At 68.5% G+C, this 56761-nt stretch carries 51 protein-coding genes and 1 tRNA gene (1 of these 52 cut by a window edge); 23 read left to right on the top strand and 29 right to left on the bottom strand.

All coding sequences use genetic code 11. From position 1 onward, the window contains the following. On the bottom strand, positions 1 to 145 hold the 5' portion of the coding sequence (locus ACRC20_RS03395) for an ATP-dependent 6-phosphofructokinase (protein ID WP_438684935.1). The gene continues 890 nt to the left of window position 1, outside the view; 145 of the gene's 1035 nt are visible here — the first part of the coding sequence; the start codon lies at positions 143 to 145; its stop codon lies off the left edge, out of view. A gap of 154 nt (positions 146 to 299) precedes the next feature. Here ACRC20_RS03395 and ACRC20_RS03390 point away from each other — a divergent pair, with 154 nt between their 5' ends. Then, positions 300 to 746, top strand: a complete 447-nt coding sequence (locus ACRC20_RS03390; protein ID WP_438684934.1) for an SRPBCC family protein — start codon at positions 300 to 302, stop codon at positions 744 to 746. A 21-nt stretch (positions 747 to 767) separates the two neighbouring features. Here ACRC20_RS03390 and ACRC20_RS03385 read toward each other — a convergent pair whose 3' ends face one another. From ACRC20_RS03385 to gatC, 3 genes are all read right to left on the bottom strand, one after another. After that, a complete protein-coding gene (locus tag ACRC20_RS03385; protein WP_438684933.1) occupies positions 768 to 1805 on the bottom strand; it encodes an LLM class F420-dependent oxidoreductase in 1038 nt (345 codons plus the stop codon). 65 nt (positions 1806 to 1870) lie between these two features. Continuing rightward, a complete protein-coding gene (gatA, locus tag ACRC20_RS03380) occupies positions 1871 to 3373 on the bottom strand; it encodes an Asp-tRNA(Asn)/Glu-tRNA(Gln) amidotransferase subunit GatA (protein ID WP_438684932.1) in 1503 nt (500 codons plus the stop codon). Continuing rightward, positions 3370 to 3705, bottom strand: coding sequence for an Asp-tRNA(Asn)/Glu-tRNA(Gln) amidotransferase subunit GatC (gene gatC / locus ACRC20_RS03375; protein ID WP_438684931.1), 336 nt, complete (start codon positions 3703 to 3705; stop codon positions 3370 to 3372). Before gatC ends, gatA begins: the two co-directional genes overlap by 4 nt. A gap of 89 nt (positions 3706 to 3794) precedes the next feature. Here gatC and ACRC20_RS03370 point away from each other — a divergent pair, with 89 nt between their 5' ends. The 3 genes from ACRC20_RS03370 (at position 3795) to ACRC20_RS03360 (ending at position 6078) form a co-directional block, all read left to right on the top strand. Next, positions 3795 to 4328, top strand: a complete 534-nt coding sequence (locus ACRC20_RS03370; RefSeq protein WP_438684930.1) for a hypothetical protein — start codon at positions 3795 to 3797, stop codon at positions 4326 to 4328. 61 nt (positions 4329 to 4389) lie between these two features. Further along, positions 4390 to 5040, top strand: a complete 651-nt coding sequence (locus ACRC20_RS03365; RefSeq protein ID WP_438684929.1) for an ACT domain-containing protein — start codon at positions 4390 to 4392, stop codon at positions 5038 to 5040. A gap of 18 nt (positions 5041 to 5058) precedes the next feature. Further along, positions 5059 to 6078, top strand: coding sequence for an FUSC family protein (locus ACRC20_RS03360; protein ID WP_438684928.1), 1020 nt, complete (start codon positions 5059 to 5061; stop codon positions 6076 to 6078). An 11-nt stretch (positions 6079 to 6089) separates the two neighbouring features. On the opposite strand, the gene ilvA is transcribed toward ACRC20_RS03360, so the two are convergent. Genes ilvA through ACRC20_RS03335 form a run of 5 tightly spaced genes read right to left on the bottom strand, consistent with a single transcriptional unit; the run spans position 6090 to position 13666 of the window. Then, on the bottom strand, positions 6090 to 7481 hold the full coding sequence (gene ilvA, locus ACRC20_RS03355; protein WP_438684927.1) for a threonine ammonia-lyase IlvA: 1392 nt from the start codon (positions 7479 to 7481) through the stop codon (positions 6090 to 6092). Continuing rightward, positions 7366 to 8703: a glycosyltransferase 87 family protein gene (locus ACRC20_RS03350; RefSeq protein ID WP_438684926.1), complete on the bottom strand. Its 1338-nt coding sequence runs from the start codon at positions 8701 to 8703 to the stop codon at positions 7366 to 7368. Before ACRC20_RS03350 ends, ilvA begins: the two co-directional genes overlap by 116 nt. Then, complete coding sequence (locus ACRC20_RS03345) at positions 8663 to 9964, bottom strand: glycosyltransferase 87 family protein (RefSeq protein ID WP_438684925.1); 1302 nt, start codon at positions 9962 to 9964, stop codon at positions 8663 to 8665. The genes ACRC20_RS03350 and ACRC20_RS03345 overlap by 41 nt, the downstream gene beginning before the upstream one ends. A 4-nt stretch (positions 9965 to 9968) precedes the next feature. Next, a complete protein-coding gene (locus ACRC20_RS03340) occupies positions 9969 to 11312 on the bottom strand; it encodes an adenosylmethionine--8-amino-7-oxononanoate transaminase (RefSeq protein ID WP_438684924.1) in 1344 nt (447 codons plus the stop codon). Continuing rightward, entirely contained in the window at positions 11309 to 13666 is a 2358-nt protein-coding gene (locus ACRC20_RS03335; protein WP_438684923.1) for a SulP family inorganic anion transporter, read from the bottom strand. Before ACRC20_RS03335 ends, ACRC20_RS03340 begins: the two co-directional genes overlap by 4 nt. 290 nt (positions 13667 to 13956) lie before the next feature. Between ACRC20_RS03335 and glgX the strand changes: the two genes are divergently transcribed. Further along, entirely contained in the window at positions 13957 to 16158 is a 2202-nt protein-coding gene (gene glgX / locus ACRC20_RS03330; RefSeq protein ID WP_438684922.1) for a glycogen debranching protein GlgX, read from the top strand. 12 nt (positions 16159 to 16170) lie between these two features. Next, positions 16171 to 18720: a malto-oligosyltrehalose synthase gene (gene treY, locus ACRC20_RS03325; protein ID WP_438684921.1), complete on the top strand. Its 2550-nt coding sequence runs from the start codon at positions 16171 to 16173 to the stop codon at positions 18718 to 18720. Between the two features lie 24 nt (positions 18721 to 18744). On the opposite strand, the gene ACRC20_RS03320 is transcribed toward treY, so the two are convergent. Together ACRC20_RS03320 and ACRC20_RS03315 are read right to left on the bottom strand one after the other, a co-directional pair. Then, positions 18745 to 20010: an acetyl-CoA hydrolase/transferase family protein gene (locus ACRC20_RS03320; RefSeq protein WP_438684920.1), complete on the bottom strand. Its 1266-nt coding sequence runs from the start codon at positions 20008 to 20010 to the stop codon at positions 18745 to 18747. A 68-nt stretch (positions 20011 to 20078) separates the two neighbouring features. Further along, complete coding sequence (locus ACRC20_RS03315) at positions 20079 to 22142, bottom strand: acyltransferase family protein (protein ID WP_438684919.1); 2064 nt, start codon at positions 22140 to 22142, stop codon at positions 20079 to 20081. 241 nt (positions 22143 to 22383) lie between these two features. Between ACRC20_RS03315 and ACRC20_RS03310 the strand changes: the two genes are divergently transcribed. Next, entirely contained in the window at positions 22384 to 23310 is a 927-nt protein-coding gene (locus ACRC20_RS03310) for a DMT family transporter (protein WP_438684918.1), read from the top strand. Here ACRC20_RS03310 and ACRC20_RS03305 read toward each other — a convergent pair whose 3' ends face one another. After that, complete coding sequence (locus ACRC20_RS03305; protein ID WP_438684917.1) at positions 23311 to 24477, bottom strand: GTP-binding protein; 1167 nt, start codon at positions 24475 to 24477, stop codon at positions 23311 to 23313. 76 nt (positions 24478 to 24553) lie between these two features. Here ACRC20_RS03305 and ACRC20_RS03300 point away from each other — a divergent pair, with 76 nt between their 5' ends. Continuing rightward, the gene (locus ACRC20_RS03300; RefSeq protein ID WP_438684916.1) at positions 24554 to 25297 is read left to right on the top strand and encodes a CPBP family glutamic-type intramembrane protease; all 744 of its coding nucleotides are present in this window, start codon (positions 24554 to 24556) and stop codon (positions 25295 to 25297) included. A gap of 6 nt (positions 25298 to 25303) precedes the next feature. Here ACRC20_RS03300 and ACRC20_RS03295 read toward each other — a convergent pair whose 3' ends face one another. From ACRC20_RS03295 to ACRC20_RS03270, 6 genes are read right to left on the bottom strand one after another with little or no spacing between them, the layout of a single operon-like run. Beyond that, on the bottom strand, positions 25304 to 25756 hold the full coding sequence (locus ACRC20_RS03295) for a hypothetical protein (protein WP_438684915.1): 453 nt from the start codon (positions 25754 to 25756) through the stop codon (positions 25304 to 25306). Positions 25757 to 25758: 2 nt separating this feature from the next. Next, positions 25759 to 26463: an oxidoreductase gene (locus tag ACRC20_RS03290; RefSeq protein WP_438684914.1), complete on the bottom strand. Its 705-nt coding sequence runs from the start codon at positions 26461 to 26463 to the stop codon at positions 25759 to 25761. Beyond that, complete coding sequence (locus ACRC20_RS03285) at positions 26463 to 28064, bottom strand: ABC transporter ATP-binding protein (protein ID WP_438684913.1); 1602 nt, start codon at positions 28062 to 28064, stop codon at positions 26463 to 26465. Before ACRC20_RS03285 ends, ACRC20_RS03290 begins: the two co-directional genes overlap by 1 nt. Further along, positions 28061 to 28975, bottom strand: coding sequence for an ABC transporter permease (locus tag ACRC20_RS03280; RefSeq protein WP_438684912.1), 915 nt, complete (start codon positions 28973 to 28975; stop codon positions 28061 to 28063). The genes ACRC20_RS03285 and ACRC20_RS03280 overlap by 4 nt, the downstream gene beginning before the upstream one ends. Next, positions 28972 to 29901 (bottom strand): ABC transporter permease, encoded by a 930-nt coding sequence (locus ACRC20_RS03275; RefSeq protein WP_438684911.1) that lies wholly within the window; start codon positions 29899 to 29901, stop codon positions 28972 to 28974. The genes ACRC20_RS03280 and ACRC20_RS03275 overlap by 4 nt, the downstream gene beginning before the upstream one ends. Further along, positions 29898 to 31508, bottom strand: a complete 1611-nt coding sequence (locus ACRC20_RS03270; RefSeq protein WP_438684910.1) for a peptide ABC transporter substrate-binding protein — start codon at positions 31506 to 31508, stop codon at positions 29898 to 29900. Before ACRC20_RS03270 ends, ACRC20_RS03275 begins: the two co-directional genes overlap by 4 nt. A 153-nt stretch (positions 31509 to 31661) precedes the next feature. Between ACRC20_RS03270 and acs the strand changes: the two genes are divergently transcribed. The 3 genes from acs to ACRC20_RS03255 all read left to right on the top strand — a co-directional run bounded on the left by acs (position 31662) and on the right by ACRC20_RS03255 (position 35254). Then, positions 31662 to 33617: an acetate--CoA ligase gene (gene acs / locus ACRC20_RS03265; RefSeq protein WP_438684909.1), complete on the top strand. Its 1956-nt coding sequence runs from the start codon at positions 31662 to 31664 to the stop codon at positions 33615 to 33617. Between the two features lie 188 nt (positions 33618 to 33805). Then, a complete protein-coding gene (locus ACRC20_RS03260) occupies positions 33806 to 34273 on the top strand; it encodes a phage holin family protein (RefSeq protein ID WP_438684908.1) in 468 nt (155 codons plus the stop codon). Between the two features lie 9 nt (positions 34274 to 34282). Next, complete coding sequence (locus ACRC20_RS03255) at positions 34283 to 35254, top strand: alpha/beta fold hydrolase (RefSeq protein ID WP_438684907.1); 972 nt, start codon at positions 34283 to 34285, stop codon at positions 35252 to 35254. Here the strand turns inward: ACRC20_RS03255 and ACRC20_RS03250 are convergent. Both ACRC20_RS03250 and nth read right to left on the bottom strand, forming a co-directional pair. Beyond that, positions 35202 to 35933: an NUDIX hydrolase gene (locus ACRC20_RS03250; RefSeq protein ID WP_438684906.1), complete on the bottom strand. Its 732-nt coding sequence runs from the start codon at positions 35931 to 35933 to the stop codon at positions 35202 to 35204. The two genes, ACRC20_RS03255 and ACRC20_RS03250, sit on opposite strands and share 53 nt — an antisense overlap. Beyond that, entirely contained in the window at positions 35933 to 36679 is a 747-nt protein-coding gene (gene nth, locus ACRC20_RS03245) for an endonuclease III (protein ID WP_438684905.1), read from the bottom strand. Before nth ends, ACRC20_RS03250 begins: the two co-directional genes overlap by 1 nt. A gap of 137 nt (positions 36680 to 36816) precedes the next feature. On the opposite strand from nth, the gene ACRC20_RS03240 reads away from it, so the two are divergent. After that, positions 36817 to 37020, top strand: a complete 204-nt coding sequence (locus tag ACRC20_RS03240) for a hypothetical protein (RefSeq protein ID WP_438684904.1) — start codon at positions 36817 to 36819, stop codon at positions 37018 to 37020. 192 nt (positions 37021 to 37212) lie between these two features. After that, on the top strand, positions 37213 to 37887 hold the full coding sequence (locus ACRC20_RS03235; protein ID WP_438684903.1) for a Crp/Fnr family transcriptional regulator: 675 nt from the start codon (positions 37213 to 37215) through the stop codon (positions 37885 to 37887). A 77-nt stretch (positions 37888 to 37964) separates the two neighbouring features. Here the strand turns inward: ACRC20_RS03235 and ACRC20_RS03230 are convergent, their stop codons facing one another. From ACRC20_RS03230 to ACRC20_RS03220, 3 genes are read right to left on the bottom strand one after another with little or no spacing between them, the layout of a single operon-like run. Next, a complete protein-coding gene (locus ACRC20_RS03230; protein WP_438684902.1) occupies positions 37965 to 38846 on the bottom strand; it encodes an MBL fold metallo-hydrolase in 882 nt (293 codons plus the stop codon). A gap of 22 nt (positions 38847 to 38868) precedes the next feature. Continuing rightward, positions 38869 to 39345 carry a RidA family protein gene (locus ACRC20_RS03225; RefSeq protein WP_438684901.1) on the bottom strand — a complete coding sequence of 159 codons (477 nt, stop codon included), beginning with the start codon at positions 39343 to 39345 and terminating at the stop codon, positions 38869 to 38871. Next, a complete protein-coding gene (locus ACRC20_RS03220) occupies positions 39342 to 39524 on the bottom strand; it encodes a hypothetical protein (protein WP_438684900.1) in 183 nt (60 codons plus the stop codon). Before ACRC20_RS03220 ends, ACRC20_RS03225 begins: the two co-directional genes overlap by 4 nt. A 27-nt stretch (positions 39525 to 39551) precedes the next feature. Here ACRC20_RS03220 and ACRC20_RS03215 point away from each other — a divergent pair, with 27 nt between their 5' ends. The 5 genes from ACRC20_RS03215 (at position 39552) to ACRC20_RS03195 (ending at position 45694) form a co-directional block, all read left to right on the top strand. Then, positions 39552 to 40628: an ArsA-related P-loop ATPase gene (locus ACRC20_RS03215; RefSeq protein WP_438684899.1), complete on the top strand. Its 1077-nt coding sequence runs from the start codon at positions 39552 to 39554 to the stop codon at positions 40626 to 40628. Continuing rightward, positions 40625 to 41758 (top strand): ArsA family ATPase, encoded by a 1134-nt coding sequence (locus ACRC20_RS03210; protein ID WP_438684898.1) that lies wholly within the window; start codon positions 40625 to 40627, stop codon positions 41756 to 41758. The genes ACRC20_RS03215 and ACRC20_RS03210 overlap by 4 nt, the downstream gene beginning before the upstream one ends. A 168-nt stretch (positions 41759 to 41926) precedes the next feature. Then, a complete protein-coding gene (locus ACRC20_RS03205) occupies positions 41927 to 44422 on the top strand; it encodes a transglycosylase domain-containing protein (RefSeq protein WP_438684897.1) in 2496 nt (831 codons plus the stop codon). A gap of 160 nt (positions 44423 to 44582) precedes the next feature. Next, positions 44583 to 45566, top strand: a complete 984-nt coding sequence (locus ACRC20_RS03200; RefSeq protein ID WP_438684896.1) for a metallophosphoesterase — start codon at positions 44583 to 44585, stop codon at positions 45564 to 45566. Between the two features lie 54 nt (positions 45567 to 45620). Next, a tRNA-Pro gene (locus tag ACRC20_RS03195) sits at positions 45621 to 45694 on the top strand. A 636-nt stretch (positions 45695 to 46330) separates the two neighbouring features. Here the strand turns inward: ACRC20_RS03195 and ACRC20_RS03190 are convergent. From ACRC20_RS03190 to ACRC20_RS03170, 5 genes are all read right to left on the bottom strand, one after another. Then, positions 46331 to 46837, bottom strand: coding sequence for a hypothetical protein (locus ACRC20_RS03190; protein ID WP_438684895.1), 507 nt, complete (start codon positions 46835 to 46837; stop codon positions 46331 to 46333). 226 nt (positions 46838 to 47063) lie between these two features. Then, entirely contained in the window at positions 47064 to 47534 is a 471-nt protein-coding gene (locus ACRC20_RS03185) for a hypothetical protein (protein ID WP_438684894.1), read from the bottom strand. Positions 47535 to 47695: 161 nt separating this feature from the next. Further along, a complete protein-coding gene (locus ACRC20_RS03180) occupies positions 47696 to 49495 on the bottom strand; it encodes an alpha/beta hydrolase (protein ID WP_438684893.1) in 1800 nt (599 codons plus the stop codon). Between the two features lies 1 nt (position 49496). Continuing rightward, positions 49497 to 49811 (bottom strand): hypothetical protein, encoded by a 315-nt coding sequence (locus ACRC20_RS03175; protein WP_438684892.1) that lies wholly within the window; start codon positions 49809 to 49811, stop codon positions 49497 to 49499. Then, positions 49808 to 50179 carry a hypothetical protein gene (locus ACRC20_RS03170; RefSeq protein WP_438684891.1) on the bottom strand — a complete coding sequence of 124 codons (372 nt, stop codon included), beginning with the start codon at positions 50177 to 50179 and terminating at the stop codon, positions 49808 to 49810. The genes ACRC20_RS03175 and ACRC20_RS03170 overlap by 4 nt, the downstream gene beginning before the upstream one ends. Before the next feature lie 183 nt (positions 50180 to 50362). On the opposite strand from ACRC20_RS03170, the gene ACRC20_RS03165 reads away from it, so the two are divergent. From ACRC20_RS03165 to ACRC20_RS03150, 4 genes are all read left to right on the top strand, one after another. Then, positions 50363 to 50806, top strand: a complete 444-nt coding sequence (locus ACRC20_RS03165; RefSeq protein ID WP_438684890.1) for a helix-turn-helix domain-containing protein — start codon at positions 50363 to 50365, stop codon at positions 50804 to 50806. Positions 50807 to 51157: 351 nt separating this feature from the next. Further along, a complete protein-coding gene (locus ACRC20_RS03160) occupies positions 51158 to 51898 on the top strand; it encodes a peptidoglycan recognition protein family protein (RefSeq protein ID WP_438684889.1) in 741 nt (246 codons plus the stop codon). A gap of 531 nt (positions 51899 to 52429) precedes the next feature. Then, positions 52430 to 54097 (top strand): phospholipase D-like domain-containing protein, encoded by a 1668-nt coding sequence (locus ACRC20_RS03155; protein ID WP_438684888.1) that lies wholly within the window; start codon positions 52430 to 52432, stop codon positions 54095 to 54097. A gap of 122 nt (positions 54098 to 54219) precedes the next feature. Continuing rightward, positions 54220 to 54669, top strand: a complete 450-nt coding sequence (locus tag ACRC20_RS03150) for a DUF3592 domain-containing protein (protein WP_438684887.1) — start codon at positions 54220 to 54222, stop codon at positions 54667 to 54669. A 116-nt stretch (positions 54670 to 54785) separates the two neighbouring features. Here ACRC20_RS03150 and ACRC20_RS03145 read toward each other — a convergent pair whose 3' ends face one another. After that, a complete protein-coding gene (locus tag ACRC20_RS03145) occupies positions 54786 to 55154 on the bottom strand; it encodes a hypothetical protein (RefSeq protein ID WP_438684886.1) in 369 nt (122 codons plus the stop codon). A gap of 229 nt (positions 55155 to 55383) precedes the next feature. Here ACRC20_RS03145 and ACRC20_RS03140 point away from each other — a divergent pair. Then, positions 55384 to 56761, top strand: a 1378-nt coding sequence (locus ACRC20_RS03140; protein ID WP_438684885.1) for a cbb3-type cytochrome c oxidase subunit I, incomplete at its 3' end; no start/stop codon positions are given.

Raw genomic sequence — 56761 nt, 5'->3', positions numbered from 1 at the left:
GGTCCTCCAAAAGGCCCCGCCATCCGTCTTGGAAGCCGAGAACCGTGCTGCGGTAGCGCCCGACCGAGGTCCGCACCACGGCGCGGATCACCGCGTTCAGGCCAGGGCAGTCACCGCCGCCGGTGAGCACTCCGATCCGTTTCACTCAAAGCTCCTTCCGCGATCGACACCGCCCAGGCTACCTTCGTCCGACCCCCGCCGCCGGGCAAGCAGCTCTCGGCACGGCTCGCCCCGATCTCCGCTCCGGGTTAAGATCACCATGATCGTGATGCTTGACCGCTCTTTTGAGGAGACTTCCCGTGCCCAGCTACAGCCACACCCTTGAGGTCCACGCCCCTGCCGAGCGTGTTTTCGCGGTGCTCGACGACATGGCGAAGACGCCGCTGTGGCTCAAGCGGTGCACCCAGATCGACAAACTCGACCAAGGCCCGAACGCGGTCGGCACGCGGCTGCGCTACCACTACAAGGACGGCGGGCGCGCAGGCGTCATGGAGGGCTCGATCGTCGCGCTGGTCCCCGGGCGGCAGCTGACGATGTCCTACACGGACAAGATGATGGACGTGACCGTGGACTTCGTCGCGGCGCCCTCGGCCGAGGACCGCGCCTCGCTGACCCACACCGTCACGATCGAGACCAAGGGGTTCGGCAAGCTCGTCACGCCGATGGTCAAGCGCCAGCTGCCCGGTCAGACCATCGACGCGATGACCTCGCTGAAAGCGCTGGTCGAAAGCGGCGAGACCCTCTAAGCCGGGGACTCTCGCGGAGGCTCAGAGGAGCTCTTTCAGCGCCTCGATCTGCTTGATCCGCCCAGCCGTGTCCTCGGCGAACGCCGTCACGTTGAGCACGGTGGCCCCGGCCTCCTTGAACGCCGCGACGCGCTCGGCGACGAAGCTCTTTGGCCCGATCAACGAGATGCTCCGCACGAGCTCGTCGGGAACAGCCTCGACCGCCTCGGCCTTCTTCCCCGCAAGGTACAGGTCTTGGACGAGGTCGGCTTCCTTGCCGTAGCCGTACGTGGTGGCCAGGTTGTGGTAGAAGTTCTTCCCCTTCGCGCCCATGCCGCCGATGTACAGCGCCAACTGGGGCTTGACGAACGCGAGCAGGTGGTCGACGTCCTCGCCGATCGCCAACGCCGGGGCCGCGTACACGTCCAGCTCGCCGAGCTCCGGGGCGCGCTTGGCCTTGCCAGCAGCGATCGCGGGACCCCACACCTCGCCCGCCTTCTCGGGCAGGAAGAAGATGGGCTGCCACCCCTCGGCGATCTCGGCGGTCAGCTCGACGTTCTTCGAGCCGAGCGCGGCGATCACCACAGGAATCCGGTCGCGGACGGGGTGGTTGATGAGCTTGAGCACCTTGCCGAGGCCAGTGCCCTGCTCCGGGGGCAGCGGGATGGTGAAGTGCTTGCCCTGGTACTCCAGGCGCTCCCGCTTCCACACCTTCCGGCAGATCTCGACGGTCTCGCGGGTGCGGCCGAGCGGCGAGTCGTATTTCACGCCGTGGAAGCCCTCGATGACCTGCGGCCCGGAGGCTCCGATCCCGAGGATGAAGCGGCCGCCCGACACGTAGTCCAGGCCCGCCGCAGTCATGGCGAGCAGGGTCGGGGTCCGGGTGTAGAGCTGGAAGACTCCCGACGCGAGCTTGACCGTGGAGGTCTTGGCGGCCAAGTACCCCAACTGGCTGGCCGCGTCGTAGGAGTACGCCTCGGCGACGAACGCCACGTCGAGGCCGACCTTCTCAAGCTCGATGACTTCTTCCGCCACCTCGATGAAGCCGCCTGCGTAGTTCACCATCGTCCCAATGCGCATGCGGCCAATCTACCGCGTTGACCATCTGGACAACTCGGCCGGCCTCGTTTTGCGGACAGGCCGGACTAGACGCCGCCCACAGCTGGCGGGCCCGCCAGCACGCCGCGCGCGGCCTCGTACGCGGCGCCGACCCGGTAGAGCCGGTCGTCCGCGAGCGCCGGGGCGAGGATCTGCAGGCCGACCGGCAGGCCGTCGTCGGCGGAGAATCCTGCCGGGACGGACATGCCGGGGTGCCCGGCGAGGTTCGTCGGGATGGTGCACAGGTCGAACCGGTACATCGCCACCGGGTCGTCCACCCGCTCCCCGAGCGGGAACGCCGTGGTCGGCGTCGTCGGCGCGAGGATCACGTCGACCTGCTCGTACGCCCGCTCGAAGTCGCGGGCGACCAATGCCCGGACCTTCTGCGCCTGGCCGTAGAACGCGTCGTAGTACCCGGCGGAGAGCGCGTAGGTTCCGACGATGATCCGGCGTTTGACCTCGGGCCCGAAGCCCGAGGAGCGGCTCGCGGTCATCACCGAGGCCACATCGGCCCGCCCGTCGTCGCCGACCCGCGCGCCGTAGCGGATCCCGTCGAGCCGGGCGAGGTTCGAGGAGACCTCCGAGGGGAGGATCAAGTAGTAGGCGGGCATCGCGAACGGGAAGTGCGGACAGGACACCTCCACGGCCTCGGCTCCGAGCGCCTGGATCTGCTTCACCGCCGCCTCGAACGCCGCGTAGGCGCCCGGCTGGTAGCCCTCGCCGTGGAGCTCCTTGACGATGCCGACCTTCAGGCCCTTGAGGTCCCCCGCGGCCCCTGCCTTCGCGGCCTCGACCACCGACGCGACGGTCCGCTTGGTGGAGGTCCCGTCCCTCGGGTCGTGGCCCGCGATGACCTCGTGCAACAGGGCCGCGTCCAGCACGGTCCGCGCGCCGGGGCCGCCCTGGTCGAGCGAGGACGCGCAGGCGATCATGCCGTAGCGGGAGACGGTGCCGTAGGTCGGCTTCACCCCGACGGTGCCGGTGAGCGCGGCGGGCTGGCGGATCGAGCCGCCGGTGTCGGTGCCGACCGCGAGCGGGGCCTCGAACGCGGCGAGCGCGGCGGAGTTCCCCCCGCCGGAGCCGCCGGGGGTGCGGGCGAGGTCCCACGGGTTGCGGGACGGACCGTAGGCGGAGTTCTCCGTGGAGGAGCCCATCGCGAACTCGTCGGTGTTCGTCTTGCCGAGGATGGGCAGGCCCGCCGCGCGGAGCCGCGCGGTCACCGTCGCGTCGTACGGCGAGCGCCAGCCTTCGAGGATCTTCGAGCCAGCCGTGGTCGGCATGTCCTTCGTGGTGAAGATGTCCTTGAGCGCGACCGGCACCCCGGCGAGCGGGGACGCGGGCGCCTCGCCCCTGGCGAGGGACTCGTCCACCGCGCGGGCCGCTGCCAGCGCCTCCTCCCCTGCGACGTGCAGGAACGCGTGCAGCCGCTCGTCCACCGCGCCGATCCGGTCGAGGTGCGCCTGCACCACCTCGGCCGAGGACAGCTCTTTCGCGTGGATCAGCTCGGCGAGCCCGGCCGCCGTGCTGGTCGTGATCTCCGTCGCGCTCACAGCTCCTCCCCCAAAATCCGAGGCACGACGAACTTGCCGTCCTGGGCGGCCGGGGCCGCGGCGAGCGCGTCCTCGCTCGAGAGCGACGGCAACGGCACGTCCGCCCGCACCACGTTCACCGCGCCGAACAGCCACGGCTCCTGCCATTCCTTGTGCTCGCCCACCTGCTCGGCCTCCGCCGAGTCCGCCAGCTCGTCGACGACTTTGACCGTCTGGAGGATGTCGTCGAGCTGGCCTGCGAACGCGGCGAGCTCGTCCTCGCCGAGCTCGAGCCGCGCCAACGAGGCCAGGTGCACGACCTGCTCCCTCGTGATCTTCGGTGCTTGGGTCATGGGGAGCATTCTCCCACACACCGGAGGACGCGAGCTCGGGCTATACTCCCCGTCGACGAGATTGGGCTCGGAAAGATTGGGAGGGGCCGATGAGCACGCCCGCAGACGCCGACGTTCCGCTCGTCCACACGTCGTTCACCTGCACGGACGAGACAGCGGGCCTGCTGGCGAAAGAGCGTGCGAAACGCGCGTGGAAAGTGCCGATGCTCTGGGTCGTCGTGGTCGTCGGCTCGCTGTACTACTCGCTCACCGTCAGCCATTGGGGGAAGAACCCCGCCCTCTTCCTGATCACTCTCGCCATCAGCCTGCCCCTGCTCACGGCGCTCGCCTTCGGCGGGCGGTACTGGCTGACCCGCCGACGGAGCAAGCGGGCTCTGAACGCCGTGTATCCCGCAGGCACGGCGCTGCGCGCGGAGTTCGGCACACACGGCTTCACCATGCGCTCCCCTCGCGGGTCGGCGTACACCGAGTACCGGGAGCTGAAGTATTTCTTCGCCGGGACGGCGACTGTGCTCTATACCCTCCCGGCCCGGCAGCTCCTGGTGATCGCCCCGCGAGAGCTGTTCCCCGAGTCCGCGCTCGCCCTCGTCCGGCCGCACGTGAAGGTCCGCCGACGCGGCTAGGGCCCACGTATGCGGTTCTATTCACTTGGCGCACGGCACTGGGGAAAGGTAGCCTGGCTGAGTGTCGTACCTGATCCGTGTCGAGCTCGAAGACCGCCCCGGCAGCCTCGGAGCGCTCGCTGTGGCGCTCGGCACCGTCGGCGCGGACATCGTGTCGCTGGAAGTCGTGGAGCGCGGGCCCGGCTACGCCGTGGACGACATCGTGGTGAATCTGCCCAGCGACCGCCTGCCCGATTCCCTGATCACCGCCGCCGAGCAGATCCGCGGCGTCAAAGTGGACGCGATCCGGCCCTACACCGGGGTGCTCGACACCCATCGCGAACTCGCCCTGATCGACCAGGTCGCCACCGCGCAGCAGAACCGGCTGCAGATCCTCGCGGACGAGGCGCCTCGGGTGCTGCACTCCGGGTGGTGCGTGATCGCGGTGAGCGGCGCGAACGGCGCGGAGCCCATCAACTCGAGCTCCGGGGCGCCCGAGCCGGGCAGCTACCAGATCCCGGTGCTGGGCCTGGACGGGGCCCGGTCTCTGGACGTGCAAGCCGCATGGGTGCCGAAAGTCTGGCAGGACCTCGACACGGCTCTGGCCGCCGCCCCGCTCGGCGAGAAGGGCCTCGTCATCATCCTCGGCAGGCCCGGCGGCCCCGAGTTCCGCCCCGCCGAGGTCGCCCGGCTGGGCTACGTGACCGGCATTTTGGCGACCGTGCTGCGGTAGTTGGGGCCCGACGGACCCATGAGAGATTGGATCGCCGCGCTGCGGCCAGGGCCGTCTGCCGCGCCCGCCGCCGTGCGCAGCGCCCTCGCCGTCGGAGTCCCGCTGTTCGCCGTCATCGGGATCGGCCACCCGGAGTGGGCCCTGTTCGTGGTCTGCGGCTCCTTCACCGCCGTGTACGGCAGGGACGAAAACCCCCGTCAGCGATTTTTCACCCAGCTCTCCGCAGCCCTCGCCCTCGTGGTCGCGACCGTCCTCGGGGCGGCGTTGACCCTCTCGCAGACGCCGTTGCTGGTGATCGCGCTCGGCGGGGTCCTCGCCGCCGCAGGCTCTTTGTGCTCGGCGCTCATGCGCTGGCTGCCGCCGGGGCCGCTCTTCGTCGTCTTGAGCTTCGCCTCGTGCGCGGACATCTCGGGGAAGACGGGCGCCACTGTGTTGGTCGCGGCGCTCGTCGTGAGCGCCACTGCGCTGTGGTCGCTCTCCCTCGGCCTGGTCGGCGTGCTGCGTGTCGGGCTCGCATCCGCCGGGCCCGGCGCCCGGCGGCCCCGCTGGCAAGCGCTGCGCGACCGCACCGCCCTCGACCGGGCCGCCTGGTGCGCGCTCGCCGTCGCGGTCGCCGGGGCTTTGTCCGTCCTGACAATCGGCCGCCACACCGGCTGGGCCATGGTCGCCGCCACAGCGCCGTTCGCAGGCGGGACGTTGAAAGCGAGCGTCCGACGCGGCGTCCACCGGGTCGTCGGCACCTTTTTCGGCAGCGGCATCGCGCTGGCCGTCCTCAGCATGAATCCACGGGAGTACCTGGCCGTGGTGATCATCATGGCCGCGCAAGGGCTCGCCGAGCTGTTCGTCGTCCAGCACTACGCCTTCGCGTTGCTGTTCATCACCCCGTCCGCGCTGATCGGAGTGCGCCTGACGAGCGCGTCGCCCGTGCAGCTGCTCCTGCACGACCGGCTCTTCGACACCGCGATCGGGGCGTGCGTCGGCGTGGGCGTCCTCGTCGCCGCGCATGCTCTCGCGGGCCGTCGGCAGTCAGCCGCCTGAAACGCCTCTGCTCAGGTCAAGTACTGGTACGCCGGGGTTCCTGGGCGCAGTCGCTCGCAGCTGAGGCCCGAACGGTCTATGCGCTCCATGAGCGGGCCGAGGTCGGTGGCATTGCCGAGCTCGATGCCCACGAGCGCCACGCCGAGCTCGCGGTTGTCCCGTTTGATGTACTCGAACACCGTGATGTCGTCCTCGGGGCCGAGCACATGCTCCAGGAATTTGCGCAACGCCCCCGGCTCCTGCGGGAAGTCCACCAGAAAATAATGTTTCAGCCCCTTGTGCACCAAGGAGCGCTCCAGGATCTCCCCATACCGGGAGACATCGTTGTTGCCGCCCGAGAGCAGCGCGACAACGGTCGCCCCGGCGGGCAGGCGCAGGTGGTCGAGCACCGCAACCGACAACGCGCCGGCGGGCTCGGCGATGATCCCGTCGTTTTGGTACAGCTCCAAGATCGTCGTGCACAACGCGCCCTCGTCCACCTGGGTGACCAGCACCGATCCCGGAGCGAGCTCGGCGGGCTGGCCGCCCTGCCCGGACGCGTGGATCGGCAGGTTCGCCATCGTGTGGGTCTTCGCGCCCAGTGCCGTGAGCACGCGGTACGCCACATCCCCGACCCGTTTGACCGCTGCGCCGTCCGCGAACGTGTCGATGGTGGGCAGGGTCACCGGAGCGCCCGCGACGAGCGCGGCGGCGAGGCAAGCCGCGCCTGCCGGCTCCACCGCGACAATCGCCGTGCTCGGCGAGCGCTCGGCGAAATAGGCGGCCATCCCCGCGATGCAACCGCCGCCGCCGACCGGGACGATCACCACGTCCGGGTACGCCGCGAGGGCCCGCCCGCCAGCGGCAGAGCGCCGCTCCGCCAGCTGCTCCAGGATCTCTTTCGCGATCGTGCCTTGGCCTGCGGCCGTGCGAGGATCGTTGAACGAGGGCACCAACGTCGCCCCGGTCTCCTCCGCGTCCTGATGGGCCGCGAGGGCCGCGGCGTCGTAGTTGTCCCCCGTCGAGATCAGTTCGATGAACGCGCCGCCGTGCGCCCGGATCCGGTCCCGCTTCTGCCGGGGAGTCGTGTTCGGGACGTAGATCCGCCCCTTGATCTCCATCGCCCGGCACGCGTAGGCGACGCCCTGGGCGTGGTTGCCCGCGCTCGCCGTCACCACCCCGGCGGCCCGCTCGGCCTCCGAGAGCTGCGCCATCAGGTTGTAGGCGCCGCGCAGCTTGTAGGAGCGGACCACTTGGAGGTCTTCTCGTTTGACGTAGAGCTCAATGCCGAGCGCCGACGACAGGCGCTCAAACCGCTGCAGCGGGGTTCGCTCGGCCACCGACTCGATTCTCGCCGCAGCCTCGTCCACGTCCGCCGCCGTCACATCGAGCGGGAGTTGGCGGGTCTGGTTCGGGCTGTTCACCCGTCCATCTTGCCATCCCTGGCAAACGGGCGAGCAAGACGACCGCGACGAGCTCGGCCGCCTGCTGGGCGAACCGCAGCACAAACGCGAGCGGGGCGAGCGCGGGCAGGCCGGTCCCGCCGAGCACGTTCGCGAGCGAGGGGCACCAGCAGAACAGCGCCGCCCCGAGCAACAGCCCGGCGCGGCGCTGGCCCCGGTCCCCGTTCCACCACAGGATCAGCACGGCGGGGATGAAGAACACCGCGCGGTGGATCCAGCTCGCCGGGGTGATCACCGTGGCGACGACCCCGGCGGAGACCATGGCGGCCAAGAGCCCCGCCCGCAGGAACGTCTGCCGCGCGCACCAAAGTCCTGCGGCTCCCACCGCAGCGGCCAGCGCTGTGCCGAGCCAGTGCGGCCCGCCCAAGAACGCGACCGCGCCCTGCACCGACGCGTTGCCGGGGCTGGCGAACATCTCCGGCGCGAACGCGACGCTGTCCGACAAGCCCCAGAACGTGCTGCGGAAAAAGCGGGCGGACATCTCGGGGAACGCGGCGAAACCCGCCGCTGTGGCGGCGACGGCGCCCGCGATTGTCCACGCGGCGAGGCGCCACTGGCGCGTCAACAGGAACAGCGCCACGAAGAACATCGGCACCAGCTTGACCGCTGCGGCCACCCCGATGAGCGTCCCCCTCGGCAGCCACCGCCCCAACCACGTGTCGTCCCGCCGGGCCACGTCGAACAAGCACATCGCCATCAGCAGCAGATTGATCTGGCCGTACGCGAGGTGCTGGTTGACCACGTCGCTGAGCGCGAGGACGAGCACCAGCCCCGAGAGGGCCAGCGGCCAACGCCCGAAGCCCGCCAGCCTTGGCGAGGGCTCGTCCGCCCATGCGGGACGCACCAGATGCAACGACGCGGCGAGGCAGGCCGTCGCCAGCAGGCTCCACAAGAACGCCGCGACGGCGGGCGAGAACCACGTGGTCGGCCACAAGAAGAGCGCCGCGAACGGCGGGTACGTGAACGGCAGCCCGGTCGGCGCGATATCGAGCCCGCGCAGCCAATGCGTGTACACATCGCCGCCCGCGAACGCCGTCTGAGCACCGATCCGGTAGACCTGGAAGTCCACCGGCTTCACCGTCGAAGTGAGAATCTCGCCGACGAACGCGCTCGCCGCGCAGGACGCGGCCACCAGCGCGGCTTCACACCATGACAGCGCGCCGGGCGGGATGCGTCTTATCACCCGTCCATCCTGCCACCGACGGCATGGCGAGCAGGACGACCGCGCCGACCTCGGCGGCGGACTGCGCGAACCGCAACGGCAGCGCCAACGGCCACAGCCACCAGTGATGCGCGGCGAGGAGATGGTCGGCGATCGTCTGCCCCGGAACGAACAGCACGACCGCGAGCACCGCCGCGATCCTCCGCCCGGCCCCGCCTGTGTCCATCAGGAGCATCGCGACGGCCGGGAACAGGAACACGGCGTGATGGATCCAGCTCACGGGGGTGACCAGCGTCGAGGTCAGCCCGGCGACCACCGTGCTGGCCAAGAGGCCAGGGCTGCGGAACGCGGCCCTGGCGCACCAGAGCCCGAAGAGGCAGAACAACCCGGCCAAACCGGCGCCGAGCCAAGTCGGGCCGCCGAAGAACGCGACCGCGCCCTGGACCGAGCCGTTGCCCGAGCTCGCGAACATGCCGGGGTCGTAGGCCACGCTGCCGGAGAGGTGCCAGATCTTCTCGGTGAAGAAATGCCAGGACATCTTCGGGAAGGCCACGAAGCCCGCCGCCGTGGCCATGGCCGCCCCCGCCGCCGTCCACAGCGCCAGCCGCCACTGCCTGACGACGAGGAACTGCACCAGGAACAAGAACGGCGTCAGCTTCACCGCTGCGGCGACCCCGATGAGCGTCCCCCTCGGCAGCCACCGCCCCAACCACGTGTCGTCCCGCCGGGCCACGTCGAGCAGGCACATCCCCATCAGCAGCAGATTGATCTGGCCGCGCACCAGGTGGTACGGCACGAGGTTGCTCGCGGCGAGGAGCAGCACGAGGCAGGCGAGGATTTTCGGCCACCGCTCGCCGTCCCACAGCAGGCCCGGCCTGCCGCCCGGGCGCGGGGCGCGGACCCGCGCGTCGGCCCAGACGCAGTGCAGCGAGGCCGCGAGGCTCGCCATGGCCAGCACGTTCCACCACGTGACCGCCACAGGCGTGGAGAACCACGTCGTCGGCCAGAGGAACAGCGCAGCGAACGGGGTGTACGTGAAGGGGATGCCTTGGGACGGCGTCCATCGCCCGTGGAACAGCACGTTGTACACGTCCTCGCCCGCGAACGCCCGCTCGGCGGCGAGCCGGTAGACCTCGAAGTCCCCCGCCCGGATCGATTCGAGCAGGGCGAATTGGATGAACAGGGTCACCGCGACGCAGGCGAGGAGCACGAGCAGCACGTCCCGGAGGCGATGTGCCCACAGCCGACGCGCCGCGCCCGTCCGCAGCGTCTGTCCGGTCACGGCGTCATCCTACAGAGCGGCACTCCTCGACCGCCACCGCGTGCACCGCCGCGCAGATCCGCCCGAGGTCCTCGTCCGAGGCGATGTACGGCGGCATCGTGTACACGAGTTTCCCGAACGGACGCAGCCACACGCCGTTCGCGACCGTTGTGGCGGTTGCCCGCGCGAGGTCCACTGGGCGCTCCAGCTCCACGACGCCGATCGCGCCGAGCACGCGGACGTCGCGCACGCCCGCCAGCTCTTCGAGAGGGGCGAGCCCCTCTCGAAGCGCCTGCTCGATCCGGGCGACCTCGGTCCGCCACCCGCCCGAAGCCCACTGCTCGCCGAGCAGCAGCTCCACAGCCGCGACGGCGACCCGGCAGGCGAGCGGGTTGGCCATGAACGTCGGCCCGTGCAGCAGCGCCCCGACCCCGCCCGCGTTGATCGCGTCGGCGACCTCGCGCCTGCCGAGCACCGCTGCGAGCGTCATATAACCGCCGGTGAGCGCTTTGCCCACGCACATAAGGTCGGGGCGGACGCCTCCTTCGCGCAGGTCCGCGCAATGCTGGTGGGCGAAGAGCTCGCCCGTGCGGCCGAACCCGGTGGCGATCTCGTCGAAGACCAGGAGCAAACCGTGCTCGTCGGCGACCTCGCGCAATGTCACGAGGCATCGCGGGTCGTACATGCGCATGCCGCCCGCGCCCTGCACCACCGGCTCCACGATGATCCCCGCCAGCTCGTGGCGGTGCTTGGCCGCGAGCTCGCGGACCTCGCGGTCCCATGCCGGGTCGAACACGGCGGGCGGGCGGGGCGCGAAGACCTGCTCGGCGAGGACGCCCGCCCACTCGGCGTGCATGCCGCCGACCGGGTCGCACAGGCTCATCGGGGTGAAGGTGTCGCCGTAGTAGCCGCCCCGGGGCGTGAGCAGCTTGCGCCGCGACGGAGCGCCGACGGCGCGCTGGTACTGCAGCACGGTCTTGACCGCGACCTCGACCGCGACCGACCCCGAGTCGCAGAAGAACACCGTGTCCATGCCGGTGATCTCCACGAGCAGCGAGCCGAGCCGCGCGGCGGGCTCGTGGGTCAGCCCGCCGAACATGACATGGCTCATCGAGCGCAGCTGCTCGGCCACAGCCTGGTCCAGGACCGGGTGCTGGTAGCCGTGGATCGCCGCCCACCACGAGCTCATGGCGTCGACGAGCTCCCGTCCGTCCGCGAGCACCAGTCTCGTGCCGTGCGCCGCTTCGACCACCAGCGGCGCCGGGCCGCCGCCGAGGCTGGCATACGGATGCCACAAGTGCTCCCGGTCGATCCGCGCCACCTCGTCGGGCGAGAGCGCGGGACAAGCGGCTCGCGAGACCACGGTCATGACGACAAAGCCGCTGCCGCCGTCTGCGGCTCCTCCTCGCCGCTGAGCAGAAGCGGGTGCCTGTCGTCGACGATGGTGACGTTGTCCTCCGCGACGTGCAGCACGTTCCCGGTGGAGATGTCGAAGAAGAGCCCGGTCACGCTCAGGCCGCGCTCCGCCACAGCCTTGGCGACGACCGGATGCTGCTGCAGCGACTGGACCTGCATCAGCACGTTCACCATGCTCAATTGGTCCTTCGGGCCATAGCCTTGGACCGCCGCGTCTGCGGCGACCGGATGCCCTTGCTCGTAGGTCTGCCTGCTCAGCTCCACCCGGTCGAGCCAGACCGCCAGCGGGTGGCCCGCTGGCAAGTCGGTCGGCAGATCAGCCATCGCTCCGCAGCTGGAGTGCCCGCACAGCACGATGGAGCGGACGCCGAGGTTGTTGACGGAGAACTCCAGCGCCGCGTCCATGCCCGCGTCTGTGCCCGCAGGCTTGACGAGGTTGCCGACGTTGCGGATCGTGAAAAGGTCGCCAGGCCCGCTCGACGTGATGACGTTCGGGACGATCCTGGAGTCGCCGCAGGTGATGAACAGGATGTCGGGATTCTGGATGTGCCGCAGCTTCTCAAGGTGCGGCAGCAGCAGCGGAGCGTGGCGGCGATGGTAGTGGGCCACACCGGCGAGCACCGAGCGCACCGCGGGGTGCGCCGTCGCGTCCGGGCCGGACACGTCGGCGGCCTCTTCCACCGCCAAGCCGCCGGGCCGCCAGGAGTCCCACGGCGTGAGGCCTCGGCGCAACACGTCGCCGAGCGAGCCGCGTTTGGGCGGAGCATCGCCCGCGCCCGCCAGGTCGACGGACCCGACCTCTTGCACGACGACGTTGCCGCCGGTCGCCTCGTGCTGGAAGCACCAGTCCTCGATCGCGCTCTGCGCCGCGTGGTCGAGGAAGTCGACCGCCATGACGATGACGACCGAGGCTCCGCGCGGGATCTCGGCGAAGGCCTCGGTGAGCTTCGGCAGGGCGAGGAACGTGGCCGAGCCCTCGATCGCGACCTGCCAGCGGTCCTCGCTGCCCTCCCTCGGCGCCGCAGTCGTCACATGGACCCGGACGACCCGCCAGAAGACCAGCGCGAGCGCGACCGCGAGGCCGATGAGCACGCCTTCGAGGAGGTTCAGGAACACCACGCCGAAGATGGTCACGGCGTAGACGAGGAAATCGCCGGTCTTGCGCGCCTTTTGGATATCGGCGAGCTTGACGAGCTGGACGCCGATGACCACCAGCAGTCCCGCGAGCGCCGACTTCGGGATGTTCTCGGCCGCGCCGAGGAACAGCAACGCGAACAGGAGCATCCACACGCCGTGCAGGATCGCGGAAGCCCGGCTGCGCGCGCCCGCCGCGACGTTGGCGGAGCTGCGGACGATGACGCCGGTGACCGGCAGCCCGCCGAGGATCCCGGACACGGTGTTCGCCGCGCCCTGTCCGATGAGCTCCCGGTCGAAGTTCGCCCTCGGCCCCTTGTGCAGCTTGTCGACCGCGACGGCGGAGAGCAAGCTCTCCACGCTCGCGATGATCGCGACAGTGAGCACGCCGACCGCGAACTCGCCCCACTCGCCCATCGGGATGTGCGGCGCGCTCGGCAGGTGGATGGCGGCGAGGAAGTTGTCGTCGATCTCGATGGTCTTCACGACGTCGCCCCAATCGAGCAGAGCCGTGAGCCCGATCGCGGCGGCGATCACCACGAGCGGCCCTGGGACTTTCTGCAAGCCTTTCGGCAGATAGCGCCAGCCGAGGAGCGCGACGATGACGAGCCCGCCGATCAGCGCGTCGTGGTAGTCGAAATTGGCGATCTGCCCCGGCAAGGCCGAAATGTTCGCCCACGCCGCGCTCGCAGGCTTTCCGCCGAGCACAATATGGATCTGTTGGAGCGCGATGGTCACGCCGATCCCGGCGAGCATGGCGTGCACCACCACCGGCGAGATCGCGAGCGCCGCGCGCGCAAGGCGGCTCACCCCGAAGAGGATCTGCACGAGCCCGGCCGCGATCACGATGAGGCAGAGCGTTTTGAAGCCGAACTCCTGCACCAGCTCCGCCACCACGACGGTGAGCCCGGCTGCCGGACCAGAGACCTGCACGGCGGAGCCGCCGAGCAGGCCCGCGACGATACCGCCGACGATGGCCGCGATGATGCCCGCCATGATCGGCACCCCTTGGCCCTCGCGAGCCCCGGCCCCGGAAGCCACCGCGATGCCGATGGACAACGGCAAGGCCACGAGGAAGACCACGAGCGAGGCGGGCACGTCGTAGCGAAGCACGCTGCGCAGCCAATCGCTTCTCGAAGCGGCTCCGGACGGCGTTGTCGGATCTGCGGGCATCAATGGCCTTCCTGGTCATTCGGCGACGCGATTGCACGCCTCAAGTGCGCAGACCTCGGGCGCTCGTCGTGTTTCCCACCGAGAGGTCCGCGCCACGAGCAAATGTGACCTCACTCGCAGGCTTCCTCAGAATAGCGGAACTTTCAGAAATCGCATCGCCAGCTGCGCACGCGCAAGCATGCCTGCAGCTCTGCCCAGCCTGCCCTGCCCAATCGCACGAGCAGCGCCGCACGAACAGCGCCGCACGAACAGTGGCGACTGTCTGCGAGGCAGGATAAGGTCGAGTCACGATGACAGCACCCCAAGACACCCCGCCCGCAGCGGCGACCACCGCCGCCGGCCCAGCTCTGCCGGAGCAGGGCCCACTGCCGCCGCAGGGCTCGCTGCGCGAGGGCGTGGTGCAATCCCTCGCCTCCGCCGACCTGCGGGTCTGGCCCGGCACGCCCTACCCGCTCGGCGCGACGTTCGACGGGGTCGGCACGAACTTCTCGCTCTTCACCGAGGTGGCCGAGCGGGTCGAGCTCTGTCTGATCGCCCCGGACGGCGGCGAGACCCGCGTGCCGCTCGAAGAGGTCGACGGCTACGTCTGGCACACCTATCTGCCGGAAGTGGGGCCTGGCCAGCGCTACGCGTACCGGGTCCACGGGCGTTTCCAACCCGAGCAGGGCTTCCGCTGCGACCCCACGAAACTCTTGCTCGACCCGTACGGGAAGGCCTTCGACCCGAACGGGCTCAAGAACAGCCCGGCGGGCGCAGGCAGCGACCACACGATGACCTGCGTGGTGATCAACCCGTTCTTCGACTGGTCGACCGACCACCCGCCGAACCGGCCCTACAACGAGACCGTCATCTACGAGGCGCATGTCAAGGGTTTGACCGAGACCCACCCCAAAGTCCCCGAGAACCTTCGCGGCACGTACGCGGGGGTGGCGCACCCCGCGATCATCGAGCATCTGACCGAGCTCGGCGTCACCGCCATCGAGCTGATGCCCGTGCACCAATTCCTCCAGGACGGGTTCCTGCTCGACCAGGGCCTGTCCAACTACTGGGGCTACAACACCATCGGCTTCCTCGCCCCGCACGCCGCCTACGCCGCGGCCCGGAACCCCGAGAACGCCGTCGCCGAGTTCAAGTCCATGGTCGTGGACCTGCACAAAGCGGGCATCGAAGTGATCCTCGACGTGGTGTACAACCACACCGCCGAGGGCAACCACCAGGGGCCGACCGTCAGCTTCCGGGGCATCGACAACGCCGCCTACTACCGGCTCTCCGACGAGGACAAGACGTACTACGTCGACTACACCGGCACCGGGAACAGCCTCAATGTCCGCCACCCGCACACGCTCCAGCTCATCATGGACTCGCTGCGCTACTGGATCTTGGAGATGCACGTGGACGGGTTCCGGTTCGACCTCGCGTCCACCCTCGCCCGCGAGCTGCACGACGTCGACCGGCTCTCCGCCTTCTTCGACCTCGTCCAACAGGACCCCGTGGTGAGCCAGGTCAAGCTGATCGCCGAGCCGTGGGACGTCGGCGAGGGCGGCTACCAGGTCGGCAACTTCCCCGGCGTGTGGTCCGAGTGGAACGGCCGCTACCGGGACACCGTGCGCGACTTCTGGCGCGGGGAGCCGTCGACCCTCGGCGAGTTCGCCTACCGGCTCACCGGGTCCTCGGACCTCTACGCCGCAACGGGCAGGCGGCCCGGCGCGAGCATCAACTTCGTCACCGCGCACGACGGGTTCACCCTCAACGACCTCGTCTCGTACAACGACAAGCACAACGAGGCGAACGGCGAGGGCAACCGCGACGGGGAGAGCCACAACAGGTCGTGGAACTGCGGGGCGGAGGGGCCGACGGAGGACCCGGAGATCCTGCAGCTGCGCGCCCGCCAACGCCGCAACGTCCTCGCGACGCTGCTCCTCAGCCAGGGCACCCCGATGCTCCTGCACGGCGACGAGATGGGCCGCACCCAGCACGGCAACAACAACGTGTACTGCCAGGACAACGAGACCGCGTGGATCGACTGGGCCTTCGCCGAGGAGAACGCGGAGCTCTTGGACTTCACCAAGCACGTCATCCAGCTGCGCAAGTCCCATCCCGTCTTCCGCCGTCGGCGGTTCTTCGCGGGCAGGCCGATCCGAGGCGGGGACCAGGAGCGCGACATCGCCTGGCTGACTCCGGACGGGCGGGAGATGACCGTGGAGGACTGGGACTCCGGCTTCGGCAAATCCCTGATGGTCTTCCTCAACGGCAACGCCATCCCCGAGCCGGACGCCCGTGGCGAGCGGGTCGTCGACGACTCCTTCCTGCTCTGCTTCAACGCGCATTACGAGGCCATCACGTTCGAGGTGCCGGACAGCGGGTTCGCCGCGCAGTGGATGGCCGTGCTCGACACCTCGCGGCCCCGGGGCCGGGGCCAGCTCACCGCGAACGCGGGCGACGCCATCAACGTCGCCTCCCGCTCGCTCCTCATGCTGCAGAAGGTGAAATAGGGACCAACCGCCATGGCTCGGACCGTCACATCGACCTATCGGTTGCAGCTGCGCCCCGAATTCACGTTCGCCGACGCGGCCGAGCAGCTCGCGTACCTCCACGACCTCGGCGTGAGCCACCTCTACCTCTCCCCGATCTTCACCGCGACCACCGGCTCGGCGCACGGCTACGACGTGACCGACCCGACCACGGTCCGCGAGGAGCTCGGCGGCAGGTCCGGGCTCGAAGAGCTGGCCCGCAAGGCGCACGCGCTCGGCATCGGGCTGGTCGTCGACATCGTCCCCAACCACATGGGCGTCGCGGTCGCGCATGAGAACCCGTGGTGGTGGGACGTGCTCGCCAACGGCAAGGGCTCCGCGCACGCGAAGTTCTTCGACATCGACTGGGACGAGGAGGACCGGTTCAACCTGCCGGTCCTCGGCTCGGCGCAGGACGTGGACAAGCTGCGGGTCGAGGACGGCGAGCTGCGGTACTACGAGCACCGCTTCCCTTTGGCAAAACGGGCGCTCGCGCCGGGCTCGGGCTCCGGAGCCCCCCAGGAGGTCCACGGCCGCCAGCATTACCGGCTCGTGCCGTGGAACACCGACCGGGTCGGCTACCGGCGGTTCTTCAGCGTGAACGAGCTGGCCGGGCTGCGCCAGGAGGACCCCGAGGTGTTCGCCGCCAGCCACGCCCAGCTCAAATCCCTCCTCGACGACGGCCTCGTGGACGGGGTCAGGGTGGACCACCCCGACGGGCTGACCGACCCGGTCGGATACCTGCGCTCCTTGCGCGAGCTCGTCGGCCCGGACCGCTGGCTCGTCGTCGAGAAGATCCTGCACCACGACGAAGAGCTCGACCCCGGCCTCGCGGTGGACGGCACGACCGGATACGACGCCCTGCGCGAGGTGTGCGGCGTCTTCGTGTGCCCCAGCGGCGAGGAGCCGCTCACCGAGCTGTCCGCGAGAGTCACCGGCGACCCGGGGGACGCGGCGGCGCTCGCCGAGGCGGCGCGGGGCGCCAAGCGGGAGGCCGCGTTCGGGACATTGCGCTCCGAGCTGCGCAGACTCGTGCGCTGTATGGTGGCGGAGACCGGGACGGAGCTCTCCCCCGACGCCCTCGCCGAGGCCGTCGTCTCGACCATCGTCTGCCTCGACGTGTACCGGACCGACTATCCGTCGCTCGCCGGAAAGCTCGCCGAAGCTGTCGCGAAGGCCCGCGCGGACTCTGCCGCCTCGGGCCCCGCGCTCGACGCGCTGGCCCGAGCAGTCTCGCTCGGCGGCGAAAGCGCCGCCCGCTTCCACCAGCTCTGCGGGCCGGTCATGGCCAAAGGCCTCGAAGACCGGCTCTTCTACCGCACCGCCCGGCTCGTCGCCCTCCAAGAGGTCGGCGGGACTCCGGAGCAGTTCGGGATCCCATTGGACGAGTTCCACATCAGGATGGCCAAACGCTCCGAGCGGGAGCCGAAGACCATGACCACGCTGTCCACGCACGACACCAAACGGGGCGAGGACGTGCGGGCCCGGCTCGCGCTCCTCGCGGAGACCCCGTTGTGGCAGCGGCTGGTCTACTTCGACGAGGGCGTGCTCGACCAGCCGCCCGCACATGCAGGCCAGCCTGGGTACCTGTTCCCCTCCGGCCACGACTTCTCCGCGTCCGCAGGAGGCGTGACCGGGTATTTCCTCTGGCAGACCTTGTGGGGCGTCCTGCCTCCCCCGCCGCCCGTCCCGCCGCGCATGCGCGAGCTCGAAGAGGCCTTGGGCCGAGAGAAGGGCCTTGGCGAGGGACAACAGCCCGGCGCGGACCTCGCGGCGCTGCGCGAGGAATATTTGGTCGCGAGCGAGGACTGGAACCGGCAGCTCGGGGAGCTGCCGGACGACCTGTTCCCGCGCGTGCGCGACTACGCCGTCAAAGCGACCAGGGAGGCCGGGCTCAAGACCAGCTGGACCAATCCAGACCTGCTCTTCGAGACCGACGTCGACCACTGGCTCGGCGCGGTGGAGCACTCCGGCTTCGGGGCCATGGTCCGGCTCTTCCGCTCCGAGCTGTCCGCTTCCGAGCGCGCGAACGTCCTCGGGCAGAAACTGGTCCAGCTCACCTGCCCGGGGATCCCCGACGTGTACCAGGGGACGGAATTCCTCGAAGACTCGCTCGTCGACCCGGACAACCGCCGACTGGTGGACTACGCCGCGCGAGCCGCCGCCCTCGCCGCCGGGCCGGAGTGGGGGCCCCTTTCGCTTGCGGAGGAGAAGCAGCAGCTCGTCCGGGCGGCGCTGCGCCTGCGCCGGGAGCGCCCGGACTCGTTCGTCGGCGGCGGGTACTGGCCCGTGCCCGCGCACACCCCCCACCTCCTCGGATTCGGCCGAGGTCCGAGCGAGAGCTCGAAACCGGACGTCATCGTGCTCGCCACCCGGTTCGCGACCTCGCTGGAGCAACAGGGCGGATGGCAGAACCAGGGCCTCGACCTCGGCGACACGCGCTGGGAGAACCGGCTGGACGGAAAGCACTGGACCGGGCTGGTCCCGTACGCCGAGCTTTTCGCCGACCGGCCCGTGGCGCTTTTGGCCGAAGTCGAGTCCTGAGCCGCTGTCGCTCCCCCTGGCGGATCAGAGCATCCCCGCCGTCCTCGCCTCGCGCGTCAGCTCGTCCCGGTGCTCCGGGGCGGCGATGGCGATGAGCGCTTTCGCGCGCTGCTGCAACGTCTTGCCGCGCAACTTCGCGACGCCGTGCTCGGTGACCACGTGGTCGACCGTGTTCTTGAGCGTGGTGACCACGCTGCCCGGCGTGAGCTGCCCGCGGATGCGGCTGCGGCCCGAGGAGGTGGTCGAGTTGGTGACGAGGAAGGCCTGCCCTCCCTCGGAGTGCATCGCGCCCCTGGCGAAATCGCCTTGGCCGCCCGAGGAGGACCAGTACTTCCCCGCCATCGTCTCGCTCGCCGCCTGCCCCATCAAGTCCACCTCCGTGGTGCCATTGATGGAGATCATGTTGGGCTCCCCGCCGATCAGCCTCGGATCGTTGGTCTGGTCCACCGGCAGCATCAGCACGGCGGGGTTGTCGTCCAGCCAGTCGTAGAGCGCCCGCGAGCCAAGACAGAACGTCGTCACATGCTTGCCCCGGTTGAAGCGTTTGCGCGCCCCCGTCGCGGCTCCGGACCGGACGAGCGACATCACGCCGTCGGAGAGCACTTCGGTGTGCACGCCGAGGTCCTGGTGGCCGGACAGCAGCTCCGCCACCTTGTTCGGGATCTTGCCGATGCCGAACTGCAGGCACGCGCCGTCCGGCACCCGCTCCGCGATGAACCCGGCGATCGCGTGGTGGCGGGGGTCGTCCGCCACGATGTGGCGCTCGTACAGCGGCCGGTCCACCTCGGTCCAGCCGAGCACCTGGCTGATGTGGACCTGGTTCAACCCCTGCGTGCGCGGCATCTGCCGATTGGCCTCGAGGAAGAAAGGGACCTCGCCGATAAGCGCGGCGCAGTAGTCCGCGTTCGTGCCGAGGGAGAAGTAGCCGTGCCGGTCCGGCATGCTCGCTCCCGCGATCACCATGCCGTGGTTCGTGAACTCGCGCATCAACCGGGGGATGTCCGAGAAATGGTTCGGCATCAACTCGCAGTGCCCGTCCCAGTACGCCTGCCGCGAGCCCGGGCCGAGGTAGTAGTCCACATGCCGCAGACGGTCGCCGAACTCGCCCCGGATGTACGCCCGCTCCTTGTACGGGTCCATCCGGTGGATCCGCACCCCGGACAACCGTTCGTTCCCCGCCTCCATCGCGTCGATCAGCGACTCCGGCTCGCCCGCGAGGATCGGCACGATCACATCCATGCCAGGTTCGAGGAAATCCAACAGCCGCTCGGGCGCAATAGAACCAATCATATGATCAATATTAGCCCTCAGTCGGAGCCAGGCCCGGCGCGACTCCGGGCGAGCGGCGAGGAACGGGCCTAATGCGCCTCGGAGAGGGCCGCGTCCATCATCGACCCGATGATCGGGCTCATCGTCCTCACATACGTCCCGCTCAGATGGTTGTCGTCCATGTAGACATACACATTGCCGATGATCGGCGGGCACACGTCTCGGGCGCAGATGTAGTCGCTCAGGTCGAGGAAGGAGACATTGCGCGGCACGCCGGGCACGGCGAGGTAGGGAGCCGAAGCCTTGAGCACCTCCGAGCGAGGCGTGTCGCACGCCGAAGCCCCCCGGCCATGGCTTTCGACGCATCTGGCCGGGACGAAGGAGAAACGAGGGTTGTCCCGCATTGCGAGAACCCGGATCCCGCCGTCGTTCAAACGGCGCCAGACGTCGACAAACCCCTGCGGGGTCTGCTCGGTGAGGCCGACCCTCGCGTCCCGAGTGCCGTTGGTCAGCACTATGTCGGGCTTCATCGCGAGCAGCTCGTCGAGCGCCTCGGCATTGTGCTTCACGCAGCCCTCGTCCCCCGGGGCAGTCTCCGACCCCGTGGAGAACGGGCAGGCGCCCTTGCTGATCGCGACCAGCTCCCAGCCCCTCTGCCGCACGATCTTCTCGACAGCCGGGAAGAACTGGGTGATGTGCGAATCGCCGACGAGCGCGATTCGCAGCTGCGGGTGCTCGTGCTCCGAGGCGCGCAGCACGCACACGTCGAGGTCGGGATGCAGCTCCGGTTTGGCGCAGTCGAACTTGTCGTTGCCGGAATAGTCTTTCGACAGATCCACCAGCGACGGGACCGCGATGTCGGGGGCGGACTCGTCCTTGAACGAGGCCTCCAGCGCCATGGCGCCGGGATGCCCGCCGTTGCGGGCCGCAGTCGCGAGAGCGGTGACCTTGTGCGCGCCGACCCAATGCCAGCACTGCGCGGCGACGAGCACCCCCACCAGCGCGGTCATGCCGAACCGGTAGACCCCCCAGCGGGCCATCGGCCCGACCTCGGGGTCGAGCGCGGGCTGCTCAACGAAATGGTGCGTCAGCACAGCCAGCAGCAGCGACGTCCCGATGACAGCCGCGCCGCCGAGAAACCCCGGGCTCTGCCGGTCCCAGAGGATGAGCGAGAACACCAGCACCGGCCAATGCCAGAGATACAAGGGGTAGCTGATGTCCCCCATATACCGGAACGGGCGCGAGCCGAGCACCCGGTCGACTCCACGGGGGCTGCCGCTGCGGCCTGCCACGACAATCACCGCAGCGCACATCGTCGGCCACAGCGCCACGTACCCGGGGAACTCTGCCGACACCCGCAGCAGCAGGCCGCACAGCACCAAGGCCACGACCGCGCCCCAGCCAAGGGCGACCTTGGCCCGTTGCGGGATCGCGGGCATGGCGGCAGCGGCGAACACGAGCAAGCCCCCGAGCGCGAACTCCCACACGCGCGTGAAGGAGTCGAAGTACGCGAGCCGCTGGTCGACCGCCGTCAGGCGCACCGACCAGATCAGCGACGCCACGAACGCGACGACCAGGACGACGAGCACTTGGCGGCGCAGCGGAATCCGTGCGCGCTTGGCGACGAACGCCATCGCGACGACCAAGAGCGGCCACACGAAATAGAATTGCCCCTGGATGGACAGCGACCAGAAGTGCTGCACCACGCTCGCCTCGTTGTGCTGCGCGAAGTAGTCTGCGGAATCGGCGGCCAACCGCCAGTTCTCCAGGTACACCGCCGAGGCCATGACCTCCGAGATGGTCTGCTGCCAGCGGCTCTCCGGAAGGACGAGGACTCCGGCGACGACGACCGCGCCCAGCACGAGCAAGCCTGCGGGGAAGAGCCGTTTGATGACCCTCGCCCAGACCCGGCGCGGGTCGAGCCCTGTGCCGCCCGCCGCCCGCAGCAGGCTGCCCGTGATGAAGAAACCGGTGAGGACGAAGAACACGTCGACGCCGCCAGAGACCCTGCCGAGCCACACGTGGTAGAGCACGACGAGGCAGACCGCGAGCGCCCGCAGGCCTTGGATATCAGGCCGGAACTCCGCCCGCTCGCCGGGCTGCGGACCGGACGGGGAGACCGGGCGCGCAGGACGCGCGCCCGCCCTCGGCACAGTGAGGGAAAGAGCTGGAAGTGCTAGGCCTCGCAACATCAATTTCCCGAAACCACCATCGCCAAGGTCCTTTGCCTATCCTTCGGAGAATCCAATTTTCTCCGCATATTGGTCATAAGGATAGTGCAAAAGGCATAGTGCCCCGGCCTGCCGCGCGCGGGGCGGGCCGTCCGGCAGGCCCGCCCCGAGCCCCGGCTGCTGTTCACATCGCCGTCATCGGGCGCCGCCATACTGAATCCTGATGACGGCACACACCGACGACGAGGCGGCCGCAGCCCCTCCCGAGACCACGCGGCCCGCCTCGTGGAAACGACGCCTCGCGCTCCCCCCGATCCTCGTCGCCGCGCTCGGGCCGATCCAGTGGGGCTTCAATCCGCTGGTCGTCACCGAGCTCACCGTCCCAGGGCGCTTCGCCCTGACGGCGCTGTGCTCCACCCTCCCGGTCGGGCTGGTCATGACCGCGATATTCCGGACGCTGCCCGAGGGCGTGTGGTGGTGGCGCTACCTGGTCCTCTCGTGGTGCAACTTCGCCATTTCCACCCCGCTCTTCTACTACGGCATGCAGCACATGCCCGGCGGGATCGCGACGCTGCTGATCGCCACCCAGCCGCTCTTCGCGATGCTGCTCTCGCTGCCGATCCTCGGGGTCCGCCCGACGAGGGCGCAAGCGCTCGCCGTCGCGACCGGCATCGCGGGCGTCGGCCTGGTCGTGTTCAAAGGCCATATCCGGCTCGACCTTGTCGCCGCAGGCCTCCTGCTCTTCTCCGCGATGACCGCCGCGCTCGGCCTCGTCCTCACCAAACTCTGGTCGCCGCCGGTCTCCGCCATCCGGCACAACGCCTGGCAGCTGCTCTTCGCAGGGCTCACCCTGCTGCCGGTGACGTATCTCTTCGAAGGGTTCCCCTCGCACGTCACCTGGCGCAACGTCCTCGGCTTCGCCATCATCGGCTTTGTGAGCAAGCTCCTCGGCTTCGCGGTCATGTTCCGCTCCGTCCCCAAGATCGGGGCCACCTCGGTGGCCATTTTGACGCTGCTCACGCCGACCACCGCGTTCGTCCTCGGTTTCCTGTTCAAAGACGAGACCCTGACCGTCCAGCAGTGGCTGGGCGTGGCGCTCGTGATCGGCGCCGTCGTCCTCGCCGGATCGCGCGGGGGCTCGCGCTCGTGATCAGCGCACGTGCTCGTGGGTGGTCGAGTCGTGCCACGCGGGGAACGGGTCCTCGTAGCGGAGCCACACCTGGGGCCCTTCGGCGAATTCCTCGTCGGTGACCAGTGCCGACCCGAGCAGCGCCCGCACTTTCGGGATGTCGAGCCTGACACCGATGAAGACCAGCTCCTGGTGCGGTTCGAGCACTGTCTCCGCCCAATACTGGGCCGGTTCGATGACGAGGTTCGGGCCTGCCTGCGACCACACCGCCGCGATGTTCGGCCTGCTCGCGATCCAGCAGAACCCCTTGGACCGCAGGACGCCGCGCAGATCGCGCAGCGCGGCCTGCAGCCGGAGCGGGTGGAACGGCTTGTCGGCCCGGAACACGAAACTGCGGATGCCGTACTCCTCCGTCTCCGGGGTGTGCCCGCCCGCGAGCTCCTCCTCCCAGCCGTCGGTGAGCGCAGCGGCCTCCGGGTTGTAGCGGCCGGTGCCCAGCACCTCGCCGATCGGGACTTGGCCCTGCACGGTGCGGATGATCTTCGCGTTCGGGTTCATCCTGTGCAGCAGGGCTTCGAGCGCGCCCGCGATCTGGCCGTTCACCAGATCGGTCTTGTTGAGGAGGATGACGTCGGCGAACTCCACTTGGTCCACGAGGAGGTCCGCGATGTTGCGGCCGTCGCCCTCGCCCGCCTCCATGTCCCGCTCGGCGAGGGCTTCCCCCTTGCCGATCTCTTCGAGGAACGTGGCGGCGTCGACCACGGTGACCATGGTGTCCAGTTTGGCGATTTGGCTCAGCGAGAACCCGTCCTCGAACTCCCAGTCGAAGGTGGCGGCCACCGGCATCGGCTCGGAGATCCCGGTCGACTCGATGAGGAGCTGGTCGAACCGGCCCTCGCGGGCCAGCTTGCCGACAGATTCGATGAGATCCTCGCGCAGCGTGCAGCAAATGCAGCCGTTGGTGAGCTCGACCAGCTTCTCCTCGGTGCGGTCGAGGCTCCCCTGCCCCGCGACGAGTGCCGCGTCGATATTCACCTCGCTCATGTCGTTCACGATGACGGCGACCCGGATCCCCTCGCGGTTCGCGAGGACATGGTTGAGCAAGGTGGTTTTGCCCGCGCCGAGGAATCCAGAGAGGACCGTGACGGGGAGGCGGGAGTCGTTGACGACGTCGGGGGCTGTTCTCATGCGGCCAGTGTAGCAGCTTATTGAAAATCATTTTCAATAAGCTGCCGCGAGCAGGCTCGGCTACACTCGCCTGCCTATGGGGCCTCCTGTGCCGTTCTTCGTCCTTGTGCTGCTCCTGGGGGTTCCGTTCTGGGTCTTCGGCGGCGCAGACACGGGTTTTGGATTGCCCGTCGGCTCCCTGCAAGCACTGCTCCCCGCCATTGTCGCGACCATGCTGGCGTGGCGAGACGACGGGCGCTCAGGCGTGCGCGCGATGTGGGGCCAGGCGTTCGACACGGCAAGGGTCCGGCCCCGTTGGTGGTTTGCCGTCGCCATCGGGCTCATGCCCGCCGTCCTCCTCTGCGCCTACGCCTCGATGCGCCTCGCGGGACACGGCCTTCCGCCCGGCCGCCCGTCGCCCACAATGCTTGCGATCGCGGCCTGCGTGTTCTTCGTCGGCGCGACGTTCGAGGAGATCGGCTGGACCGGCTACGCAGCCGCGCCCGCGCAGGCCCGCTGGGGGACGCTCGGCGCGGGCATGGCGATCGGATCGGTCTGGGCGCTGTGGCATGTGGCGCTCTGGTCCGGGCAGCACGGCTGGGCGTGGACGGCCTGGCAGTGCGCCTTCACTGTCGCGGCGCGAGTGGTCATGGTGTGGCTCTGGCACAGGACAGACAGCGTGCTGGCCCCCCTTCTGACGCACACCACGATCAACGTCGGCTACCTGGCGTTCCCGGCGCAGGGCTCCGGCTACGACCCCGCGTTCGCCGCCCCGTTCGCCATCGCAGGCGCCTGCGTCGTCGCGTGGCGTGCGCGGACGGGCGCGCACGAGGCTCGCTGACCGGGCTTATTCGCCCAAACCGAGCCTCTTGCGTTCGGGCGTGAACCCGCATCCCTTTTCGAGGTTCCCGAGCTCCTCCCCGTCCTTCTCCTCGACGGGCAGCCTCTGCCCGCGCCCCGGCCCTTTGCCCGTGCCGACCGCGTCGAGCACGACGGACATCCTTCGCAGCAGGTCCGAAGTGTGCGGGTCGGATGTCGTGTCGGCCGCTCGGCGCGCGGCAGCGGCCGCCCGGAGATAGTGGTCGAGGACGCCGCTCTCCTGGCCGGGGCCTTGCGGCAGGCCCGGCTGGTCCCCCTGTTCGGTGCTCTTCCTCGTCGCGAGCGCCGCAGCCATGATCTCGTCGAGCACCGGCTTGACCGCCTGGCAGGTGGCGGGATCCGGCGCGGCGGAAGCCGAGGGGGCGCAGCCGAGGGCCGTGCAGGCGGCGGCGAAGAACGCCAGCTCTCGAACGATACGCATCGTCACTCCTCCGAAGGGTCGATCAGTGCTTGCAGGGCGTACAGAATCCACGCGCGCACACCGTCCCCGGCCCCGGCGGCGTAGCCCTCCAGGCGTTGGCGGTACGCGCGCCCCGAGCGCAGCCAGAACGACTCCGGCAGAGCGAGGCCTCGAGGGTCGGACCCGGTCGCGACGAGCGTCAGCCTGCTCGCCGCCCGCGCGACGAGCCCGTCGGCGGAGCCGAACGGCGCGAGCGCGAAGAGCTCGCCGTGCACGATCGCGGCCAGCACCGGCGCGGGGGCCTTCGTCCCGCCCGCGATCAGCCCGGCCAACGCGGAGAGCCGTGCCCCGACCTCCGGGTCGGTCCTGGGCCTGCCGAGCAGTTCGACGGAGATGTCGAGGTCTGCGGCGGCGAGCGTGTGCAGCCGGGCGAGCACCTGCAGCGGGGCGCGCCGCCAGGTCTCCCGCAGCCGGGCGAGCTCTTCGGCGACGCGGACCGCGCCCGCCAAGAGCGGATCCGGGTCGTCCTCTTGCCGCTCGCGCAACGAAGCCCCTTCGAGCAAGGCCGAGCAGCGCGCCGCCCTGCGGGAGGTCTCCGAAGCCACCGCCTCCCAGCCGCGCAGATGCTTGCGGGTGAGGTCCGCGAAAGAGTCCTGCGCCGCCGAGGCCGATTCGGCCACGCCGGGCAACGCAAGAACACCGGCGAGCGGGTCGTCTGTGGCAATCATCAAGGGATGAGATTACGGCCAGGGATCGCCGCGAGGAGGCGCTGGGTGTACTCCTCGCGGGGATTGGCGAAAATCTCCGCCGTCGAAGCCTGCTCCACAGCCTTGCCCTGGCGCATCACCAGAACCTCGTCGGCGATCTGCCGGACCACTGCGAGGTCGTGGGTGATGAACAGGTACGAGAGCCCGCGCTCGGCCTTCAGGTTCTGCAAAAGCTCCAGCACCTGCGCCTGGACCAGCACGTCCAGCGCGGACACCGCCTCGTCGCAGACCACGAGCTCCGGCTGGAGCACCATGGCCCGCGCGATCGCGACGCGCTGGCGTTGCCCGCCGGAAAGCTCGTTGGGGAACCGGCAGAGCATCGACTGCGGCAGCCGCACGGAGTCGAAAGCCTCGGCGACGAGCCGCTGCCGGGACTTCTTGTCGCCGATCCGATGCGTGACGAGAGACTCCTCGACCGCGGCTCCGACCGTGTGCATGGGATCGAGCGAGCCGTAGGGGTCCTGGAAGACCACCTGGACCCGCTTGCGCAGCGCGAGCTGCTCTTGGCGGTCCCGCACCAGCACATTCTTGCCATCGAAGCGCACCTCGCCCTCGGTCGGGGCCTCAAGCCCGAGCGCCATCCGCCCCAACGTGGACTTCCCCGAGCCGGACTCCCCCACCACCGCGAGGGTCTGTGCCCGGCGCACCGTGAAACCCACCCCGTCGACGGCGGTGAACGGGATTTTCTGCCACGGCAGCCGTCCGGGGAGCTGGTACACCTTGCGCAGGCCAACGGCTTCCAGCAGCGCCGGACCAGGCTCTGCCGTCTGGACCGGCGTGTCCGACGAAAGGCCTGGGGCGGCCGCGAGCAAAGCCTTTGTGTACGAGTGTCCGGGTTCGGCGAGCACGGCGGCGGACGGGCCGGACTCCACGACGCGCCCCTTGCGCATCACCACGACCTCGCTCGCCCGCTCGGCGGCCAGGCCGAGGTCGTGGGTGATGAGCAGCACCGCCGCGCCGAGCTTCTCCTGCAGCTCGGCGATGAGGTCGAGGATCCGCCGCGCCACCGTCACATCCAGCGCAGAGGTCGGCTCGTCCGCGACGACGAGCTTGGGCTTGCAGGAGAGCGCCATGGCGATGAGCACGCGCTGGCGCATGCCGCCGGAGAGCTCGTGCTGGTATTGCTTGGCGCGGCGGGCAGGCTCCGGCACCCCGACCTCGTCGAGGAGCTCCACCGCCCGCGCGCGCGCCGCTTTGCCGGTGGCCACGCCGTGCGCGCGCATGGTCTCGGCGATCTGGAAGCCGACCGTCCACGCCGGATTCAGGTTGGACATCGGGTCCTGCGGGATGTAGCCGATGCCGCAGCCGCGCACAGACCGCAGCTCCCGGCCGGAGAGCCGCAGCAGGTCGCGCCCGCCGAACATGATGCTGCCGCCGAGGACGTGCCCGCCCTTCGGCAGCAGCCCGAGCGCCGCAGTCGCGGTGGTCGACTTCCCCGAGCCGGACTCGCCGACGATGGCGAGGGTCTCGCCCGGCCGGACCGCGAGGCTGATGCCGTGGGTCACCTGCGTGCCGCCGTACGCGACAGAAAGGTTCTCCACCTGGAGCAAGGGCTCGCTCATCGCCGCCTCGCCTTCGGGTCGGTGGCGTCGCGAAGCGCGTCGCCGAGCAGGATGAACGCGAGCACGGCCACGCCGAGCGCCGTCGCCGGGTAGAACATCATCGCCGAGCCCTCGAGGAGCCTGGCCTGGCCGTTGGAGATGTCGCTCCCCCAGGACACGACCGAGGGGGGCAGCCCGATGCCCATGTACGAGAGCGTCGACTCGGCGACGATGAACACCCCGAGCGCGATGGTCGTGGTGGCGATGATCGGGCCGAGCGAGTTCGGCAGGATGTGCCGGAGCAGGATCTTCGGCGTGGAGACCCCGAGCGAGCGGGCCGCGAGCACGTAGTCCTTGGACCGCGCCATCGTCGCCGAGGCCCGGGCGACCCTGGCGATCTGCGGCCAGCTGAAGACGGCGAGGATCGCGATGATCGTGGGCACGCCCCGCGACGGGAGGACTTTGAGCAGCACCACTGCCGCGAGGATGAGCGGGATGCCCGCGAAGATCTCGGCGGTCCGGGAGAGCAGCCCGTCCAACCAGCCGCCGAAATATCCGGCGAGCACGCCGACGAGGCCGCCGACGAGGAACACCGCGAGGGCTGTGCCCACGCCGACCTCGACCGAGGCGCGCGCGCCGTGGACCGTGCGCGCATAGATGTCGCAGCCTTGGAAGTCCATGCCGAACGGGTGCGCCGCGCTCGGCGGGGCCTTGCTCTTGTCGAGGTCGCATGCGCGCGGGTCGGCGCTGCTGAACAAGCCCGGCGCGGCGACGACGACCAGGACGAAGGCCAGGACCACCACAGAGACCCAGAACTTCGGGCTCCGCCGCAGCTGCGACCAAGCCTCGCCCCAATACCCCTGCGGCCCGCCCGCGACGACGGCGGAGGCCGACGCGTCCTCCGCCTCTTCCGGCGCGACGTAATGGGTCATGAGGCCCTCCTGATCCGAGGGTCCAGTAAGGCGTACAGCAGGTCCACCACCAGGTTTGCGAGCAGGTACACGACGATGATCACCGTCACGAACGAGACGACCGTCCCGCTCTCGCCCCGGACCACGCCCTGGTAGATGGCGTTGCCGACGCCGTTGATATTGAAGATGCCCTCGGTGACAACGGCGCCGCCCATGAGCGCGCCGATGTCCGCGCCGACGAACGTGATCACCGGGATGAGCGAGTTGCGCAGGATGTGCACGACGACCACGCGCCCCCGCGAAAGGCCTTTGGCCGTCGCGGTGCGGACGTACTCGGCGTCCGCGACCTCGGACACCGAGTCGCGGGTCAGCCGCACGACATACGCGAGCGAGACGAGGCCGAGCACCACGCCGGGCACGAAGAGCCGCCCCCAGCTCGCGTCCGAGCCGATGGTGACCGGGGCTATCCCCCACTCCACGCCGAGGACGAACTGGGCGACGAGGCCGATGACGAAGATCGGGACCGCGATAATCACCAGGCTCGCGAAAAGCACCGTGCTGTCGAACCAGCGGCCCTTGCGCAGGCCCGACACCGTGCCGAGCGCCACCCCGCCGAGCAGCTCCACCGCGCCCGCGAGCAAAGCGAGGCGCACGGTGACCGGGAATTTCTCCGCCAGCATGGCCGAGACGGGCCGCCCCGAGTAGGAGGTGCCGAAGTCGAAGGTGAAGATGCCCTTGAGGTAGTACCAGTACTGCATGACGAAGGGCTGGTCGAGGTGGTACTGCCTGCGCAGGTTCGCCACCACGTTCGGCGCGAGCTTCTTGCCGCCGCCGAGGGCGGAGATGGGGTCGCCCGGCAGCAGGTAGACCATGGCGAACAGGAGGAACGTGGCGCCGAAGAAAACCGGGACCAGCTGCAGCAGCCGGGTGATGAGGACACGGGTCATCGGGCGCCGTCCTTGAGCTTGAGGTTCTCGAAGTCCGGAGCCCCGTTCCACGTCGAGCGCGGATGGTCGAGCCGGGCCGAGTAGCCCCCCACCGCCACATAGTCGAACATCGGCAGCACCGGCAGGTCTTGGAAGAGGATGCTCTGTGCTTGCCGGATGTAACCGAGCGCCTCCGCTTGGTCCGGAGCCGCCTCGGCCTGGCGGAGCAACGCGTCGAACTGCCGATTCGTGTAACCGCCGTCATTGGACCCGCCGCCGGTGATGTATTGGGGCTCTAAAAAGTTCAGCGCGGTCGGGTAGTCGCCAAGCCACCCGGTGCGGACCGCGCCCGGGGACTGGTGCTTGGTGACCAGGTCGCGGACTTCTTTGAACGAGGGCTTCGGCATGCCCTCCGCGGAGATCCCGAGGTTGCGGCGCAGATAATTCGTGGTCGCGTCGATCACGCCCTGATGGCCGCCGTCGAAGTTGTAGAGGAAGAACACGGTCCCCTCCCACTTGGAGATCCGGTCCGCCTGCGCCCACAGCGCCCGTGCCTCGTCCGGGTTGTAGTCGAGGACTTCCGACCCTGGGATGTGCGGGTCGAAGCCGGGCAACGCGGACGAGGTGAAATCGCGCATCGGCGTGCGGGTGTCGTAGTAGATGACCTTGGCGATCTGCTCCCGGTTGATCGCCTTGGCGAGCGCGTGCCTGCGCAGCCTCCCCTCCTCGCCGCTGAAATGCGGCAAGTAATACGGGATGGCGAACTGCAGGTTCTGCGCTGTGGGCTGTTTGAGGAAACGATCGCCGAGATCGCGCTTGTACACGCCGAGGACGTTGTCGGGCAGCAGGTAGAGGAAGTCGAGGTTGCCGCCGACGAGGTCCGCGTAGCCCGCCTCCTGGGACTGGTAGAAGATGAGCGCGAGGCCGTCGTTCTGGACATGGCGCGGGCCGTGGTAATTGGGGCTGCGCTTGAGGTCCAATCGCGCGTTGTGCTGCCACGCGTCCGGGCTGGCGAGCTCGTAGGGGCCGTTGCCGATCGGGCGCTCGCCGTACGCCTGGACATCCCGGTACGCGGCCTGCGGCAACGGGTAGTACGGCGACCAGGCGAGCGAGATCTTGAAGTCGACGGCTGGCTGGGAGAGCGTGACGGTGAACGTCAGGTCGTCGACCACCCGCAAGCCCGACATGGCCCGCGCCTTGGGCGGTTCGGCCGCGAGGTCCTCGTAGCCCGCGATCTTCTCGTAGGCCGAGGCCTGCAGCTGCGCGTTCGTCGAAAGCGCTCCGAAGTTCCACGCGTCCACATACGAGCGCGAGGTCACCGGCTCGCCGTTGGTGAACGTCTGGCCGGGACGCAGCTTCATCGTGTAGACGAGCTTGTCCTCGGAGAGCTCCACCGACTCCGCCGCGTCGTCGTGGACGCGCCCGTCCGCGTCGAGGTACTCCAGCCCGGCGAAGAGCCGGTCCACGACCCAGCCGCCGCCGATCTCGTTCGTGTTCGACGGGACGAGCGGGTTTTGCGGCTCGGTGGAGAGCACCGTGACAAAACGGCTGTCGACGCCGCCCTGCGTGGCGGAGCACGCGGTCAACAGGCCCGCGAGCAGAGCGAGAGCAACAACGACCCGCCTCAACCGACATCTCCTCGTCAAATCACACCCGGCGCCACGCGCCGCCACAAGTGGCACAACGCTAACGGACGATGGCTTAAGCCGCCACTCGAACCGGACATAACTTAGCGGCCTCCGGCATTACCCACATCACATCACTGGGCTAGGCTGAAAACCGTGACGCAGCAAGACCTCGACGTGTACACCCCCAGCCCGGAGTTCGTCTCGGCCGCGAACACCGGCCCCGAGCTGTACGACCAGGCCGCAGCGGACCGGCTCGCGTTCTGGGCCGAGCAGGCCGCCCGGCTCGAGTGGTCCACCCCGTTCGAGCAGGTCCTGGACTGGTCCGAGGCCCCGTTCGCGAAATGGTTCGTCGGCGGCAAGCTGAACGTCGCGGCGAACTGCCTGGACCGGCACGTCGCGGCGGGGCTCGGCGACAAGGTCGCGTTGCACTGGGTCGGCGAGACCGGCGAGCGCCGCGACGTCACGTACGCCGAGCTGACGGCGCTGACGAGCCAGACCGCCAACCTGCTCGCCTCCTTCGGCTTGAAGGCCGGGGACCGGGCCGCGATCTACCTGCCGATGATCCCCGAGGCCATCGCCGCGATCCTCGCCTGCGCGCGCCTCGGCGTCACCCACACGGTCATCTTCGCCGGGTTCTCCGCCGCCGCGCTCAAAGCCAGGATCGAGGACTCGCAGGCGAAACTGGTCATCACCGCCGACGGCCAGTACCGCCGGGGCGCCCCCGCGCCGCTGAAGACGGCGGTGGACGAGGCCCTGGCGGGGCTCGACGCGGACGAGGCGGAGGGCAAGGCCGCGAACCCGGTCGAGCACGTGCTCGTCGTCCGGCGCACCGGGATCGACGTGACGTGGACGGGCCGGGACCTGTGGTGGGACCAGACAGTCCCGCAGCAGCCGACGGCGCACATCGCGGAGGCGTTCGACGCGGAGCACCCGTTGTTCCTGCTCTACACCTCCGGCACCACCGGCAAGCCGAAGGGCATCCTGCACGCCTCCGGCGGCTACCTGGTGCAGACCGCGTACACGCACCACTTCGTCTTCGACCACAAGCCCGAGACGGACGTCTACTGGTGCACCGCCGACATCGGCTGGGTGACCGGGCACAGCTACATCGTCTACGGCCCGCTGGCGAACGCCGCCACCCAAGTCCTCTACGAGGGCACCCCGAACTACCCGGACGAGCACCGGCACTTCGAGGTGATCGAGGAACTGGGCGTCACGATCTACTACACCGCGCCGACGCTCATCCGCACCTTCATGAAATGGGGCCGCGAGATCCCGGACGCGCACGACCTCAGCTCGCTCCGCCTGCTCGGCAGCGTCGGCGAGCCGATCAACCCGGAGGCGTGGCGCTGGTACCGCGAGCACATCGGCGCGGGGAAGACCCCGATCGTGGACACCTGGTGGCAGACCGAGACCGGGGCGATCATGATCTCCCCGCTGCCCGGGGTCACCGAGACGAAGCCGGGCTCCGCCATGGCCCCGTTGCCGGGCATCAGCGCGAAAGTGGTGGACGAGCACGGCGACCCCATCGCCCCAGGGGCCAACGGCTACCTGGTGCTCGACCAGCCGTGGCCCGCGATGCTGCGCGGCGTCTGGGGCGACCCAGAGCGGTTCAAAGAGACCTACTGGTCGCAGTACAAGAAGGGCAACTGGTATTTCGCGGGCGACGGAGCCCGGCTGGACGAGGACGGCGCGCTGTGGGTGCTGGGCCGGGTGGACGACGTCATGAACGTCTCCGGGCACCGGATCTCCACCGCCGAGGTGGAGTCCGCGCTCGTCGGGCACGGCCACGTCGCCGAGGCCGCCGTGATCGGCGCCTCCGACGAGACGACCGGCCAGGCCGTGGTCGCCTTCGTCATCTTGCAGCAAGACGCTCCGCCGACCGGCCCAGAGCTGGTCGCCGAGCTCAAGGGCCAAGTCGCAACGGAGATCTCGCCGATCGCCAAACCGAGGAACATCTATGTCGTCCCCGAGCTGCCCAAGACCCGCAGCGGCAAAATCATGCGCAGGCTCCTTCGCGACTTGGCGGAGCACCGCGCGCTCGGCGACGTGTCGACGCTGGTGGACCCCGGAGTCTTCGAGGCGATCAAGAGCGTCGTCGAGGGATGACGCCTGGCAATCGCCGAGACGACACCGGACGCCCAGGGCCGAGTGACGGGGCCCGGAGCGTCCCGACCAGCACTGCCGAGGCGATCAAAAAGGTCGTCGAAGCCTCAGCGCGCCAAAGACGGCGCCTCTCGTTTCACGAATGCCAACAGCGGATGGCAAGATAAAGGTTCCGCGAAGAAAGGAACGACGTGAGCTCCCGCGAAACCGGCCCCACCATCCCCTTGACCGACCTTGCCGCGACCGGCGGCGCTGGTTCGGCAGCCAGCGTCGGCGACTTGGTGCGCGAGGCGACCGTCCACCTCTCCACCCTGGTCCGGTCCGAGGTCGCCCTCGCGAAAGCGGAGCTGGTCCAGGACGGCAAAAAGGCAGCCGTCTCCGCGGCCTTCATCATCACCGCGTTGATCATCCTGCTGTACAGCAGTTTCTTTTTCTTCTTCTTCCTCGGCTGGCTGCTCATGGAGTGGCTGCCCGGCTGGGCCGCGTTCGGCATCGTCTTCTTGCTCATGGTCGGCGCGGCCGTCGGCATCGGCGTCGCGGGCTACCTCGTCGTCCGCCGGATCTCCCCGCCCAAAAAGACCATCCAGTCGGTGAAAGACCTCAAAACCCTCATCCCGCAGCGGCCGCACCACGAGCCCGCCGAGGCACCCGCAGCCTAGGGCTCGCCTATGTGCCCTGCTCAGGCGGCTTCTTTGCCCGACCCGTCAGCGGTCCGCCTCCCCGGTCCCTGGGCCCATCAGGACGTGCACGCCAACGGGCTCCGGTTCCACATCGTCGAACCTCTCGAATCCGTCGGCGACCACGGGCGCGAGCTCGTGCTGCTGTTGCACGGATTCGCGGAATTCTGGTGGGCTTGGCGCCACCAGCTCGCGCCCCTGGCGCAGGCGGGCTTGCGTCCTGTCGCCGTCGACCTGCGCGGATACGGGGACAGCGACAAACCGCCCCGAGGATACGACGCGACGACGCTCGCCTCGGACGTCGCGGGGCTCGTCCGCTCCCTCGGCCACCGCTCCGCCGTCCTCGTCGGCCATGCCGAGGGCGGGCTGATCAGCTGGGCTGTCGCCGCGCTGCACCCGGCGCAGACGCGCGGGATCGCCGTGGTCTCCGCGCCGCACCCGATCGAGGTGCGGCGGGCGATGCTCGCAGACCCCCATCAGATCGCCTCGGCGCTCCCCTCGCTCTTGCACCACCAAATCCCCCGCGTCCCCGAGCGCGCGCTGCGCCAGGGCGACGGCGAGGGCGCGGCCCGCCTGCTGCGGGAGCGCTCCGGGCCGAGCTGGCGCTCCACCGCCGACTTCGCCGAGACCGAGCGGCTGGCGCGGATGGCGGTCCAGATCCCGAAATGCGCGCATCTCGCGCTCGAATACCAACGCTGGGCGTTCCGCAGCCAGTTCCGGCCGGACGGGTGGCGGTTCCTGCGCCAGACGCGCCGCGTGCTCCAGACTCCAGGGCTGCTGCTGCGCGGCGAGCAGGACCGCTACGTCCTCCACCGGCCCATGGAACGCAGCCTGCGCTGGCTGCAGGTCGCGGATTCCGCGACAATCCCAGAGTCCGGGCACTACGCGCACCAAGAGAACCCTCAAGCGGTCACGGAACGACTTCTGACGTTCCTGGCTCGTCAGTCTCTCGCTGCAAGATAGCCTCCACCTCGACCGCCCTCCGGCGGTCCCAGGGCCGCTCCCAGCCCGCGCCTGCGAGAACAGCCGAGAGCAGTCCTCCGGTGAAGCCCCACACGAACATGTCCTCGAGCTCGAACGCCGGGCCTTTGAAGATCGGGCCGCGTTTGCCCATGAGCCGGTTCCGAGGGTCGAGCAGCTCGTCGAGCCGGACCGCCCGGACCAGGTCCGTCTCCCCGGCGTTCACCGGACGCACCTGCGAAGGACGTTCCCAGAACGCCAGCACCGGGGTCACGTCGAAGCCGGACGGCGGCACGAAGAGCGGGTCGAGCCGGGCGAACGGAAGCACTCCCCCGATATCGACCCCGGTCTCCTCCCAGGCCTCGCGCAGCGCCGCGGCCAAGGGGCCGTCGTCCGTCGGGTCCACCGCCCCGCCGGGGAACGCCACTTGGCCCGCATGCGAGCGCATCCTGGGCGCGCGGCGGGTCAGCAGCACGGTCGCGTCCTCGGGAGGCTGCCCCGACTCCCCGCCCGAGGAGCCCGCGATGAGGACCAGCACCGCCGCGTGGCGCACCGCGCGCAGCTTCTTGAGCTGCGCGACCCAGCGGCGGTTGCGCAGCTCCACGTCGAGCTGGGAGACTTCTGCGGCGAGCGGGCGCAGCCATGCAGGCAGCCGCTGAGGGTCCACGAGCAGCTCGGCCATCACAAAGCTCCTTGCAGCAGGGCCGCCGAGTACGAGGTCTTGACCAGGCGCTGCGCGACAGCGCGGTCGGTCGGGCCGACCCCGTAGCTCGGGCAATCACGGGCGAGCGGGCACGCCCCGCACGCCGGGCGCTGCGAATGGCACACGCTCCGCCCGAACCAGATCACCCGGTGCGAGAGCGTCGTCCACTCTTTGCGCTCGATCAGCGCCCCGACCGCGTGCTCGATTTTCACCGGGTCGGTCTCCTCGGTCCACTTCCACCGCCCCACGAGCCTGCCGAAGTGCGTGTCCACCGTGAGGCCGGGGACGCCGAACGCGTTGCCGAGCACCACGTTCGCCGTTTTCCGGCCCACGCCGGGCAGGGTCACGAGCTCCTTGAGCGTCCCGGGGACCTCGCCGCCGAAGCGCTCGCACAGCGCCGAGCCGATGCCGATCAAGTTGGCGGCTTTCGCCCGGAAAAGGCCGATCGTGCGGATCAGCTCCTCCACGTCGGCCTGTTTCGCACTGGCGTAGTCCTCCGCTGTCCGGTACCGCGCGAAAAGCGCCGGGGTCACCATGTTCACCCGGACATCCGTGGTCTGCGCCGACAGGACAGTGGCCACCAGGAGTTCGAGCGGGTTCGCGAAGTCCAACTCGCAGTGCGCGTCCGGGAAGAGCTCGGCCAGCTCGCGCGACATCCGCCGGGCCCGCCGGACCAGGCCGAGGGGCGCTTTCGGGCGGTTCTTCAGAGCAGAGACGACGGGCACCGGACCCAGCCTAGAGCACAACGCTCCGGAACAATCCGAGACCGAGCGTAGGCGGGTTTCGTTGCCGCGTTGAGACCTGCGTCTAGTTGACTACCCGCATGCAAGGCCTCTTGGTGGTGTTAGCCCCCGCTGTGTTGATGCTCTTCGCGCTCGCGATGCAACGCCTCGAAACGCGTCTCGGCCGATCCGGCCCGCGCGAGGACCAAGTGGAAGAATTTCTGCTGAACGCGAACTCTGCGGAAATGGGCACGCTCGTCGAAGACGGCCTCCCCGAGGCGCTCGACATCTACGATGTGCGTCGCGAGAAGGTCAAAGCCGCGAGTTCCGTCACAGAAAATTGACCCAAAGCTCTAATTCGAGGCGTTCTTTCCTGACGCAGGCCTCGAACTTGGCCATGTTCGGCGAGGAGTTGCTTCACTTGAGGCAACCGATATGGTAGAACACTTGCGAAGGGTTACGACCCGTGTCCAGCTCTGCCCGCGCCGCCGGGGGCGGAGCTTTGAAATAGCTATATTGTGAAGGAAGGCGCGCAGATGGAAGATGTCCTCGCTCGAGCAGGAATTTTTCAGGGTGTCGAGCCCGCAGCAGTCGCCGCGCTGACCAAAGAGCTTGTGCCTGCCGAGTTCCCCCGTGGCCATGTGATCTTCCACGAGGGGGAGCCGGGCGACAACCTGTACATCATTGTCTCCGGCAAGGTCAAGATCGGCAGGCAAAAAGGCGACGGCCGGGAAAACTTGATCACGATCATGGGGCCCTCCGACATGTTCGGCGAGCTCTCCGTGTTCGACCCCGGCCCCCGCACCTCGAAGGCCACTGCGGTGACCGAGGTCCGCGCCGTGACGCTCGACCGCGAAGCGCTCCGGAGCTGGATCACCCAGCGCCCGGAAATCGCGGAGCAACTGCTCCGCGTGGTCGCCCGACGGCTGCGCCGGACCAACAACACGCTGGCCGACCTCATCTTCACCGACGTGCCCGGCCGTGTGGCCAAGGCCCTGCTGCAGCTCGCGCAGCGCTTCGGCACCCAGGAGGGCGACGCCCTCCGCGTCACGCACGACCTCACCCAAGAGGAGATCGCCCAGCTGGTCGGCGCGTCCCGCGAGACGGTGAACAAGGCGCTCGCCGACTTCGCCCACCGCGGCTGGCTGAAGCTGGAAGGCAAGTCGGTGCTCATCAGCGACTCGGAGCGCCTGGCCCGCCGCGCGCGCTGAGCGTTCGGACTCGAACGAGATCATTCAGTCCCCGCCGACGATTCTGATCGTTGCCGGGGGCTGAATTCGTTCTCCCCTCAGCGGCGCAGGTACCTCAACTGCACGCGCGTGGAGCTGAGCGCGACGGGCAAGAGCTTCGCGTCCACGTCTTGGTACACCTCTCGGGTCACCTTCCACGCCGAAGCCTTCGGGCCGAGCTTGGCGAGAGCCGCCCGGACTTGGTCCAAACGCTCCTCGCGATGCCGCAGGCCCGTCTCCGCCGCCGCCGCCGTGTCGACAAGCTCCGGCCCGTGCCCCGGCAGGCCGACGACCCCCGCCCCCACCGCCATGAGTTTGCGCATCGAGCCGAGGTAGTCCCCGAGATCGCCGCTCTTCGGGTCGAGGACCGTGGAGCCTCTCCCGAGGATCATGTCCCCCGTGAGCACAGCTTCCACCGAGCCGTTTCGATCATGGCCGTCCCGTCCGTGCAGCAAGAACGAGACCGAGTCCGAGGTGTGCCCCGGAGTCGCGACGACGGTCAGCCGCACTCCGGCGAACTCCAGCGTCTGGCCGTCCCTGGCGACCTCCCACACGTCCCGGCTCGGCCGAAGACGAGGAAGTTGCGTCTGGGACTTGCGCGCCATCCTTGGACTCATCGCGAGCACAACGGGCTCGTGCCCCGATGCGGCCAGCCGTCGGCGCAGCGCGGGCAGCGCCCGCACGTGGTCGAGATGATGATGCGTCAGCAGCACTGCGGCGATGTCCCCGAGGGCGAGGATCCGCCCGATATGGCCTGCGTCGTCCGGGCCGGGGTCGACAACGACGCAGGCCTTCGACCCAGGGGCGCGGAGCACCCACGTGTTGGTCCCGTCCAAGGTCATGAGCGAGGGGTTGCGCGCCAAAAGCACCGAAGCCTGCTCGGTCACCGGCCGCACGGCCTCGTACGCCGGGTGGGTCAGCGCTCCCTGCTGCTCGCCCATGACAACGACCGATCCCCCGGCGTCAGGAGGCCGGTTTCACCAAGACGGTCAGCTCCACCTCGACGGGCGCGCCCAGCGGCAACGCCGCCACGCCGACGGCGGAACGGGCGTGCGCCCCCGCTTCGCCAAAAATCTGCCCGAGCAGCTCGGAAGCCCCGTTGATGACGCCGGGCTGTCCGCCGAAATCCGGGGAGGAGGCGACGAAACCAGTCACCTTCACGACCTGCACGACATTGTCGATCCCGACCAGGTCGTGCACGGCGGCAAGCGCGTTGAGGGCGCTGAACTGCGCCAACGCTTTCGCCTGCTCCGGGTCCACGAAGTCGGGGCCGATGCCGACGATCCCCGTCCGAGGCAGCTTGCCGTCCACATAGGGCAACTGCCCCGAGGTGTGGACCAGGTCCCCCACCCGCAGGGCGGGCACATACGCCCCCGCAGGTTTCGCGACGGGAGGCAGCGTAATACCGATCTCAGCGAGCCGGGCGGACCAATTGCTCATTTCTTCCTCTTCAGGTAGGCGATGTGGCTCTCCCCCGTCGGACCGGGCAAGACCGTCACCAATTCCCAGCCGTCCGATCCCCACTGGTCCAAGATCTGCTTGGTCGCATGCGTGATCAGCGGCACGGTGACGTACTCCCAGGCGGGGTTTGCATCTTGTTGAGGGGACACGAGAGACACTGTAGCTCTTTCGCTTATTGTGGTCGGATGCGGACCTCACAGCGCACGGAGGCGGCGACCGTGACGGAGCCTGCCCCGAACCTCTGGCCCAGCCGGGCCGCGCGCGCCAAACTGCACTTCGTCTCGGGCAAAGGCGGTGTCGGCAAGAGCACCCTCTCCGCGGCGCTCGCGATAGCGCTCGCCTCCAGCGGGCGGCGGGTGCTGCTCGTCGAGGTCGAGGGCAGGCAGTCGATCGCCCACCTCTTCGACATGCCCCCGCTGCCGTACGCGGAGACCAAGGTCGCCAGCGCGGCGAACGGCGGCGAGGTCTGGGCGCTGGCCATCGACGTCGAGTCGGCGATCCTCGAATACTTCGAGATGTTCTACAACCTCGGCTTCGCCGCCAAGGCGATGCGCGCGGTCGGCGCGGTGGACTTCATCACCACCGTCGCCCCCGGCCTCGACGACGTGGTGCTGACCGGCAAGATCTACGAGATCGCCACCCGGACCCAGAACTCCGGCAAGCGCAGCGCGCTCGGCAAACCGCCGAAGTCGGGCACGTCCTGCTACGACGCCATCGTCGTCGACGCCCCGCCGACCGGCAGGGTCGACAGCTTCCTCGGCGCCGCCGCCGCGCTCAAAGAGATCGCGAAAGGCGGCCCGGTCTACCGCCACGCGGAGAACGTCTCGTCCGTGCTGCGCTCGACGGACACCGTGGTGCACCTCGCGACGATCCTGGAGGCGCTGCCGGTGCAGGAGACAGTCGAAGCGGTCTCCGTGATCCAGAAGATCGGGGTCGGCCTCGGCGCAGCGCTCGTCAACCGCTCGCCCGCGCAATATCTCACCCAGGAGCAGATCGAGGCGGCAGTGCAGGGCTCTGTGGACGCGAACTCGCTCAGCAAAGGCTTCGACGCCATCGGGCTCGACCTCGCGGAAGAGGATTTCGCCGGTTTGATCACCGAGACCATCGACCACGCCGTGACCCAAGCCCGCCAGCAGGAGCAAGCCCGCATCCTGGCCGGGCTCGACCTTCCTCAGCTCCCGCTCCCGCTGCTCGCCGAAGGCGTGGACCTCGGCGCGCTCTACGAGCTCGCCGAGCGGCTGACACAAATGGGAGTCCGATGAGCACGACAGCCCCGCCGAAGGCGCTCCTGGAGGACCCAACGACCAAAGTCCTGGTCTGCTGCGGCTCGGGCGGAGTCGGCAAGACCACCACATCTGCCGCCATCGCCCTGCACGCCGCCGAGCTCGGCAGGAAGGTCGTCGTGCTCACCATCGACCCGGCCAAGCGGCTCGCCCAGGCGCTCGGCGTCGCGGAGCTGAACAACACGCCGCAACGGGTGCCCCTGCCGAAATCCGTCGCGGGCGAGCTGCACGCGTTGATGCTCGACATGCACCAGACCTTCGACGACATGGTGGTCGCGAACGCCTCGGCGGAACGCGCCCAAGCGATCCTCGCCAACCCCGTCTACCAGACCATGGTCACCTCGTTCTCCGGGACGCAGGAGTACATGGCGATGGAGAAGCTCTCCCAGTTGCTCGGCGACGCGCGCTGGGACCTGATCGTGGTGGACACGCCGCCGTCGCGCAACGCGCTGGACTTCCTCGACGCCCCGAAGCGGATGGGGACCTTCCTCGACAGCAGGCTGGTCCGTCTGCTCACCAAACAAGGCCGAGGCGTCGGGCGCGTGATGAGCGGCGTCTTCGGCATCGCGCTGCGCGGCATCTCCATGGTGGTCGGCAGCCAGACGCTGCACGACGTGTCCGCGTTCATGCAATCCGTCGACACGGTGTTCGGCGGGTTCCGCGAGCGCGCCGAGCGCACGTACCGGCTGCTCTCCCGACCGGGCACGGCCTTCATCGTGGTCACAACGGCCGAGTCCGACTCCCTGCGGGAGGCCTCGTTCTTCATCGACCGACTCAGCGCCGAGCGGCTGCCCCTCTCCTGCCTCCTGGTCAACCGCACCCATCCCGCGATCTCCACGCTGTCCGCCGCGCGGAGCGTCCAGGCCGTCGAGCAATTCGACGAGCAGCTCCCCGCCAAGGGCGGCGCCGAGCCGAGCGCGCAATTGGCGAAGGCCGTCCTCAAAGCGCACTTGGAGCGGCTCGAAACCGGCTCGACCGAACTGCGCCACCTGCGCGCCTTCACACACAGCCACCCCAATATCCGGGTGGTCGGCGTCCCAGCCCTCCCGTTCGGCGCGAACGACCTCGAAGGGCTGCGGGCCCTGGCGGAGCAAATCACCGCAGACTGACCGCTGAGGCTGCGGCCTGCGGCGTTATCGGGCGCTCGCGTGCCCGCGCCGCCTCCGTGCGCGACGCCGCCTGCCGCCTGGCGTCCTATCCGCCTCAGCCGCCAGTATGACCTGCGAGGCGCTTCGCCTTCCCGCTTCGCCAGGACGAACCGTTACACTGGCGAGACTATGACTTCAACAACGTCGTCGTCCCAACCGGGCGCCACGGGGAACACCTTCATGCGCCTGCTGTGTTACACAGTGCTCGCGGGCGTGCTCATCGCAGGGATCTGCTTCCCGATCGTCGGCGGCGGCGCGCTCGCCGCGGGCGGCGTCGCGACCTCGATCGAGAAGTTCGCGGGCGACCTCCTCGTCGGCAACGTCCCAGGGGTCACCACCATCCTCGACAACAAGGGCCAGCGACTCGCCTACGTCTACGAGCAGTACCGGATCGTGGTGCCCAGCGACAAAATCTCCCCCGATATGAAGCTCGCGCTGGTCTCGGTGGAGGACAAGCGGTTCAACTCCCACGACGGCGTGGACTGGCGCGGGACGATGCGCGCCGCGCTGACCAACAACAGCGCGGGCGAAATCCGCCAGGGCGCCTCCACGATCGACCAGCAGTACATCAAGAACTACCAGCTCCTCGTCCTCGCCAAGAACGAGGAGCAGCGCCGGGCGGCGATCGAGGCCACGCCCACCCGCAAGCTCCGCGAGATCCGGGCCGCGCTCAGCCTCGAGCGCGCCCTCACCACGCAGTACCAGGAGAAGGACCACCTCGGCGACGACGCGGCCAGGGAGAAGGCCAAGGACGAGATCCTCACCCGGTACCTCAACCTCGTCCCGTTCGGGAACGAGGCGTACGGGATCGAGGCGGCCTCGCGGACCTACTTCGGCGTCTCGGCGAACGAGCTCAACATCGCGCAGTCCGCGATGCTCGCAGGCATGGTCCAGTCCAGCTCCCTGCTCAACCCCTACACCAACACGGCGGGGGTGACCGAGCGGCGCAACACGGTCCTCGACACCTTGATCAAGAACGTCCCCGCGCGGGCGGCCGAGTTCGAGGCCGCCAAGCAGCAGCCGCTCGACGTGCTGCCCGAGCCGCAGCACCTGCCGCACGGCTGCATCGAGGCGAGCCCGAACAACGTCGGGTTCTTCTGCGCCTACGTGCTGCAGTACCTGCAAGAGAGCGGGCTGAGCGAGGAGCAGATCGAGCGGGACAACCTCACGGTCAAGACCACGCTCGACTCGGACGTGCAGGCCTCGGTGCAAAAAGCCGTGAACTCGGTGGTGGACGCGAAGAGCGGCAACATCGCGGGCGTGGAGAGCATCATCGCCCCCGGCAAGCTCAACCACAAAGTCCTCGCGATGGCTTCGAGCCGCATGTACGGGCTCGACACCGACAACCACCAGACCGTGCAGCCAGAGCCGTTCTCGATGGTCGGCGACGGCGCGGGGTCGGTCTTCAAGATCTTCACGGTCGCCGCGGCCATGGAGAAGGGGCTCGGCACGAGCGCCGTCCTCTCCGTTCCGCCCTTCTACCAGGTGAAAGGCATGGGCGATAGCAAGCGCCCCGGCTGCCCGGCCACCTACTACTGCGTGAAGAACGCTGGCGGCTACCGAGGCGCGATGTCGATCACCGACGCCCTGGCCACCTCGCCGAACACCGCGTTCGTGAAGCTCCTCTCCGAGGTGGGCGTCCCGCCCGCCGTGGACATGGCGATCCGGCTCGGCATGCGCTCCTACGCGGAGCCCGGCACGTCCGGCCACGGTGACATGAGCCTCGCCGACATGTTCAAGAAGGAGAACCTCGGCTCGTTCACCCTCGGCCCCACCGCCATCAACCCGATCGAGCTCTCGAACGTCGCAGCCACGCTGGCCTCGCACGGCCGCTGGTGCCCGCCGTCCCCGATCGAAGAGGTGACCGACCACACCGGCAAGAAGGTCGAGCTCCACGAGAAGCCGTGCGCGAACGCGGTCTCCGAGGGCCTCGCCGACACCTTGGCGAACGCGCTCAGCAAGGACGACGTCTCGCCCGGCACCTCGGCGGTCCCCGCCGCGAACGCAGGCTGGCACCTCCCGGTGTCCGCCAAGACCGGAACCACTGAGACGCACCGCTCCTCGGCGTTCCTCGCGTTCACGAACCACTACGCCGGGGCCGCGCTCGCCTACGGCGACACCAAGACCCCCGGCGAGATCTGCGTCGGCGCGACGCTGTACAACTGCGGCGACGGCAATCTCTACGGCGCGAACGTCGCGCCCATGTGGTACAAGGCCATGGCCCCGATCGCGGAGAAATACGGCCCGATCACCATGCCGGACTCCGACCCCTTCTACGTGCAGGGGTCGCCGAAGAGCCACATCCCGAACGTGGTCGGGATGCAGGAGGACGACGCCGTGAAGCAGCTCAAAGACCTCGACTTCCCGGTCACCGTCGTCACGGACTACCGCTGGGAGCCCAAGGGCACCGTGCTCAGCGAGACCCCGCCCGGCGGCGGCGGCAGCGTGGTGCCTGGCCTGGCCATCACCATCCACGTCAGCGACGGCAACGCCCCTGTCCCGCCGCCCCCGCCCCCGCCGGAGGAGCACAACGACGACATGCCGCATGGCGACGGCGGCGGCCTCGGCGACTTCGGGACCCATGACAACGAGCAAGACAGCGGCGGGGGCGACGGGCCGCCTTGAAGGCCCGGCGACCGGCCTGGCCTCCCCCGGCTGCCCCATATCCCGGGCTGGCCCGATCTGTCCAAGATTCCCGGCTGGCCTGGCGGCCGCGGCGGGAACTGAGCAGTGCCGGCCGCGAGCCCGGCATGCCCGGCGGCGAATCGGAGTAAAATAACCGGCAATGAGTACCAGCGCTAACAGATTCCCGTCCCGAGCGGTCAAAGCCGGGGCCAAAGCTGCGGCAGGGGCAGCGGTGCTCGGCCTGGGCTACGCGTCCCTGGTCGAGCGAGTCGCGTTCTGCTTGCGCGAAGTGACCATCCCCGTGCTCTCCCCCGGCTCCCGGCCCCTGCGGGTCTTGCACATCTCCGACCTGCACATGACCCCTGGGCAGCGGCTCAAACAGCAATGGCTTCGCGAGCTCGACGCGTTGGAGCCGGACCTCGTCGTGGACACCGGCGACAACCTCGCGCATCCCCGCGCCGTGCCGGCAGTGGTCCAGAGCCTCGGCGGCCTGCTCGACCGTCCGGGCCTCTTCGTCTTCGGCAGCAACGACTACTTCGGGCCGACCCCGAAGAACCCCGCCCGCTACCTGCGCAAAGACCAGGCCAAACGATCGCACGGCGAACCGCTCCCCTGGCAGGACCTGCGCGCGGCCTTCCAAGAACGCGGCTGGACCGACGCGACCCACACTTTCCGCGAGTTCAGCGTCGCAGGCGTGCGGATCGCCGCCGCAGGCGTGGACGACCCGCACCTGCACCGGGACCGCTACGACGCGATCGGCGCGGCGCCGGGCGCGCATGTCGGGCTTCGGCTCGGCCTGACCCATTCGCCCGAGCCGCGCGTGCTCGACCGCTTCGCGGCGGACAACTACGACTTGGTGCTCGCGGGCCACACCCATGGCGGCCAACTGCGCCTTCCCGGCTACGGCGCCATCGTGACGAACTGCGGGATCGACCGCGCCCGGGCGCGCGGGGCCTCGCAGTGGGGGCAACGCACCCGGCTGCATGTCTCGGCAGGGCTCGGCACCTCCCCGTACGCCCCGGCGCGGTTCTGCTGCCGCCCGGAGGCAACCTTGCTCACCTTGGTCGCGAAACCGTCCGGCGGCGGGCCCTCGTCCTATGCGCGAGACGTCCCCGTCGGGGTCGCCCACCCCGTCCGCGACTGACCCGAACCGGTTTGGCCCGACAGCCGGTATGCGGTAGTATCAACTGGCTTGCCACGGGGTGTGGCGCAGCTTGGTAGCGCGCTTCGTTCGGGACGAAGAGGCCGTGGGTTCGAATCCCGCCACCCCGACACTGTTGGTTGAGACAGTTAGAGAGGCCCCGGTCAGCGGAAACGCAGACCGGGGCCTCTTGCTTTCTTTTGGCTTCGAATAGCCTGGCACCGGAGCAGTACGCAGTGGGTACGCAGTAGTTCTAGCTGGCTTTACTCCGAGCCGCCCGCGCGGCTTTGTCGGAGAGCCTGTGGGGAGGCAGGCGGATGGAGGTTGAATCCATACTTGGCCTGGTGGACGGGTGACAGGCAGTAAGAGGCTTTCCCGCAAGGGTTGCAATAGCGAGGGCACCGTGTTCGGTATGGGCAGAGATGGCCGAACCGGACAGCCCTGAGGGAGTCCCCGCGACGACCGCACCGGCACCAAACCCGGCGCTGTGTCCGGTCTCCCCCCGGTCCCGTGGAACCCCGATAGCCCGATGCCGCAGGCACCCCAAGGGGCGTGGAAATCACTACGACCACGGTATGCCGACCGCTCGGCCAGGCCCCCGCGCGCCGTGCCAGGTTTCCAAGAGCCATGGCCCCTGGGGAGTGGGCCTCCCTCTCTCCTGTTCGACCACGGGCCGCGAAGCCCGCTCCGTCGCGTACAGGTCTGGGAGTTCGTCCCGACAGCACCGTGTACCCGATGAAAAGGGGCGTTCCGCGAGCGCTCTCCGTTCAACTCGTGGGCGTGGTGCTTGGCTCGTCGTAGAGCAGGCCGTCGCTCGTGATCACCCGTGGCGCGGGAACGTCGTCATCGCGGAGGCTTGCGGGGAAGCAGGGTGTGTGCCCGCCGAATTTAGGAGGATAGGACGCGAACTTACCGGAGTAGACGGCAATGTCGAGTTGGTAGCCGTCTGGCGAGGTGCCGGTTCGGTTGGGCTTGTCGTCATCTTCGAGTTCTTCGACTCGCCACCCCCAGCCCTTCCAGATCTCCCCGACTTTAACGACGAAGTCGGCGTAGTCCGTTCCTGGCGGGACTCGTGTGTCAAAGACGTTGTAGTACTGGATTGGGGCGTTGAGCTGGTCGATCCGGTCGTCGCATTGCATGACCCCACCCGTTCCGCCGTATCGGTGGTTGTCGAGCGAAACATCGTAGGGCAGTTGTTGGAGCGTGGCTTGCATGTAGTGGTACAAGGCCTCTTGGGCTTGGCGTTGGCTGGCGATGGGCTGGGATGTGGCCACGGGGGCTCCTTCCGCGCTATTGCGGGGTGTCTCTTGAGACGACGAAGGACCCGTGCCTCCCGCAACGTCGCACCCAGAGATGAGTGCGACGACAGCGACGAGAGCACCGGTGCGATAGTTCCTTGTCGAGCGATTCGTCATTTCGGATCGGGTTTCTGTTGGTCGATGATCTTGCCCATGTTCTGCAATCCGCTGCTGTTTGGCTCGAAATAGCTACTGCGCGCGGCTAGCTGTATTGAAGACCGTCTTTGGTGATGACGCGAGGCCTGGGGACGTCGTCGTCGCGGAGGCTTGCAGGGAAACAGGGCGAGTGCCCGCCGAGCGTGGGTGGATAGCCAGCTGGGTATGCGGCTTCGATTCGCAGCGTGTATCCGTCTGGAGAGGTGCCGTAGCGGTTGGGCTTGTTGCCGTCGCGTTCTTCGACTTTCCAGCCCCAGCTTTTCCAGATATCCCCGGTTTGCGTGATCAAAGTGTTGAGGTCTGTTCCGGGGGGAGTAAGTGTGTCGAAATGGTCGTAGTACGTGATCGGGGCGTTGAGTTGGTCGATCCGGTCGTCGCATTGGACGACTCCTCCGGCGCTGTATCGGTGGTTGTCGAGAGTTGCCGAGTGCGGTAGTTGTTGGAGCGTGGCCAGCATGTAGTGGTAGAACGTTTCCTGGGCTTGGCGTTGGCTGGCGATGCTGGGGGAAACGGTCACGGGCTCGTCTTTCACTCGGAGGGTGGTCACGTTGTTGCGAGGCGACGATGAGGACGGGGGTTCTGACTGCGCGCGCCCATTGGGTGTGCAACCTGAGACGAGCATTGCGACGGCGAGGACGGCGAGCACTCTCTGAGCAGATCGTCTGTGCGATGAAGGGGTCACTTGTGCTCCGGTTCTACGCCAGCGATGATTTTGCCGAGGTTCTGCAAACCAGAGCTGTCTGGAAAAAAGTAGCTGCTGTGGGCTTTCGTGGTGTAGCCGGTGTGGAAGTCGTCGCCAGCTGGGCCTGGATCGGTTTTGACTTGGGTCACGTCGTCAAAGGTGCTCGGGTCCACGCCGAGCGGGTGGATGCCCATAGAGTCGCCAGCGTTGGCGACGTGGATGATGTCGTTGTCCGCGAGCTCGTCGAACACCCGGCCACCGGGGTTGATGTAAAGGCCGTGCGCGTTGTCCGCGAACACTCCGGGGGAGCCGACGAATACCAACGCGTCCGCGTCGAGGCGGTGCCCGTGCGTGGCCGCCGCGCCGACCTCTGACGAGCCGTAGGAGTGACCGATGACCGTTTGGTACGCGCGGCCTTCGGCGTCGTCGTGCGAGAAGCGGAGGGCGTTCTGCCAGTCGTCCAACGCTTGCGCGCCGTTCAACGCGAATTGCGGGTCGCCCGCCCATTCGGTGTGGTCCTTGTCGTAGGGGTTGACCGTCATCGGGCGGTCGTAGCCCATCCACGTCGTCACCGACACGTCGTTCTTCCCAAGGGACTTATCCGCCTGGCGCGCAGCGTCGTGCAAGCCCGTTGATTTGTCGTCGGAGGCTCCGATGGCCACCATGTCTTGGCCGGTGCCCGGCACGAACGTGTCCACTTTTTTCGCTGTGTCGGGGTTGCCGATAGAGACTGCCGCGTGGCCTTTGTCATCGATGAACCCGAGAAAGCGCGGCAAGCCGTCTTTGTTGCTTCTGTCGAGCACTCCTTGGAGGTTGTTGTACCCCTCCAATTGGTGTTGGAGCTGTTGCACCCGCTGCGACCAAGGCCCCCATTCCGGGTTGTTCATCTGCCCGGTCTTGTTCGCCTCGTCCCGCAGTCCGGGTGGCAGGTGCGGATCGGTGGGCGTTCCTGGCGGGTGGCCGGTGTCCCAGTCGGGGTGCTGCTTGCGCAATGCGTCCAGCTCGGCCTGCGCTTGCGTCTTCATGTCCCCCATGTGTTGCCGGTTGCAGACATCGCGGTCTTCGAACGGGAAGCCTGGTTTGTTGCCGATATCCGGGTATCGGTGTTGGAGCGCTTTCAGCAGTTCTGGGTCTTTGTCGGCGTGGATGTGTTTGAACAGGTCGTTGAGGGCTTTGGGATCGGTCGGCAGGGGCTCGTCCCCGTCCGCGATGTGCTGTGCGCGGTCTTTCGCGGCCTTGTCCGGGTCCACCGGCTCGTCTTTGACGTTCCCGAACGTCTCGAAGTTCTTCGCCTCGCGGAAGCCGCCCACGCCCTCTTTGATCTTCGCGTTCAGGTCGCGGATCCTGCGGGCGAAGTCCGCGTCCGCCTGCTCAAGGTCGTGCTTCGCGCGCCCGACGCTCTCGGCGTACTTGTCCATCAGCTCGGCCTGGCGCGGGTAGTCGCCCTCCACCACGCCCTCAGTGCGGACGATCAGCCCGGCGCGCTGCGCCGCCTGCACCTCCTCGAGGACCGCGTCCCGCTTCGCCTTGAGCGCGTACCCGCACTCGGTCGCGAGCTGGTGGTGCTGCACCATCAGCTCGTGCTGCGCGTACCCGTAGGAGACGGTCGTGTCCACATGCGCGTAGCGGGCCTCCTCCCCGGAGCCGTACGAGGAGCCCGCCGCGCGGTTGGTGCGGTCCTTCACCTCGTCCAAGATCGCGAGGAACGCCGTGGCCTTCTGCGCGAGCTGGTCGGCGGACGCGATGATCGTCTCCGGCCGCCACGCGCGGATGGTGTTCAAATCCAGCTCGGCCATGTCACCACCTGAACTCCGCGATCTGCTCGCCCACGCCGTCGATCTCCCCGGCGTGGCGCTCCTCGACCCGTTCGTACGTGCCCGCGTCTGCCACGGTCTCCGCCCCGGCGAACGAGAACCGCTCGTGCGCGTGGTCCGCGACCGACCCGAACAGCTCGCCCGCCTCCATGAGGGCTTGCGCGGCCTCTCCATTCGGCAACGACACGGAGGTGTAGGACTGCGCGAGCTCCAAGCCTCGCACCTTGTCGGCGTTGCCCGCGACATGCTGCCCGTAGGTCCGCAAGTCCTCGATGTTCGTCCCCACGCCCCCGCTCACCGCAAACCCCCGCCCGGCAGGATCGCAGTCGCCAAGTTCACCGCTTGCCCCGGCGCGTCAGCCGGCGGCGCGCTCGGCAGGTCCAACGAGCCGTCGATCTCCCCGCTCGGGAGCCTCGCGGCGGTCTCCCCGACCTTGCTCCCCGCCTTCTCCGACACCAGGCCCCGGTCCGGGGTCCAGCGCCGCCCGATCCTCGTTTGCGGCATCGACTCGTGCTGCTGCTTGCGCAACTGCTCCAACCGCTGCCTTTGCTGCTCCAGAATCCTCGGGTCGACCTCCTCGTCGGCCGGGCTCTCGACATGCCCGTACTGCTTGACCCTCGGCCCCACGTCCTCGTAGCCGTAGCGCGGCATGCTGCCGTGCACCATGGTGTCGATCTCCTCCGCATAGTGGCGCTGGCGTGTTCGGGCCAGCGTATCCGCTCAATGCCGGCCACGATACCCGAATCGAAGTTTCGTGACACATGGCACATACATTAACCGACTTCACATTGGAGGACAACAATGGTGTTGCCAGCATGACGCAATGCCGCTGGCCGCAAGGACTGTTCCATGAACAGACCGATCAAAGGGCTCGACATCTCCGCCCTCTCCGAAGCCCGCAAACGACAGGGCGTGAGCAGACACGACCTCGCGCGGCGCGCGGCAGTCTCCAAGACGACCATCGGGGCGTGGGAGATCGGGGCGCGATCCCCGAACATCGAATCCCTCGCGAAAGTCGCCCAAGCCCTCGGCCTGCGCATGGACGACCTGATCAAAGTCCCCGAAGCAGAACGGACCCTCGCGGACCTGCGCCGCCTCGCCGGCCTCAGCCAGACCCGGCTCGCATGGCTCACCGGCACCACCGCCGCCGCCATCGCCGGTCTCGAACGAGGAGAAATCAGCCTCACCGAAGAGAAAGCGCAAGCACTCGCCCCTGCCATCGACGCGAGCGCCGAAGACATCAAAGCTGCCTGGCAGAGATCCCACGACCGCCCTTTGGGCGAACCCGCCTGACCTCACAGGGCATCACGATCCCAATCAGGCAAAACGCCCTTAAGCCGCCGCAGCGCCACGAACGCGCGCAACAGTAGGGGGAGAAAAGGGATACTCCCGTACGCGGAGAACCAACTCAGCGGGCAGGGTTTGGGGGAATTTTCGTAGGGGCGTTCGCCTATGCCCCCGCGGTGCGCCCTGGGTGGGGGTCGCCCCCCCGTGGGCGTGTCTGCCTGTCCCGTGGAGAGAATTCCGATCACACGGAGTGGCGGCAGCTTCCTCGAAGGTTCATACGCCGTCCACCGCAGATGCGCGAGGATGCGAATACATTGATAGACGCACCCCGACCCATGGACGAAGGAGATGCGAAGCATGGCCGCTACCGCCACCACAGGGCAAGCCGCGAGCGCGTTGTTGGGCTTTCCAGTCGTGACACGCTCCGAGTGGGGCGCGGACGAGTCGATCATGACCTGGGATCCTCAGTTCACCCCCGCGCAAGCGATCACCGTCCATCACTCGGGCGAGCCTTTCGGCGACAACGCCACCGCCGACGCGATCCGGGAGATCTACCGCTTCCACGCCCTCCCTCCCGAGCAGTACCCCGCGAAAGGCAACGTCCCCGCTGGACGAGGCTGGGGCGACATCGGCTACCAGCTGCTCATCGGGCCCGACGGCGCGATCTACGCGGGCCGCTCCACCGGAGACGACGCCTCTCCCGTCTTCCAGCCCGGAACCACGCCCGCCCCCGCAGCACCCGTCGTCACCGCCGGACACGTCTACAACTACAACCCCGGCAACATCGGCGTCTGCCTGATCGGCAACTTCGAAAGCAGCTCCCCAACCCCTGCTGCCGCGTACTCCCTCGTCACAGTCCTCGCCAGCCTCACTAAGAGACTGGGCCTCGACCCCCTCGGAACCATCCACTACTCGTCCCCCATCAGCTCCCGCACCGCCGACCTTCCTGTCATCGCAGGACATCGGGACTGGCCTCGCGACAACGACACCCCCGCCACCGAATGCCCCGGCGTGTGGCTCGAAGCCAGCCTGCCTCTCATCCGCCAAACCGTCGCCGCCCTCAACGGAGCAACCACGACGATCATCGCTCAGGGCTAACCGGGCGTGAGCCCTAGGACTCAGGTCTCGAACAATCACCACGCCCTCTCCGTCACGAACCTGCGCCGCAGGCCTACAGGTCCGTTGTCGCTCTTGGCCCTGTTGTAGTCCCGGTAGCGCCCGTTTCGGTACGCAACAGCTCCACCGCCCACCCCACCACACCGTTGTTCCCAACACACAGCTAAGCCGAGAAAACCCCGTTCTAGCTGCGCTCCCCTCCCCCGCCAAGATCACTCGTCATCCACCAACGATTTCCCCGACTTCGTTCGGGACGAAGAGGCCGTGGGTTCGAATCCCGCCACCCCGACACTGTTGGTTGAGACAGTTGGAGAGGCCCCGGCCTGTGGAAACGCAGACCGGGGCCTCTTGCTTTCCGTGGTGTTCGCGACCATGCGGGCAGGCCTGGGAGACAGTCGCGACAATTCTTGTTCGTCTTGCGGACTTCACGTGTTCGACCGCAGGATGTCGACCGCCCTCTATGCCCCGGTAGTCTCGCCGCGTCAGCAATTGATCCTGAACTCGGAGGTCTTAGTGCCCGTCGTAGTCAAGCCGTATCTCTCCCCGACGCTGGTGCTGCTGGCGTACGACTGGCCCGAGGGCCGCGACCGGGGCGACTTCCTGGGCTTCGCCATCGAGCGGACCCCCGGACTCGCGGGATCGGGGTCGAGCTGGCTGCCCAACCGGATCGGGTTCGACGGCCCGAACCCCGACCAGTCCGACATCCCCAGCGACCAGGCCCCGATCCAGAAGTTCTACTGGTGGGACGCGCGGATCGACGACCGCGACCGAGGCTCCGCGTTCACCTACAAAGTCGTGCCGGTGGTCGGCGAGCCGGGGGCGTTGGAGCTGCTGGACGAGCAGAGCACGACGATCCAGGCGACGGTGCCCGAGATCGAGGAGCACGGGATCGGCAGCTATTTCAACCGAGCCGTCGTCAGCTCCCAGGCCTTCAGCAAACAGTTCCCCGACCTGTCCACCCAGGCCCAGCGCGAAGCGGCCGAGGCATGGCTCGGCAACGGGATGCAGCTCGCCGTCCCGCAGTTCCTCGAACGAGCCTCGGGGAAAGCGGTCGACGGCGCGATCTACCACCTCACCGACCCCACCTGGATCCTCCCCGCGCTCAAATCGCACGACGGCCCGCTGTCCCTCGCCTACAACCAGACCTCCAGCGACCACGCCTCCGACGCCGCGATACAAGAGCTGATATCCAGCGGCCGGGCGGCGGAGGATTTCGCCGCGCGCACCCACGCGAACATCATGCACAACAAATTCCTCGTGCGCGCCGACGGCGACACCGCCGAGGCGGTGCTGACCGGCTCGGCGAACTTCACCCCCGAGGGCCTCTCCGCCCAGGCGAACCTGCTGCACACCTTCGAATCCCCCGCCCTCGCCGCGCTCTACCTCGCCCGCCAGCGCGAGCTCGCCCAGAACCCCGGCCTGGCCGCCACCCGGAAAACACAGACCGGCTGGTCCGCCCCCGTGCAAGTCGGCGACGCCACGATCCGGGCGTTCTTCCCGCCCGAGCCCACCACAGAGCGGCGATCCCTCGACACCGTCGTCGACGCGATCAAAGCCGCGCAGCACTCCGTGCTGCTCTGCGCCTACGACCCCACCGACGGCGCGCTCCTCGACGCCTTCGTCCAAGCCGCGGACTCGAACAAAATGGCCCTCGCCCTGGTCAACAAGGTGCCCACCGCCGAACCGACGGGCGACCCCTCCCGCGCCGACGTCGCGGCCTCGATCACTATCTTCAAACAAGCCCAAGAACACCACGACATCGTCGGCTTCAACAGCTTCAAAGCCTCCGACACCCCTGACGGCTTCGCGCCCGAACGTGTCCTCTGGCCCGGCGAAGACCCCAAAATCATGGTCCGAGTCCACCACAAATTCGTCGTCGTCGACGCCGAGGGCGACAACCCCGTCGTGTTCACCGGCTCCGCCAACTTCAGCAACAACTCCCTGCACAACAACGACGAGAACTTCGTCGAGATCACCAACAGCCCCCGTCTCGCCGGAATCTACCTCGCGGAATTCCTCCGCCTCTTCGAGCACTACCGCGCCCGCATGGCCTACAACCGCCGAGAGGCAGGCGACCCCACCAGCTTCACCCTCACCTCCAGCAGCGCCTGGGCCGCGAAGTACTACGCGCCCGGCTCCGTCGAAAACAACACACGACAAGCCCTCGCAGGCACCAGCTAACACCGTTCCGTGCTAGGCCTGGTCCTCGCCTACGAGGCGTCCAGGCTCGCGGCGGCGTGTTGCGCGAGGAAAAGCGTCCCCGTGGTGCGCCGCTGGAAGGCAGGAGATGGCATGATACTGCCATGAGCGAGAGCGACGGGTCGTCGACGTTCATCCGTGCGATGTGCTGGGCGTTCATCGCGGTGGGGGCCGTCTTCGCGATTGTGGGCGTCTTCCTCTGGCAGCATGACCGAAAATTCCTGGCCGAAGCCGTGGAGACCCAGGGGGTCGTCGTCGACTACTCCACCGACAGGAGCACGGACGTCAAGACGAACAGCGTGTCTGTCACGTATAAGCGCGAGGTCCAGTACACGGCGAACAACACCGCCTATCGGGCGAGGGAGCTTGGAGCTTCCTCGAATGTCCCCCAGCTCGGCGAAAAGGTCACTGTGTACTACGACCCGAAGAATCCGGGCCACGCGATGGTCGACACCCTCGGGCGTAGTTCGGGCGGACTGCTGTTCCTCGCCGCGGGCCTGCTGTGGGCCCTGCTGTGGGTCGCCGTGCTGGTCTGGGCTCCGAAACTTCTCTGACCCCCGCTTGGCGGGCGGCACGCGGCGTCCGGTCGGCGGAAACGAGACCGGGGCTTCTTGCCGTAGCAGGGCTTGCCCGTCAGGGCCAGCGCGCAAGGCTCTGCGAACCGTCAGATTCAGCGCCGCAGCGCGGCGAGGAAGCCCTCCGGGTCCTCCAGGCTGAGCGCCAGGGAACGGACGGGCCAGTTGAAGAGCGGCGCTTTCGCGGGCTTGACCGGGGAGGCGAACCCGATCTCGACGACGCCGTCGCGGGACCCGTTGACGAGCCAGCCTCCCGAGAACGTGTGCACCCCCCATGCGAGCGGCCTCCGGTTCGTGCGACGGGCGGACTCGACGCTCGCCAACGGCACGTCGATTCGGAAGATCCAACCGTGCTTCACCTGGAGCGTTCCCTCTGCGACGCGGATGAGCGTGCGCTTCGGCCCGGCGCCGAGCGCCGTCGCGAGCGGCAGGTACCAACGGTCGTAGCGCAAGGAGAAATCCATCAGGCCATTATCCCTCTGCGCTGTTGGCCCCCGATCTACGCGTGGCCCCCGATCTACGCGTGGCCCCCGATCTACGCGTGGCCCCCGATCCACGCGGCCATCGGAACGTCCCGCGCAGAGTCAGGACGTTCAGCCCAACGAATGGGGACGTTCGGCACGAGGCACGCGCCGCCTGTTCGGCTTGCATAGAAGGCATGGCAGCGCATCCCCGACCGGCCCTGGGGCGGCTATGACCGCGACCGCACCGGCCCCCGAAACCACCACAACGGCCACCCGCCCCTACCCGGCCCGCGGCGGCCTGAAGGGATCGTTCCTCTACAAGTTCGTGACGACCACCGACCACAAGGTGATCGGCAACATGTACCTGGTCACCTGTTTCGCGTTCTTCCTGACCGGCGGGCTCATGGCGCTGCTCCTTCGCGCCGAGCTGGCGAAGCCCGGCCTGCAGTTCCTCTCGCCCGAGCAGTTCAACCAGCTGTTCACGATGCACGGCACGGTCATGCTCTTGCTCTACGCGACCCCCGTCGTGTTCGGGTTCGCGAACGCGGTCCTGCCGCTGCAGATCGGCGCGCCGGACGTGGCGTTCCCCCGGCTGAACGCGCTCAGCTACTGGCTGTTCCTCTTCGGCGGGCTCATCATGTTGTCGGGCTTTTTGACCCCCGGCGGCGCGGCAGACGCGGGCTGGACCCTCTACACCAACCTGTCGGGCGCGAAGTACTCGCCGGGCGTCGGCACCGACCTGTGGATCTTGGGGGTCGGCGTCGGCGGGCTCGGCACCATCCTCGGCGCGGTGAACATGATCACCACCGTGGTGTGCCTGCGGGCGCCGGGCATGACGATGTTCCGGATGCCGATCTTCACCTGGAACATCCTGGTGACGAGCGTGCTCGTGCTCATCGTCTTCCCGATCCTCACGGCGGCGGCCATGGGGCTGATCGTGGACCGGCACTTCGGCGGGCACATCTTCGACGCCTCCAACGGCGGCGTGATCTTGTGGCAGCACCTGTTCTGGTTCTTCGGCCACCCCGAGGTCTACGTCCTCGCCCTGCCGTTCTTCGGAGTCGTGTCGGAGATCTTCCCGGTGTTCTCCCGCAAGCCCGTCTTCGGCTACAACACGCTCATCTTCGCCACTTTGTCCATCGCCGGGCTGTCGGTGGCGGTGTGGGCGCACCACATGTACGCCACCGGCGCGGTCCTCCTGCCGTTCTTCAGCCTGATGACGTTTTTGATCGCGGTGCCGACCGGCATCAAGTTCATCAACTGGATCGGCACGATGTGGAAGGGCCAGCTCACCTTCGAGACGCCGATGCTCTTCTCCTGCGGCTTCCTGGTCACCTTCCTCTTCGGCGGGCTCACCGGCGTGCTGTTGGCGAGCCCCCCGCTGGACATGCACGTGTCGGACTCCTACTTCGTGGTGGCGCATTTCCACTACACCTTGTTCGGCGTCATCGTGTTCGCCACGTACGCGGGGATCTACTTCTGGTTCCCGAAGATGACCGGGCGGATGATGGACGAGCGCCTGGGCAAGCTGCACTTCTGGCTCACCTTCATCGGCTTCCACACCACCTTCCTCGTGCAGCACTGGCTCGGCAACATGGGCATGGCCC

Origin of the sequence: Segniliparus sp., from assembly GCF_051660745.1 — a bacterium.
Taxonomy (GTDB): Bacteria; Actinomycetota; Actinomycetes; order Mycobacteriales; family Mycobacteriaceae; genus Segniliparus.
The sequence above is the reverse complement of the archived record's forward strand: the minus strand, read 5'-3'. Positions and strand labels throughout refer to the sequence as shown.

What these genes read in the sequence shown, in the direction of transcription:
- ACRC20_RS03385 (WP_438684933.1), bottom strand. Translation starts at nt 1,805, where the DNA reads ATGCGCATTGGGACGATGGTGAACTACGCAGGCGGCTTCATCGAGGTG.
- gatC (WP_438684931.1), bottom strand. Translation starts at nt 3,705, where the DNA reads ATGACCCAAGCACCGAAGATCACGAGGGAGCAGGTCGTGCACCTGGCC.
- ACRC20_RS03370 (WP_438684930.1), top strand. Translation starts at nt 3,795, where the DNA reads ATGAGCACGCCCGCAGACGCCGACGTTCCGCTCGTCCACACGTCGTTC.
- ACRC20_RS03360 (WP_438684928.1), top strand. Translation starts at nt 5,059, where the DNA reads ATGAGAGATTGGATCGCCGCGCTGCGGCCAGGGCCGTCTGCCGCGCCC.
- ACRC20_RS03340 (WP_438684924.1), bottom strand. Translation starts at nt 11,312, where the DNA reads ATGACCGTGGTCTCGCGAGCCGCTTGTCCCGCGCTCTCGCCCGACGAG.
- ACRC20_RS03335 (WP_438684923.1), bottom strand. Translation starts at nt 13,666, where the DNA reads ATGCCCGCAGATCCGACAACGCCGTCCGGAGCCGCTTCGAGAAGCGAT.
- glgX (WP_438684922.1), top strand. Translation starts at nt 13,957, where the DNA reads ATGACAGCACCCCAAGACACCCCGCCCGCAGCGGCGACCACCGCCGCC.
- treY (WP_438684921.1), top strand. Translation starts at nt 16,171, where the DNA reads ATGGCTCGGACCGTCACATCGACCTATCGGTTGCAGCTGCGCCCCGAA.
- ACRC20_RS03320 (WP_438684920.1), bottom strand. Translation starts at nt 20,010, where the DNA reads ATGATTGGTTCTATTGCGCCCGAGCGGCTGTTGGATTTCCTCGAACCT.
- ACRC20_RS03310 (WP_438684918.1), top strand. Translation starts at nt 22,384, where the DNA reads ATGACGGCACACACCGACGACGAGGCGGCCGCAGCCCCTCCCGAGACC.
- ACRC20_RS03305 (WP_438684917.1), bottom strand. Translation starts at nt 24,477, where the DNA reads ATGAGAACAGCCCCCGACGTCGTCAACGACTCCCGCCTCCCCGTCACG.
- ACRC20_RS03300 (WP_438684916.1), top strand. Translation starts at nt 24,554, where the DNA reads ATGGGGCCTCCTGTGCCGTTCTTCGTCCTTGTGCTGCTCCTGGGGGTT.
- ACRC20_RS03295 (WP_438684915.1), bottom strand. Translation starts at nt 25,756, where the DNA reads ATGCGTATCGTTCGAGAGCTGGCGTTCTTCGCCGCCGCCTGCACGGCC.
- ACRC20_RS03290 (WP_438684914.1), bottom strand. Translation starts at nt 26,463, where the DNA reads ATGATTGCCACAGACGACCCGCTCGCCGGTGTTCTTGCGTTGCCCGGC.
- ACRC20_RS03285 (WP_438684913.1), bottom strand. Translation starts at nt 28,064, where the DNA reads ATGAGCGAGCCCTTGCTCCAGGTGGAGAACCTTTCTGTCGCGTACGGC.
- ACRC20_RS03280 (WP_438684912.1), bottom strand. Translation starts at nt 28,975, where the DNA reads ATGACCCATTACGTCGCGCCGGAAGAGGCGGAGGACGCGTCGGCCTCC.
- ACRC20_RS03275 (WP_438684911.1), bottom strand. Translation starts at nt 29,901, where the DNA reads ATGACCCGTGTCCTCATCACCCGGCTGCTGCAGCTGGTCCCGGTTTTC.
- ACRC20_RS03255 (WP_438684907.1), top strand. Translation starts at nt 34,283, where the DNA reads ATGTGCCCTGCTCAGGCGGCTTCTTTGCCCGACCCGTCAGCGGTCCGC.
- ACRC20_RS03250 (WP_438684906.1), bottom strand. Translation starts at nt 35,933, where the DNA reads ATGGCCGAGCTGCTCGTGGACCCTCAGCGGCTGCCTGCATGGCTGCGC.
- ACRC20_RS03240 (WP_438684904.1), top strand. Translation starts at nt 36,817, where the DNA reads ATGCTCTTCGCGCTCGCGATGCAACGCCTCGAAACGCGTCTCGGCCGA.
- ACRC20_RS03235 (WP_438684903.1), top strand. Translation starts at nt 37,213, where the DNA reads ATGGAAGATGTCCTCGCTCGAGCAGGAATTTTTCAGGGTGTCGAGCCC.
- ACRC20_RS03230 (WP_438684902.1), bottom strand. Translation starts at nt 38,846, where the DNA reads ATGGGCGAGCAGCAGGGAGCGCTGACCCACCCGGCGTACGAGGCCGTG.
- ACRC20_RS03225 (WP_438684901.1), bottom strand. Translation starts at nt 39,345, where the DNA reads ATGAGCAATTGGTCCGCCCGGCTCGCTGAGATCGGTATTACGCTGCCT.
- ACRC20_RS03215 (WP_438684899.1), top strand. Translation starts at nt 39,552, where the DNA reads ATGCGGACCTCACAGCGCACGGAGGCGGCGACCGTGACGGAGCCTGCC.
- ACRC20_RS03210 (WP_438684898.1), top strand. Translation starts at nt 40,625, where the DNA reads ATGAGCACGACAGCCCCGCCGAAGGCGCTCCTGGAGGACCCAACGACC.
- ACRC20_RS03205 (WP_438684897.1), top strand. Translation starts at nt 41,927, where the DNA reads ATGACTTCAACAACGTCGTCGTCCCAACCGGGCGCCACGGGGAACACC.
- ACRC20_RS03200 (WP_438684896.1), top strand. Translation starts at nt 44,583, where the DNA reads ATGAGTACCAGCGCTAACAGATTCCCGTCCCGAGCGGTCAAAGCCGGG.
- ACRC20_RS03180 (WP_438684893.1), bottom strand. Translation starts at nt 49,495, where the DNA reads ATGGCCGAGCTGGATTTGAACACCATCCGCGCGTGGCGGCCGGAGACG.
- ACRC20_RS03170 (WP_438684891.1), bottom strand. Translation starts at nt 50,179, where the DNA reads ATGGTGCACGGCAGCATGCCGCGCTACGGCTACGAGGACGTGGGGCCG.
- ACRC20_RS03165 (WP_438684890.1), top strand. Translation starts at nt 50,363, where the DNA reads ATGAACAGACCGATCAAAGGGCTCGACATCTCCGCCCTCTCCGAAGCC.
- ACRC20_RS03160 (WP_438684889.1), top strand. Translation starts at nt 51,158, where the DNA reads ATGGCCGCTACCGCCACCACAGGGCAAGCCGCGAGCGCGTTGTTGGGC.
- ACRC20_RS03150 (WP_438684887.1), top strand. Translation starts at nt 54,220, where the DNA reads ATGAGCGAGAGCGACGGGTCGTCGACGTTCATCCGTGCGATGTGCTGG.
- ACRC20_RS03145 (WP_438684886.1), bottom strand. Translation starts at nt 55,154, where the DNA reads ATGGATTTCTCCTTGCGCTACGACCGTTGGTACCTGCCGCTCGCGACG.